The organism is Ancylomarina sp. YFZ004 (assembly GCF_054254355.1).
The window spans coordinates 173014-230684 of sequence record NZ_JBTCHQ010000008.1 but is presented as its reverse complement, the minus strand read 5'-3'; the positions used below and the strand labels follow the sequence as shown (position 1 = coordinate 230684).

The window sequence follows — 57671 nt, the reverse complement described above, 5'->3', positions numbered from 1 at the left end:
AGCCTTAAGGCTGAATATTACAATGGGAGGAGTTTTAATACATTGATGGAAACAATAAATGTTAGTGAGTTAAATTACAACTGGGGATCTGGAGCACCAGAATCTAATCTTGTTGGGACAAATGATTTTTCTATTCGTTTTCAAGGAAACGTAACAGCTCCTCAAACAGGAACCTATACCTTTTATACGACCTCTGACGATGGCGTTCGTTTGTGGGTTGATGGTACAAGAATAATAAACAATTGGACGAACCATGGTCCCACAGTGAATACAGAAACATTCAATTTAACAGCTGGCCAATCTACACCAATTAAACTGGAATATTACGAGAATGGAGGCGGGGCTGTTATTAAGCTGGAGTGGCAAGGACCAGGCTTGGCTCGTGAATATGTAAAAGATAGTGGTGGTGGAACATGCACTGACTTAGTTTTGGATTTGAGTGTGTCAGGGGCTGCTACAATTGATGTTGATGATATAGACCCAGGTTATACGGATGCTTGTGGGATAGCTTCAAGAGTGTTAAGTAAGACCAATTTTACATGTGGTGATGTTGGAGATAACGATGTTAGCCTAACTGTTACTGATGTAAATGGGAATAGTAGTTCTTGTAATATTAATGTACAAGTGATAGGTACTCCTGATAATAGTCTGGGAATTGTTGGAGACACAAAATGTGATAATGAAGATGCAAATGTCACAATTCAAAATAGTGAACTTGCTGTCTCTTATTCTTTATATTTAGGTGCAACACAAATTGGAAGTGCAGTTAATGGAACTGGGGCTGACTTAAATATTGTAATCTTAGCTTCTGATTTACCTGTGGGAAATAATTTGATCGCCATAAAAGCATCTAAAGGTGCTTGTGAACTAGATTTATTGAATAATGCGCCAGTCCTTATTACTCCCAAACCAAATCCTGTGGGAATTTTCCATGAATAAATCTTATATCTAATTAGAATAAATCCTTTTATATAAAAGGATTTGTTTCTGTGATTATCGTTTACTTAATGTTTTCGAATCATTCTTCTTGTATCTTTTGACAATTACTGAATCTCCGCCAAGTTCAGAAAATATCTACCAATGGTTGCTTCGGCTAATAGTTGTGAGCCGAATACCGAAGCCGGGACAATATTTACTGGGACAAAGCAGCAAACAGACTGTTCTTGTATAGTTCGCGCAACAATTTCTTTATTTAGACAAGTATATAAATCTAGTGTTTGCATGAGGGCCTATTCTTCCTGTAATCAGGTTCTTATTTAATCCTTTTTCCTGTTGGAATCTTTTATGAGTAGTTGACGTTACATCTATATTTAATTATGAAGATTATATCTGAGTGTGGATGTGTAAACATAATATAGAATAATTCTAGATTGTATTAAATTCTACTGTTAATAGTGACTTGGAGACTCTACTTGTTTTAGAATCAATTTTAGTTAATAATATATTTTTTAAACAAATGTTCGTTTTTGGATTTAATATCTATCTTATTGTAAAGTTTTGATGATTAAATTGCTTGTGTCTCAAATGTGTTGAATTATTTGTTTGGAAATGACGTTGGAGCAGTTTTGCTTCTATGTCACTTTAGATAAGAAAATAAGTATTGTTCTATGAGAAATTATTTTATAAAAGGCATCTTATTTATATTTAGTTTTATGGTTAGTTTTTCTTTGTTTGCTAGAACAATTAACGTTGGAGTTGAGGAGGTTTATGAGAATGGACTGACATCTTCTGTAGAGATAATCGTTAAAGGAAAATTGGTTGTGTATGGGGATTTAATTATGACCAATCAGAAAGATTTAATAATAGCAGAAGGTGGGATTGTAATTGTTACAGGAAATCTGTCTATAGGGAAGAATATTAGTGTTTCGACTTCAGGCTATTTGATTGCTAATAGTTTTAGTGCTCCCGGGAAATGGGGAGGGAAATTTAAGGTAGGAGATAAAGATAAAGTTTACATAAATAGTATTTATGTTCAGTCGGGTGATTTGAAACATTTACCTGTGTTGGAAACTGGAAACCATTTTACAATTCCCGCATTAGAAGGTAATAATCCAGATATCTGGGATTACTTTCAGAAAGTAAGTACTGGAGCTACGGGAGGTACTATTGAGATTGTTGGCAATCCTAATAGTTGTTCTGAGGCCTCTTTACCGTCAATTGTGAATAAGACTGAAGCTTGGCCTGCTGCTTATGATTCTTATTCCTGGGAATACTCATCCACCACGATTGATTGGACAAGCACAGGAAGTTTAAATATTGATCTCGTTTTTATTCCTGATTTTCCGGAGCCTGGCCTTCCGGTAGGAGCTTATTCTTTTAGGCGAAAAGTTATTAAAAGTAATGGCGCTGGTGATCCTAAGTACTCCGGTGAAGTAACTGTTACTGTCAATCCTTTGCCTGCTCCAATTGGCATATTCTTTTAATAAGGGTCATTAAAATATATCAATCAATTCCTTCAGGTTTTCAATCTCAAAAGTCGGTTCTTCTTTATGATTTGCCTTTTTAGGATTGAAATAGATGTGATCCATGCCCATATCACGTGCTCCTTTAATATCGGTGTTTAGGTCGTCCCCAATCATGATGCTATTATTGACCTGAGCTCCTGTCAGATTAAAGGCAAAATCGAATATTTGTGCATGCGGTTTGTTAGCACCCGCATTTTCAGAAGTTATAACCTCTGTGAAATAACTATCCAGTTTTGAATTTTGCAGTTTTCGCCCTTGCACCTCATTAAAACCATTGGTGATAATATGTAGACGATAGTCTTTTCCTTTAAGATATTCTAAACAGGAGTGTGTGTTCGGGAATATTTCAGTTTGTAATGGGCTGAGTTCAATGAAATCTTGAGCAATTTCTTTAGAAAGTGCTATGTCATCCAGGCCAGCTTCTTTTAGTGTTAGGTAGAATCTTCTGTAGCTCAATTCGTCTTTCTCGATTCGATTTTGGTAATAAGCGACCCAGAGTTTCTTATTGTGATACTCATATCGATTCTTGAAAAATAAGAAATTGCCAAATGTGTTTTGAAGACCGAAATCTCTAAAGAGTTGTTTTAGTGTTTTTTCTGAATTTTTATCGAAATCCCAAAGTGTTCGATCCAGGTCGAAAAAGATATGCTGATATTTCATATTGAAGTCTAGTTTGTTCCAAAGGTATTTTAAAATAGAAAAGAACCTAATTTTTTGTATCAATTACTGACAGACTCTTTAGATCTATTGGTTTCTTGTTTTTTCTTGACTTTGTAATTTGTTATCTGGTGACGAACGTCTGATTAACATTGATAAAAGGTTTTTTTTAAAAGATTAAGCTGTTTTTTTGGATTAGTGTTAAAAAAGTTTAAATTTGAAAGCTAGATCTTTTAACTTTTAATTGTAATGACCTGTTATTGAGTTCTATTTTTCAGTTTTTATAATGATGTTTTTCAATCTTAAAGGATGAAGTTGAAGTTTTTTTTGACAAAAAAAAGAGGGACTAAATTATAAACAAGAAGTGGTTCTTTTAACAAGGAACTTGAGATTCAAGTCATATTCTTAGGAGTAATTAACTTCACATTAGAATATGCTTATTTTATTCCTGTTAAGAAAAATGAAAATAAGAAAACTTAATTCTATTGGGGTGAGGAATTGACGATGATCAGAATGCTGTTTTGGTTAACGGCTTGAAATATAGTTTACATAGTTAAGTTTTTTTGATTAATGTAATTGTCGGCAAGTGTTACAATGTTTATATTTGTCGGCTTTGTGATTTGAGTTTTTGTAAGAACATAAGATCTCTTAGTCTAAAATAAGGGTTGATTATTAAACCCTCTTAGTTTGTGTTTTATGTTATTTTGTTTATATTGAACTTATCTACTGAAGGGAGATTGAGAGGTTTTCAACTGATTTTGATAATAAAACATTAGTATTTGATTAAAACTATACACATTAAACTTCTACTATTATTTAGCCTGAGCATTCTGTTCGGGCATTCTGCGTTGGGGCAAACCGATATAGAAAATGACGTTCCAATTGAACAGCATGTTTGTGCAGATACAACTATTACTTACACCTTGTTTGGCTTCCCAGGATCAACAATAGAATGGTATGTTGATGGTACTCATTTGTCAACTAAAGATTTTGTTGTTCCCAATAATACAGTTGATCCTCCTGCTGATGGAGGTAATGTGGTTTTTGAAGGGGCTACCTATAATCAAGCTATTTTAAACCACATTTGGACTTTATCTGGAGTTAATACATTAGAGGATCATACTCTTAAAATTCAAGAAGTGTCAGCGGATGCTGCAGCTTGTTCGACTGGAGTATTGAATCCCGGATTATTAGTTCATGTTCATGCAAAACCATCTATATCTGTTAGTGCCAGTTCTATTGCTGCATGTTCTGGAGGTAGCGCAACCATTACTGCTACAATGACTCCTGCTGTTTCGAGTTTTCCCGATGTAGTGAAATATCAGTATCGTTTGAGACAAGGCACTGACATTATTCGTGCTTACCAGTTTTCTAATCAGTTTTTAGATGTTCCTGTTTCTCCTTCAGATTATAATGTAGATTCTCGCTATGTCGTTGTTGATGGTAGTGATAATGTTCTTTATGTAGTAAGAGGTAGTTTTAATTCTTCTGCACTTAGCGTTGTTGAGGATGCAGACACTACAAACCCTGTTTTTGCAGATAACCTTAATAATCTAACTATAGATGCAGACCCAAATAAATGCTCAGCTATTGTAACCTATAACAATCCTGTTGTTACTGATAACTGTGCTTTTGTTGAAGATATGACGGATTATACCTTTATAGGTAAGTTTAATGGTCACTCTTATTACTTGTCTGATACGCCACTTAATGCGACTAATGCGAACAAAGCAGCTTTTAATGTGGGAGGGCATTTGGTAACTATTGAAGATGATTTGGAGAATGATTTTTTACGTGACAATTCCATCCTTAAAGCGAATGTTTCTGAAGGGATTTGGATTGGATTAAATGACTCTTTAATTCAAAGTGATTTTAAGTGGGTAACAGGTGGAACATCTAGTTATTATAACTGGAATGGAAGTCAGCCAAGTGATAACTCAGGAGCAGAGGATTGGGTAGAGCTTTACGTGAATTGGGGCGGTGATAAAATTGGTAATCATCCTGAAAATGGAAAGTGGAACGATAATTCAATATCACAAACTAAAAAATATGTTGTTGAATTCGAAGGTCCTCGATTCACTCAAACTTTAGGTTTGATCTCAGGTAGTGCATTTCCTATTGGAACAACAACCAATACTTTTGAAATTATTAACTCAGTTGGAAGTGGAACAGGAATTTTCAAATCTTTTGTGGTAATTGTAACCAAAGAAAATAATTTAGCACTAGTAGATGTAACAGGAACTACAACACCCGAAACAGATGCAGGAATTGTAAATGGAATACACTGTCCAGACTTAAATGACTTACAAGCTGTGATAGCTCCAATATCTAATCCTGATAATAAATATGACCCAGGAACGTCACAAGTTCAATTTAGAGTAGATCGTTTATGCGTTACGGGCGATTGGTCTTTTCGATACGAGGTTAATGGGGCAACTGTTGTTACAGGGGGGATAAAACTGGATACAGATTCGGGCAGCGCTACTGATAATTCAGGTGTGATTAGTGTGACTGCAGCGGCAACTTATGTATTGTTTACTATTGATGTAGACAATGTAGTTGGGACTGCTTTACCAATACCTATTGATTTTACAATCTCAAATGGAGGAACAAATAATGCAATACAAGATGCAATTACAATACGACACAAGTTGAAAATTATACCACAAATTGTGGGTTTTGAATAATAAAAATCAATAAAAACAACTGTAAAATTAACATATTATGAAAAAACAATTACTCTCATTTTTGATTTGTTTGGGAATCATGATGATTTCCTCTCAGACTTTTGCACAGGCATTAGATGCTCCTGGAATGAAGTTGAAGCCTTATGGTGGAGCTACCTATTCTTATACCTTTGACGTAGCAGTTGGTTTGGAATACGAATTCTATTTTAGTAATTCTGCTGATGGTATTAACAAAGTTGGATTAATTAATGACCTAGCAAGCATCATGACTGGTGCGGTAGGTACTGTTGATGCTACCAACCCAGCGAGTGTATCTATTGCATGGGCAGATAATGCCGCAGCAACGTACCCTTCAGGTCTTTGGTTATTTGTTGATGTTCATGCTGCTGATGAAACAACAATATGTCATAATTATAATGCTGTTTTTATTCAACCACTTGGTAATAATTTTGACGTTTTAGTTACCAATGATTTAACTAATACAAGTGCAACAAGTGATGTTTGTCCAGATTTAACAGGATTTAAAGCAGTAGTTGCACCAATAGATGTATATAATTCAGGAACAACCGCAATGAATTTCACCTTTACAAGAACAGGTTCAACAAACGCTTGGAATTTAGATTTCGATATCAAGCAAGTTGGAACAGGTGGTTATACTTATAGTTTAGATGGTGGGACAACTAAAACTTCTGTTTTGGGTGGTGCAACTCCAACAACTATAACTAATACAGCTGAAACTGGAGTAGCTGTACCTGGGAACACTCAAACCCTACAAATTATTTTAAATAATAAACCAGGAGATAGACCCGAATTTACAGTTACTGTAACAGATGCTACTGATGCTTCTACTTCTGTTAGTGCTAAGACCGTAGATCCAAGTGTAGTTGAAACAGTTAAGATTATGCCGGTAATTGGTGGATTTAATTAGTAAACTCAATATAAAACTTTATATAAAATTCAATAAATAAAACATATATGAAAAAATTATTATTATCACTCGTTGTTTGTCTAGGCTTAGTATCCTTTGCCAGCCAAACTTTTGCACAAAGTAATGCTTTGGCACCATTTAATGGAGCAACTCATAATTATACATTTCAGAATATTCAAGCTAATGCTGAATACGAGTTTTTTGTAACTACAGAGAATAAATTCGATGCTACGCGAGTTTCAAGCTTTGGTGTTTTCGTTGGAGCCACAGATGTTGAAAAAGGAACCATTGCTACTGGAGGTGGTTCTGCTACTGTAGACATTCAATGGGATGCTGCTGCAACTGGTGTTGCAGGTGGATTTTATCTTTTTCTAAAGGTTTATACTCCTGCTCTTGATGGAACAGACTGTGAAAGCGCCAATTACAAGGCGGTACATATAGTACCAGTTGCAAATATCTTTAATATTGCTATTGCTGATATTGTTACTCCAGACCCTTCTTGTCCAGATCTTGATGTTACTTTCAGCCCTCTAGTCGCTGTAGCTGGAGATGGTACAAATAGTGGATATGTTGCTGGTAAAACAACTTTGACTTACACTGTAACACCTGTGAATAGTGCTTTGGCTGATGAGTGGTCATTCCAGTTTGATATTACAGCTGTAAATGCTCCTACTTCTTACACATGGTCTGTGAATGGAGTAAATGGAACACAAGCAAATATTTCTGATATTCAATCAGCAATTATTTCAGGTGTGTCCACGAATATTGTTATTGTTTTAGATAATCAACCAGGTGTTTCCCCTTCATTTACAATACATTTTGACAGTGCTCGTAATGAAACAACTGAAACTAATGCAACAGTGTCATTGCCTGCAAATCTAACTCATACAGTTAAGGTTATGCCAAGTATTGGAGATTTCGTTGGTATCTAATTTTAAAAATAAATAAAATATGAAAAATATCTATAAATTATTAATTGCACTAGTTGTTTTAGTGAGCTCTGTAGAGCTTACTAAAGCACAAAGCTCTACATTTGAGAAACCTTGGCCAGGATCTTCTCACACTTATAATTTTGATAATATTGATGGAGGAAGTACAACGACCTGGTATATTTCTAGAGCTGCAACAGTAGGTGCTACCCCAATTACTTTTGCTGATTTTGCAAATTCTGAGTTTACTCTATCTACTTTAGATGGAAATACTGTAGCAGATGCGTCTGGTAATTTATCAGGAACAGCAATTTCTGATGTTAGGATCTTTTGGACAGGAAAAGCAACGGGAACTTATTATCTGTTTGTTGATGTTGAAAATGATGGTTGTTCTAATATTAAAGGTATCCAAATTGATGTTCAAACCGGTCTATTTAATGCAATACTTGCCGACGTGACTGGTTCTACTACACCAGGTACAATTGATCCATCAGACCCTGCAAGTGATATTGCAACACTTACTTGTCTTGATCAATCTACAATTAGTCCGATTGTAAATTCAGATCCTGATAATTATGACTTAGGTACTTCAGAAACTGTGTATCGTATTAATCGAGAATTCACTAACACGACTAATGGATGGCAAGTTGCATTTGCAGCCCTAAGAGCTGATGCTTCTATTACTAGCGTTGTTGATGCTGGTGGAACAGCTATAACAACTGCTGCTCCATATGTAATTGCTGGTGATCAAGATTACGTATTAGTAACTGTAACTGTTGTAAATAAGTTAATAACTCCTGAGTTGATTTTGACTTTGGATAAAGATCTAACTATTGATACTGTGACTTTAGCTAAAGACACTGGATCTGGCGATACTGTTACGCATACATTTAAAGCACTTCCGACAATTGGTGTTATGAGTGGAAATTAATAATAAATGAAAATAAACACAATATATAAGACACTTATGGTTTTGGCCATAATCATCCTCTCACTTGCTTCGGCAAGTGGGCAGGATGCTTATACTGTTGTGCTTAATTCTCAAGTAAAATATCAAGTACCGGTTAATGCCGATGTACAAACATATGTTTGGAAAGTTTATACCAATACCGATTTAGACTTGGAAGCAAATGCTTCTACACAATGTGAAGTAACACCAGTAGATGGTGAACCCAATGCCATTACTATTAAATGGCTTGATGATGGAGATTATTATCTTACATTATATGCAACCGGAAATAATGGTTGTACGAATATAAAGGCGTGGAAATACACTGTGGTTTCAACACCAACAATTATATTTAAAGATCTAACATCAGATGATTGTGCTGATTTAGATTCACAATTTGCTACTGAATTGGTAGTGATGTTTAACTCTGGTACTGAGTTACCAGAATCACAATACCCGATTACAGTAAATTATCGTCTAGATGATACTGTTGATCGAACTGCAATTGTAAATTTTGCAGATAAAATGTTCCAAGTAGAGGGCATTATTGAAAATGAAATTAGCGATACAACAAATCATATAAGCATAACAAGTGCAACAAATAGTTATGGAGGGATTTTGAAAATAGTTCCTGGTCAAGAAATACATACAAGAGAAATTTATAAGAAACCAAATATATCAACGATACAACTAAATTAAACCACTATGAAACTATCTAAAATATTCGGAGTACTATTTATTAGCTTAATCGCATTTGTAGGAACTGTTAATGCACAGGATCAAACTGTGACTATTAATACATCTCATACATATAATGTAGACCCTGTTGCAGGCGTAACTTATACTTGGGCAACTGCAGGTACAAGTGATGATTTAACATTGCAAACTGGAAATTCGATCACGTTTGTTTGGGCTACTGCAGGAACACATGATTTAACAGTTTTTGGTACTGATGGTAATGGCTGTATTACAGAAACAAGAACGTCTTCAATTCTTGTAGTAGGTGCTGCTTCAGTAATGTTTGCTAGTGATGCAAGTAATATTTCAGTAATTGATTGTTCTCCATTATTAGGAGGTGCTTTAACTGTCAGCGATTTTGATGTTGTATTTACTGGTGGTGTAGCTCCATTTGAATTGACATACTTAATTACTGCTATTGATCTTACAACAACAACTCAAGTAGTTACAATGGGTACTGCAGGTGATCCAACTCCATTAACTGGACAATTGAGCCTTTCAGATTTTGAAAATTTAACTTCTGGTGATCAAACCGTAAGTATTCAATTAATTAGTGCGAAAACTGCCGATTTAGGTATAGTCGCTGTTGATGGTGATGTTGCGAATAATACAAGAAGCGTTACTGTTCATGGTAAGCCAGTTATTTCAGGAACTATTACACTTAACTAGTGTATAGTCTATAAATTAGATTTTAATAAATTAGAATAATAAAATAATATGTTGAGAACCTTACTACATAAAACACTGCTAACTGCAATAGCTATCCTCCTTGGGGGATTGGCTGTTGTGGCGCAGCATAATGTAGTAAAGGGAACAGCATTGAGCTTTAAGGCTGAAGAGAATACTGCTATTGATTACCGTTGGGAAATTTTCAGTGAAGACGCTGGCACAACAGTTAATCTAACTTCTAAGACTCATATTTCTGAGGAGTATACCTTTAATGTTTCAGGTAAGTATCAGGTTAAGGTTTATCCTGTTGATAAGCTGAATCGTTGTTTGGGAGAACCATTAATTCTTGAAGTTGATGTTGTAGGTGAACTACCTACAATTATTTTCGACGATTTATCTACACCCTATGTTTGTTCTGCAAATAATGGTGTTAATCCGAAAGCTGATATAGCTTGTACCGTGAATTACACAGGACCACTACCTTGGACATTTAAGTATTCTGTAGACAGAGAGCCTGCTGTATTACCTCTGGGAGCTGAAGAAATTTGGACTTCGACTTTTGATTTCGTTGTGACTATTAGAAACACATCAGGAAGAAAGTCTCGTTCTGAAATCATGATTGTTGAAGCTAAGAGTGTTTCAGGTTTAGAAATTGTTGAAAATATCGACGACCATAGAGTTGAGATAGATGTACTAGGTTTACCAGATACAAAGTTCTTAGATTTTGAGCCTACGGTTATGCTTGGAACTTTACAATCGTATAAGGCTAATATTCTACGACACGATCCGGATATTACACCAAGTTCGTCAGATAGAAGTAAGCGTTATGAAATTTTTGTTCCAGCAGGAGCGACAGTATTGAATGAATACACCACTTTATTGGCTGACGAACTTCATTCTGAATTAAGTTTTGACATTCAGTGGGGAAATGAACTGGGTGCTAAGAAAGTTAAGTTGATTGAGAAGAATGGGTTTAATTGTTATGGTGATACAATTGTCGCTAATATCAATGTGATTGAATCCTTCCTGGTTGATTTAGGTGGTAATATAGATGTTTGTAAGGGGGATGAAATAACGCTTACACCAAGAATTAATATGACTGGATCTTTCACTTACGTATGGTCTACGGGTGAAACATCTGAATCGATACAAGTTCGCGAAGCCGGTAACTACACATTAACGGTTACTGAAACGGTTTTCAATAAAACATCAACTGCAAGTGTTCAGGTTAATCTTCTTGATTTACCAATTGTTAATTTAGGTGATGATTATGAACTTGCTGATGGAGAAATTAAAACATTGGATGCAGGATTAAATGATACTTATTTATGGTCTAATGGAGAAACCACTAGAACAATTGATGTTGATAAGAGTTCTTTATATTTCGTTACTGTAACTGGTTCTAATGGCTGTGAGGCAAGTGATGAAATTAATATCACAAGTGTGAATGATGTTTTTGCCATCGAATTGGGTGGTGATATTCAAGCTTGTGTTAATGATGAAATTATTCTTAATCCAAATCCAAATATCTCTCAGAATTATAAATACAAATGGAGTACTGGAGACGAAACTCAAACCATCAGTGTACATGAATCAGGTACCTATTCAGTTGTAGTAACTGATGATGCAAATAATGTGAAGCGCGATGACATAGCTGTTTTATTCAATGCTTTACCAATTGTTGATTTGGGTGCTGATCGTTATATCTATGAAGATGAAACGATAAGTCTAAATGCTGGTGATGTTGGAGCTGGTGCTACTTATTTGTGGAATACAGGTGAGACAACTCAAACTATTGATGTTACAACAGAAGGTGTTTTCAGCGTAACTATAACCAATGTAAATGGCTGTTCTAATACAGATGAACTGACATTAACGAGTAATGGTGGTAAGAAATTCACCGTTGACTTAGGCGATGAAATTGAAATTTGTGAAGGTGACAGAGCCTATCTGGAGCCAACAATTGATAGAGATATTGATGCGACTTATTTATGGATTCCAGGACAAGAAACAAATAGTGGTATTTATGTCGATAAGAAAGGTAAATATTGTGTTGAAGTTTCTGATGCCTTCGGTAATCAAGAAACAGCTTGTGTTGATGTCATAATAAATTCGTCACCAATTGTAGATTTAGGCGATGATATTACACTTGATGCTGGTGAAACGGCCATATTAGATGCAGGTAACGAAGATAGTTTCTTCCAATGGTCTACAGGTGCAATTGCCCAAGTTATTGAGGTTGGTACTGCTGGTGATTACTCAGTTGCTGTCACAAATCCTAAGAATTGTATCGGTAGAGATGAAGTAAATGTATCATTTCCACAGGGTGAAGATTATGTTGGATTCCCATCAGGATTTACGCCTAATGGTGATGGAAATAATGATGTTCTTTATGTGCGAGGGAATAATATTAAATCTGTTGCGTTTATTATCTATAATAGAGGAGGACAGCAAATATTCCAATCGAATCGACTTGAAATTGGTTGGGACGGAACTTATAAAGGCCAGTTGCAACGAATGGATGCTTATGTCTATTATTTGAATGTTACTTTTGATAATGGAACCTCAGTACAAAAACGAGGTGAAGTGACCTTAGTTAACTAAATTGTGACGAATGGTTCAGTTCTGATGCTGATTGAATTTTGTTTTTGATAGAACATAAATCCCCAATAACGAATAATTAAAGAAAGCTTAAGCTTCAGTAAAAAAATATTAGTAATTTAACGCACAATAATTTGGGGGTAATAAATTTTATTACCCTTTTATATTGATAAATTTGATACATTCAGCTTTCCTTGTTATATTCAATTGGATTTAACCTTAGGAAGTAATTCTATTATTCGAGTATGAATAAATATAAGATACTATTTATTGTATTTATTATTTTTTTAGGATTGAAGCATGTTTCTGCACAGCAGGTATATTCTTCTCAGTTCTACTCGATGCCTGTGTTCCTAAATCCCGCATTAACAGGTAACTCTGATTACAATGTTAGAACCGGTGTTAATTATAGGAACCAATGGAATTCTGTCACAACCCCCTTTGTTTCTCAAGCTGCCTATATCGATGGAAAATTATCATTCCCGTACCTTGGTGCTTCATGGTTAGGTATTGGAGGGGTTATTTTTAACGATAAAGCTGGTGAAGGTGGTCTGAAAACCAATCAGCTGATGTTGACAACCTCAATTAACAAGAGTTTGAATACCGGGAATACCTTGTTTTTTCATGGGGGTATAGGTATCGAATTGGTCAATAAATCAGTTGATTATAATAAACTGGTTTTTGATGAACAATGGGATGGAACAATTTTTAATAAAGAATGGGAGAAAGGCGAACCATTAGGTAGACAAACCCTGTTTTATATAGATTTTTCATTAGGAGGAGCTTTCACATATTTTAGAGGGAAAACAAAATATTTCCTCGGTATGGCTGTTTCTCACCTTAATCAACCCAATGAATCTTTCTATGAAATTACGAATAACTTGAAACGAAGTTATAATTTTCATGGAGGTATAGAAACAAAGTTAAGCTCACGATTATATATCAAGCCAGAGTTTATGTATAAAAGCGAGTACCTAAGTACAGAAATTGTAGTGGGTGCTAACTTTACAATGGCTACGGGTGATAAAGGAATTGTTTTGCATTATGGCGCATGGTATCGAAATAAGGAAGATATTATTCCTACAGTAGGTTTCCAGAAGAATAGATTTAAGTTCCTTCTATCTTACGATATTGATGTATCAGCTCTACAATTGACCTCTGCCAGTAAGGGTGGGTTAGAGATATCCTTGACTTATAACTATAACTATTCTAGTCCAAGAAATGTGAAGCGATTAGAACGTAGAAGAAAAGCTAAAAAGATTGGCGATAAAGCTATCTCTTGTCCTAAGTTTACGAACGAAGACTAATAAAAATAAGGCATAAAAAAAATCCCCTTATCCATAGGAAAAGGGGAGAGATATAAGATCTTACATTCGATCCTTCTTAATGTATTCTTTCTTCTTTTTTTCGATCACTTTACCACCAAGCACAATTACGATTTCTCCTTTCACTGTTTTTGCTGTAAAGTGAGCAATAAGTTCACCTAGTGTACCTCGGGCATTTTCTTCATACAGTTTTGAGATTTCACGAGAAACAGATGCTTTACGATCTTCTCCCATATACTCAGCAAATTGGGTTAATGTTTTTACTAAGCGGTGTGGCGATTCGTAAAAAATCATTGTTCTTTGTTCTTCAGCCAACTCGGTGAGTTTGTTCTGACGACCTTTCTTCTGAGGAATAAAACCCTCGAAGCAGAATCGCTCGTTCGGAAGGCCCGAATTGACAAGTGCTGGTACAAATGCTGTCGCACCCGGAAGACATTCTACTTCAATATCATTATCTATGCAATGCTTGACTAGAAAAAAGCCTGGATCTGAAATTGCCGGCGTTCCTGCATCAGAGATTAAAGCAATAGTTTGACCTGCTTTAATACGATCTACAATTTGCTGAGAAGCTTTATGCTCGTTAAATTTGTGATGTGATATTAAAGGCTTGCTAATTTCATATCGCTTCAGTAAAAATCCAGAAGTTCGTGTGTCTTCAGCAAGAATGATATCAACAGATTTTAAAACATTAATGGCTCGAATGGTGATGTCTTCGAGGTTTCCAATTGGAGTTGGGACTATATAAAGTTTTGACATGTAAAAGTGTATTGCAATTACTAATTAGTGCACAAAGATAAGGAGATTGTAATGATTACTAGTGAAAAAAAATATTTTCCAGTTCAAATATTAGAATTAGCCTATTCGAACTTTCTTTTGATGAGATCGAAGAATTGAATAACGGTATCTTCCTCACTATTCCACTGTTTCGTTTTAATAAAATGTGAAATGATTTCTTTGCAGTCGTCTTGACTATTTATATAATTTATTGCTGCTCTATAGTCTTCAGAATTGTTACCAAAAAGCTCACGAATAAATAAGAATTGATCATTTACTCCAATGGCGGATTGAATATCTACGAGCTTTGATTTTTGGATTTTCTCTTGTAGATTATTTCCTCTGGAAGCTTGAAGTTTATCATTAAGAGTTGGTAGAGCTGTTTCAATATTATTTTTAATGGGCTTTATGACCTGGATTTCCTCTTCAATATGATTCGTTTCATTTATAGGTTTAGCCTCTTCAATGGTCGATGCTTTTATAAACGTAGATGGAATTTTCTCTTCTTCTACAGTAAACGTTGATCCATTGTCTGAATTAAGTTCAGATTCAATTGATTTTGACTTACAATCAATTTCTTGATTGTCTAGATTTAACTTTAGAATTTCAATATCCTTATTCAAGCTAGCTAGTCGAGATTCTAATAAGGGAAATCCACTTTTTAAGTCATCTTGTTCATTCTGAAAATGAATGATTAGGTTTTGAATTTCTTCAATATTATTTTTTATGAGTTGTATGATTAGATTATTGTTCATTTTTTCTGATTATTAATTCAAACTGAAATCTTAGCCTAAGAATAGCACTCATCTTGAAAGATTAGAAATGAAAATTAACCCATTGTTTGATTTATCTCATTAATACGGATTCTTTCAAAATAAGGTATCCAATAGGGATATTAAGAGGAAAAGGATCTGTAAAAGCTTGTTAATAGGTGAATTTTATTCATATCAGCATGAGTTATCTTAAATACTGAGTTTTAATAATTCACTTGATTTTCAGCCCAATACAACTTGGTGATAATATCCCGCAAATTACTAAATAAATTTAGAGCTTTTCTTATTTTTGTGTGACGAAGTAAAATGACTAAAGAAAATAAATATGTTTCTTGAGAACGATATTAGTAGTGCAGGTAGTAGAGGATGGATTGAAGTTGTTGCAGGTTCAATGTTTTCTGGAAAAACGGAAGAGCTAATCCGACGATTGAATCGAGCTAAAATTGCCAAGCAGAAGGTGGAAATATTTAAACCTAAGGTTGATACACGCTATTCTGATGATGAGGTTGTGTCACATAATGCCAATGCTATTCGCTCAACACCTGTTGAAACTGCAGCGAATATTTTACTCTTGTCAAGCGATGTTGAAGTTGTTGGTATTGACGAGGCACAGTTTTTTGATGATGGTCTTGCAGAAGTTTGTAATGTACTCGCTAACCAAGGTATCCGTGTCATTGTAGCAGGTTTGGATATGGATTTTCAGGGGAAACCTTTTGGTCCAATTCCGGCACTGATGGCTACTGCTGAATATGTAACTAAAGTACATGCTGTTTGTATGCGATGTGGTAATTTGGCTCAATATTCACATAGACTTTCTGATACCGATAAATTGGTTCTTCTAGGCGAAAAAGATGCTTACGAACCTCTATGTCGAGTTTGTTATCGTAAGGCTCAAAGCAATTAATTACTTATCTTACAAGGTATTTATTCTTCACTTAAGATCTGATTTTGAATTCATCTAAAACATATCAATTAAATCATATCGCCCAAATTGTTGGCGGTACCTTAGTTGGGCATGGTGATTTTGAAATTGACCGTCTCTCCATCGATAGTCGTACTCTGGTTTTAGCATCTAAAACTTTGTTTTTTGCTTTAGTTGGGGAAAGACATAATGGTCATGATTACATTCAGGACCTCTATGATAAAGGAATCCGGGCTTTTGTTGTAAGTGAAAGTATTTTCTATAGTAATTTCGAAGATTGTAACTTTATTGTAGTAGCAGATACGCTCAATGCTATACAGAAGCTCAGTGCGTACCATCGTAAAAACTTTACTTATCCCGTTATTACAATTACAGGTAGTAATGGGAAAACGATAGTAAAAGAGTGGTTGTATCAAGTTTTAAATCCATTGTATCGCATTGTTAGAAGTCCTAAGTCATATAATTCACAAGTTGGCGTGCCTATTTCGGTATGGCAAATGACTGGTGAGGATGAATTAGCAATTTTTGAAGCTGGTATTTCTAAGCCTTGTGAGATGGATAAGCTTGAGACAATTATTCAGGCAACGGGAGGGATTTTCACCCACTTAGGATCAGCTCACCTAGAGAATTTCGAAGACGCAAAAGCTTTACTAGATGAAAAACTGAAACTATTTGCATCTTGTGAGTGGGTCGTTTATTGTAGTGATAATACTCGAGTAAGTGATGCAATAGAAGAACGATATGCAAAGGACAAAGAATTGCTGAATTGGTCTCGTAAGACAGATGCGAAATTGCAGATTCGTTCTGAAAATGTTCATAAGGGAAAGGTAGAGTTGAAGGCTATATATAAGGGTGAAGAGAAAATGATTCTTCTGCCATTTATCGATAAAGCCTCAATTGAAAATGCAATCAACTGTTGGTTGACTTTCCTTTATTTAGGCTTATCAGATGAACAAATATATAAGGGGTTTTGTGATTTAGAGGCCGTCGCCATGCGTCTGGAACTTAAAGAGGGACAAAACAACTGCCTTCTGATTAATGATTTTTATAATTCGGATCTCGGATCTCTTGCTATTGCTCTTGATTTGATGAATCAGCATGGTAAAGAAAGAAAGAAAACGGTTATCCTATCTGATATCTTTCAGTCAGGTTTTCAACCCAGAGATTTGTATTCACAGGTTTCTGAACTACTCACTTTAAATAAGATTGATAAATTTGTAGGTATTGGGGATGATATTGCTTCTCAGGCAAAAAACTTCCAGTGCGAATCGGTTTTTTATCCAACTACAGAAACATTCTTAAGTGCTTTAGATACAAACGTATTTAAAAACGAAATCATATTGATTAGAGGTGCTCGGGATTTTCGATTTGAACGGATTTCCAGTGCCCTTCAATATAAAGCTCATAGAACCATACTAGAGGTCAACTTGACAGCTATGGTGCATAATTTGAACTATTTTAGATCACTTCTTCAGCCGAAAACCAAACTGATGGTGATGGTAAAAGCTTTTTCCTATGGAAGTGGTTCAACAGAAATAGCAAATCTTCTTCAATATCAGCAGGTAGATTATCTGGCTGTTGCTATAGCCGACGAAGGCGTAGACTTGCGAACCAATGGGATAAGTACACCCATTGTCGTCATGAACCCTGAGCTACATAGTTTCGAAACGATGATTGACTACAATCTGGAACCAGAGATATATAGCTTAAGTGTACTAAAGAGTTTTGAATCTATTCTTAAAAGATCAGGTCTGAAGAATTATCCGATTCATTTAAAATTGGATACTGGCATGTATCGTATGGGTTTTGTTGATCATGAACTTGATGAATTAATCGGCTATTTGAAAGATAATCCTCATTTTTATATTCGATCGATATTTTCACATTTATCTGGTTCTGACGAAGAAATTCATGATGATTATACAGAATCTCAAATTGACAAATTTGAAAAATGGAGCAGTAAAATTCGTGTTGCTTTCTCATATAAAATCGATCGACATATTCTGAATACTTCAGGTATAGAGCGATTCCCAAATGCTCAGTTCGAAATGGTTCGTTTGGGTATAGGACTTTATGGTGTAAGTGCTACTAAGCAGGATATGTTGATGAATGTTAGTAGTTTAAAGACGACTATATCGCAGATAAAATCGGTTGAGAAAGGTCAAACAGTAGGTTATAGCCGTAAGGGGAAACTGGATAAGAAAAGTCGAATCGGTATTATTCCAATTGGCTATGCTGATGGTTTCAATCGGAAGTTAAGTAATGGGGTAGGTCAAGTATTGGTTAATGGAGAATTAGTATCCGTAGTTGGTAATGTATGTATGGATATGTGCATGATTGATTTAACAGATATTGAGGCAAAGGAGGGGGATTCTGTTATCATTTTTGGAGATGATTACTCTTTAAGTAGAATAGCTGAGAAGCTAGATACTATTCCCTATGAAATACTAACAACTGTATCACGTCGGGTAAAACGTATTTATTTCCAGGAATAAGGCTAAAAATAAAAGCATAAAAAAAACCGATGATCTGATCATCGGTTTTTTTATGATATCTGTAGAGATACGGTTATTCAGGATGAATAGCTTCTACAGGACATGCATCAACGCAAGTACCACAGTCAGTACATAGATCTGCATCGATAACATAACGCTCATCTCCCATAGAGATAGCTTCAACTGGACATTCCCCTTCGCATGAACCGCAAGAAATACAATCGTCGTTTATTACGTAAGCCATTGTGTTTTATTTTTTAATGTTAATATTAACTGCAAATGTAGTATCATATTTCAAACTCAAAAAGAAAATCGAATAGAATTCTTCTATTTTAAAAGAAATTAAATAGTGACTAAAGTCTTGTCTTTGTCGGGATTGCCTTAATAGTCAGTAAATAAAGACTTTTGAGTCTTGTTAGTGAAGAGATTTTACAATAAGAACAATATCTTATTTATTCAGAAAATCAATAGCTAAGTAGGCCATTGTTCCCATCGATGTTTCTAAACTCATATCATCAGCTTGAAAATTGGAGGTATGTAAACCACCTGATTTTTCTTTTTTTACGCCGAAACGATAAAAGCAAGCAGGGTACTTTTGAGAATAAAAACCGAAGTCTTCAGTTGTCATTCTAATATCCATATCTTCCACTCTATCATTATCTAAATATGCAATTGCCGCACTTTTTGCAGATCGTGTAGAGTTGACATCATTAACCAGGAATGGATACCCATGTTTGATATCGACTTCACATTCGGCTCCCATTCCTTTGGCAGTGTTTTGAGCAATATCAGTGATAAGTTGTTTCGCTTTTGCACGCCACTCTTCATTCATTGTTCTAAAAGTCCCCTCAAGTTTTACTTCAGAAGGAATAATATTGGTCGCACCATCTGCAATCATTTTTCCTATTGTAAGAACTGTAGGGATTCGTATATCGGCATGCCTGCTAACAATTTGTTGTAGAGCCACAACAATATGAGACGCAATTAAAACCGTATCATCACATTTGTGAGGCATTGCCCCATGTCCGCCCTTACCTTTTACGTTCAGATAGATCTCATCACCTGAGGCCATATACATACCCTCACGGAAACCCACATGGCCAGATTCCATATCAGGTAAGACATGTTGTGCCATAATCAAATCTGGTTCTGGGCTAAGAGCTCCTTCTTCCATCATCATTCTGGCACCACCAGGAAGTAATTCCTCACCAGGTTGGAAAATAAGTAAAACAGTACCTTCCCATTTATCTTTCAGTTCATTTAGGATTTTTGCAGTTCCAAGTAAACTAGCCATGTGTATATCATGTCCACAGGCATGCATAATGCCATCGTTTTTGGAGCAAATTGGATGGGATTCATTTTCATGAACAGGTAAAGCATCCATATCGGCACGAAGAGCCAGAACTTTTTTAGTGGGGTTTTTACCTTCAATTTTACCAACAATACCTGTTTTTACAAAACCACCTCGATATGAAATGCCATAAGAGTCAAGCTGTTTTTGTATGAATTTAGAAGTCTCAAATTCTTCGAATGAAAGTTCAGGGTATTGATGCAGATGCACCCTAATGGCCTTGATCTCTTCAAGTAAGTTATAGCTTAGCTCCTTTATTATATTGGTGATGTGTTCCATGAATATGTGTTCAAATCGATTTGCATGCTTATAGGTATGGAAAGTAAAATTAGGAAATTCAATTTAAGAACCAATATTTAAATAATTTGTGAACGAATAGAATTCGTTAAGGAAGAATATGATAAGCTTTTATTTACAAAACTCCCATGTCTATTGAGACGTCTAATTTTCATTTAATGATCATTAACAAGTATTTAACGATATAATGTGGTGATTTTATCTGATTTTAATTATTTTTGTATGAATGATTTCTATCATTGAAATCATAACCAATTCATTTTTATAACTTTAGTTCTGACAAGCTAAGCCGTTTGTTGGGATGTTTTAATACAATAACTATGAGATTTTTTTATTTCCTATTGATCGGATTAGTGTTTTCAAGTTTTGGGCTTAGTGCTCAGAAGACCAAGCCAGTAATGGAGTATGGCTCAAAAACACACGATTTTGGAACAATTAAAGAAGAAACAGGAAAACAAGTCTATTCTTTTGAATTCGTAAATAAGGGAACTTCTCCTATTATCATACAGAATGTACGCTCATCATGTGGTTGTACTTCTCCTAATTGGAGTAAAGCGCCTGTCGCTCCAGGTCAAAAGGGATTTATTAAGGCAACTTTCGATCCTAAAAATCGTCCGGGTCCATTCAATAAATCAATTACTGTAACTGCGAATACGAATCCTTCTATTTCTATTCTACGTATTAAAGGAGCTGTTACAGCTCGTGTTAAAACGGTTCAGGATTCTTTCCCACGATTGATGGCTGGTCTTAGAATGACAAGTAATCATTTACCTTTTACTAAGGTGAAAAATAATGAGATTAAAGAAGCGACACTTGAGGTCTATAACGATACAGATAGTTTCATGACTGTTGCTTTTAGAAGAATGCCAACTCATTTAAATATTAAATTAGTTCCAGAAAAAATTGCTCCAAAAAGCAGAGCTAAGATTGTAGCTGTGTATGACGCCTCTAAGAAGCGTGATTGGGGTTTTGTTACCGATTATCTGGATTTATTAATTAATGGGAAATTTGCTCCACGAAATCGCTTAACGATTAGTGCTAATATTACTGAAGATTTTGCGAGACTATCTGATAAAGATTTGGCTAAGGCTCCTAAACTAGAATTTGAGGAAAAGGTTTTCAATTTTGGTGAGTTATCTCAAGGTGAAAAAGCTGAGCATACTTTCATTATGAAGAATACAGGTAAATCTGATCTTTTGATTCGTAAGACAAAAGCTTCTTGTGGCTGCACGGCTATTTCTCCACAATCTAAAATTATTAAAGCTGGTGAATCTACAGAATTGAAAGTCGTGTTTAATTCGAGAGGGAAACGAGGTCGTCAAAATAAACGTATAACAGTTATTACCAATGCACCTACTAACTCCACAGTTGATTTACGTGTAATGGGGAATGTCGTTATGCCTAAAGTAAACTAGAGTTAGGAACTTGTTTTGATAGTGATGCTTTAATATTGCTAACTGAAAATATTGAAAGGGTTGTTCGAATTTAATTTCGACAACCTTTTTTTTATTGAATAGTTTCTGTGTATTTGTTTATTAGTAAGCATGAATTTTTTAATTTCGCAATAGTGATATAACGCGATAATGATTTGATTTATCTAAATCATTAAACAAAGGACTTAAATTGCTCAATCCAACAATTATGCTTTGAGTTATTAGTAAAAAAAATACAATCATGGTAGATAAAAAAGATAAATGTCATATTGAAAATGATTCTTCGTTTAAGGCTTTAAAGGTTAATGCGGGAATTAGTAAGCCACCATCAATTAATCCTAATATTGCAGAGCGTTTAAAAAATAGGAAACGTAAAAAATACACGATTGAAGATTACATCAAAGGTATTTTGGATGGAAATATGACTATTTTGAGTCAGGCTATAACCTTGGTTGAAAGCTCAAAATTTGAACATCAAAAAATAGCTCAGGAAATTATTGAACGTTGTTTGCCTTATTCAGGGAAATCCACAAGAATAGGTATTACAGGTGTACCAGGAGCAGGGAAGAGTACCTTTATCGAAGCCTTTGGAAAGCATGTAACGAGCATGGGACACAAATTGGCTGTTTTGGCGATTGATCCAAGTAGTGAGCGAACTAAAGGGAGTATTTTAGGTGATAAAACTCGTATGGAGGAACTAGCTGTTGATCCTTTGGCTTATATTCGACCTTCACCATCTGCAGGTTCTTTAGGCGGGGTTGCTCGTAAAACTCGTGAAAGTTTAATTCTATGTGAAGCAGCAGGTTTCGATACCATTTTAATTGAAACTGTTGGTGTTGGTCAGTCTGAAACTGCTGTCCATTCAATGGTTGATTTCTTCTTGTTGATACAAATTGCAGGTGCAGGAGATGAGCTGCAGGGGATCAAGCGTGGTATCATGGAAATGGCCGACGCAATTGCAATCAATAAATGTGATGGAAGTAATATAACTAAAGCTCAATTGGCTCGAGTACAATTTGAGAATGCCTTGCATTTATTCCCATTATCACCATCACAATGGTCGCCCAAAGTATTAAACTGTTCATCTTTAGAATGTACAGGTATTAATGAGATTTGGGATATGATTATGGACTATTGTAAGCATACACAAGAAAACAATTATTTCGAAACTCGTAGAAGTGAGCAAGCGAAATATTGGATGTATGAAACCATTCATGAACAATTACGCGATAATTTTTACCATGATAATAAAATTAAGGGAATGATTCCTGATTTTGAAAATAAGGTTTTAAATGATGAAATGAGCTCATTTATTGCGGCTTATAAGTTGTTGAATACCTACTATAATGAAGTTAAAAAAGGAGATCACTAGTTGAATAATTTAAGAAAATCTTATTAAATCCAACTTTGATGGCTTATAAGCAGTACTTATCGAAATAACTTCCTGTAGTCAAATTAAATAATTAGATTTAGCTGAAAATTAACTTAAAAATCAAAATACGTTTATTATGAAAAAATTACTATTTGCAGTAGTTGCAATTTCAGTTCTTTTTGCTGCCTGTGATACTCAAAAGAAATATGAGCTTTCAGGTAAAATTGAAGGACAAGCAGAAGGAAAAATCTATTTGAATATTGAAAAGGATAGAAAACTTGTGAAAATTGATTCTGCTGATATCGTAGATGGAGCATTTAAGATTGAAGGTAGTGTAGCTGTTGCTGATATGTACTATTTACAAGTTGATGATATTAAAGGTGCGATTCCATTTTTTCTTGAAAATGCACCAATTTCTGTAGAAGCTAATATCGAATCTTTACGTGATGCTAAAATTACAGGTTCTGTATCTCAAGATCTATATAAAGTATTTGTAGCTTCGATGATGGAATTCAAAACTAAGCAGGAACCTATTGTAGCTGCTTATAAAAAAGCGATGTCTGAAAAGAATGAAGAAGCTGCAGAGAAAGCAATAAAAGAATATGAAGCTGTAGATGCTGAAAAAATGGAAACCGTTAAGACTTTTGTAAAAGCAAATGGGAATTCAGTTGTAGCAGCAGTTGTTTCTTATAGAAATTTATTGAGTCAGCTTAAGGTTGATGAGATGGAAGAGTTGTACACTACTTTTGATGAAGATGTAAAAGCTTCAAGCAGCGCACTATTGATCAAATCTAAGATTGATGTTTTGAAGAAAGTTGCAATTGGTCAACCAGCTCCTGATTTTACTTTAAATACACCAGAAGGAACTCCTTTGAGCCTTTCAAGCCTTAAAGGTAAAGTTGTGTTAATTGATTTTTGGGCAGCATGGTGTGGTCCTTGCCGTAGAGAGAATCCTCATATGGTTGAAATTTATAATGAGTTAAGTCCTAAAGGTGTTGAATTCTTGGGTGTTTCTTTAGATAAGGAGAAAGCAGACTGGTTAAAAGCTATTGAAAAAGATGGTTTAATCTGGAAGCATGTTTCTGATCTACAATATTGGAATTCTGCAGCAGCGAAACTGTACGGTGTTAATAGTATCCCTTGTACTTATTTAATCGATCAGAATGGAATTATCGTTGCTAAAAAAGTATTTGGTGATGACTTAAAGGCTGAAATTGAAAAATTACTTCAGTAAGTTAAGAATATATTGAGGGCAAGCTCTCTTGTAAAACCTGATTGGTAGAAATACCTCTCAGGTTTTTTTTATTAACTAAAGGGGCGTCATTGAATAATTAGAGATGAGTTTTGAGCATGAAAAAAGGGAATCCAAATAATGAATTCCCTTTAAAATATATTCTATAATGATTAACCTAGTTTACTAATTCGATCTAGTTTAACCTTATCTAAAATCTTAATTTTTCTACCATCAATTGCAATCACACCTTCGCTTGCAAAAGTTGAAAGTGTTCTAATAGCATTAGAAGTTGTCATATTTGATAAATTGGCAATATCTTCTCTTGAAAGATAAACCTTGATTGTCATCTCATCATCTTCGAAACCATAAGTATCGCGAAGGAATAATAAAGATTCTGCCAAACGTCCTCGAATATGCTTCTGAGTTAAGGTTACAGTTCTATTATTAGAGAACCCTAATTCGGTAGCAAAAGAACGAATGATACTTAATGAAAGCTCAGAATTAGTCTTAATGAGTTTTAGAATCATATCATAGCTTAGCGTACAGGTTATTGAATCTTCAATAGCAACAGCTGATGCAATATTGTTCTCTTCAGCAAAAAGTGCTCTGTATCCAATAAACCCAACTGGTTTTGCCATACGTACAATTTGTTCACGTCCGCCAACACCTTCTTTGAATATCTTCACCTTACCTTCTTTCAAAGATATAAGTCCAAGAGGTTTTTCACCTTCTTTATAAATGTATTCACCCTTCTTAAAAAAGCTACAACTCATGTTGTGTCGAATGCTTTCTTTTTCTTCTGGAGTAAGAACATTAAATACTGAATTTGGATGGTTAATTACCTCTAAACAGATTTGTTCTCGAATCTTTTTATCACTCTCAATCATGATCGGATCTGGTGTATGAATTTTAGAAATCGAATATGTTATAAAACATTTCAAATGTATGAAAATCAAATTAAATGACAAAAGGAATAAAGAAATATATCTCCAATTATTAATATAATGTAATGATCACATATTCATGTAGATATGGTTATTTCTAGTGTTTCGCAACCAAAGGGATCTTTCTTCCATAACCAAAAGCCTTAGATGAAACGCGTAAAATAGGTGCCGTTTGGAATCTTTTATACTCATTCATGTTAACCAATCGAATGATCTTATCAACAACCTCTTTAACAAAACCTTGCTCTATAATTTCATTGACAGGCATATTCTTTTCGATATACATGTAGAGGATTTCATCAAGAATGTCATAATCTGGAAGTGAATCTGAATCTTTCTGATCCGGACGTAATTCCGCTGAAGGTGGCTTTACGATACTATTCAAAGGGATTACTTCTTCATCCTTATTCATGAAGTAAGCCAGCTTGAAAACGTCTGTTTTGTATACATCACCAAGAACTGCGATGCCACCATTCATATCACCATATAGAGTTCCATATCCAACAGCCGACTCACTCTTGTTTGAAGTATTCAAGACGATATGTCCGAATTTATTTGATAAGCCCATTATCAATGTACCTCTAACTCGGGCTTGTATGTTTTCTTCTGCAACATTAAAGGGTAAATCGCCAAAAATAGGAGCTAAACTGCTTTCAAAAGATTTGAAGATATCTTGAATCGGTACAATTTCGTATTGAATACCTAAGTTATTAGCCAAATCTATCGCATCCTTCACGGAGTGATCAGATGAAAATTCAGAAGGCATAAGTAAGACACGAACGTTTTCTTTTCCAAGAGCTCTTTCTGCTAATACAACGGTTACTGCCGAGTCTATACCACCCGAAAGACCTAGTGTTGCTTGCTTGAATCCCATTTTACCGAAGTAATCCTTAAGCCCCAGAACAAGGGCATCGTGGATTTTTTCAATATAATCAACCTCTTTTTCTTCAGCTTTCTGGTTCTCAATTTCATTTAAATCGATGAGGCTAAAATCCTCTTCAAAATAGTTCAGACGGCAAGCAACCTCACCTTTTGAGTTGATAGCCATTGAATCGCCATCGAAAATCAATTCGGTATTGGCCCCAATCTGATTAACGTAGATAAGTGGCAAATGATATTTCCTAGAAACATCCTGGAGTATTTCAGCTCTGATATTTTTTTGATTGTGTGAAAAAGGTGATGCTGCAATATTAACAACAAAATCAGGCTTTAGCTGACTCAATTTCTCCATAGGAGAAGTCGTGTACAGTTCCTCCTTTGCAAAGTTATTGTCTACAGCTTGCTTTTCCCATAGGTCTTCGCAAATCGTAATAGCAATTTTCTTACCCTTATACTCGACTAAGTTGTATTCGGTATTGGGTTCAAAGTATCGGTACTCATCAAATATGTCGTAGGTAGGTAAAAGTGTCTTGTTGTGAATACTCTGTACTTTACCATCACACATGAAAAAAGCAGAATTGTATAGGTTTTTGCCCTTGGTATGTGGGTTTATTGATGGTCCCCCAATTACAGCAGCAATATCAACACAATGTGAAGCAACTTGATCTATAGCGTTAAGTGTTTTCTCAATAAAATCTTTTCTCTCCAATAAATCTTTGGGAGGGTAGCCACAAATTGCCAATTCTGAAAAAACAATCAAATCAGCTTGTTTGCTTTTTGCTTTATTTATGGCTTCGATGATTTTATCTGAATTGGCCTCGAAGTTTCCTATATGGTAGTTAAGTTGTGCTAAAACAATCTTCATTTCTGTATGATTTACGACAAATTAGTTTTTATCACCTCTTGAGAGGTGATTGGCAAAGTTAATGATAAATCATTAATCTTTTAAAGCCCAAAGGGCTAATACGTAAACAAAAATAAGCTTTAGAAATATGAATGTTTAACTTTGATGCCTGCTGTATTTTGGTAATTTTGATGATGACTTGTTTGGGATGGATTCTATTTCCAGTTTTTCTTAATCAAGATTATGTGAGTTGAATAGGAGATAAGCTTTATTTTAAATATTATAGATGATAATGAGAAAATTAGCATTTGGTTTGCTTTTAGGAATGGCTTGTGTTTTTGTAGCATGTCAATCGAATAAACTTAAGGTTGATGTGTCAAATATCGATCTGGAAATTAAAATTGATCGATTTGAGAAAAAACTTTTTGATCTCAAAAATGGAAGTTCTTTCGAGGATTTTAAACAGAACTACCCTAGAATATTAAGATTATATTCGGAAAAGGTGATTGGTCTAGGTAGCGTTGATGACTTGAATTATTTCCAATACCTAAATAAGTTTTTAAATGATTCAACCATGAATCTTGTGGCAAATCGCATAGATTCAATTTTCCCAAACCTTGATAATCAAGAGGAAGAGTTAACAGATGGCTTTAAGCACTTGAAATATTATTATCCGGAAGCTAAAATTCCAATGATCTTTTCTCAACTCTCAGGCTTTAATCAGTCAATAGTGGTTGATGAGGGTATGATTGGTGTTAGCTTGGATAAGTATCTGGGAGTGGATTGTGACTTTTATGCGCTACTAAGTCGCCCCGTGTATTTACGCGAAAATATGACAGCCAATAGAATAGCTCAGGATATTTTTTTAGCCTATGGTTTAACTGAATTTCCTTTTAAGTCTAAAGCTCAAAATTTAATGGAGCAAATGATTTATCAAGGTAAAATTCTTTATTTCTTACAGGCTCTTTTACCAGAAAAAGCTGAATTTGATATTATGAAATACTCTAAGGAAAAACATCAGTGGTGTGTTGATAATGAGAGTCAGGTCTGGGCCTATTTGATTGAGCAAAAGCATTTGTTTAGTACACAAAATAGCATGGCACGTAATTATATTAACGACGCACCTTTTACGACGGGTATGCCCAAAGAATCACCTGGGAGAATAGGGACTTGGATTGGTTTACAAATCGTGAAATCCTATATGGCTAAGCATTCTGAATTAAGCATTCCAGAACTGATGACGAATAATGATTATGCTGCCATATTGAGAGAATCGGCTTATCAGCCTTGATTATAAGTAATTGTGAGTTATTATATTTGTCATATTATAAATACGAAAATTTTAAGCCACAAATTTCACAGATTTTTTCAAATCAAAGTGAGTATTAACAATTTACTGTAAAAGCTTAATACTTTAAAATAATTTGAAAAATTTGTGGACAATAGTTGAAATCTATATGTCATTATATTTGTCGATTACTTAAAATTAAGAAAAGTTATTTTTCCGAAATGATAGATGAAGAAAAGAAACGAATCCGACGTGATATTCGTAGTTTGAAGAATGCTATTTCTCTTGAAGAGAAAACGAGACGTTCAATTGTAATATTGGAGAATGTAGAACAATTACCTGAATTTATCGATGCAAAAACGGTGATGCTTTATTGGGCGATGGGCGATGAGGTGCAAACTTCAGACTTTGTAATAAAGTGGTCTGCAAGTAAGCGTGTGATACTACCCTGTGTAAATGGGAATGATCTTGATTTAAGAATATTCAGAGGCGTAGAAGATCTTATTGCAGGTGAAAATTTTGGTATACCAGAGCCTTCAGGAGAGCTTTATACAGATTACGAAGATATCGATTTGATTCTTATTCCTGGTGTAGCTTTTGATGTGGATAATAATCGAATGGGTAGGGGGAAGGCTTATTACGATAAGCTTCTTGCTAGCCTTAGTGCTTATAAGCTAGGTGTGTGTTTCAACTTTCAGATGTTGAAGGCTGTGCCAACGGATGAGCATGATATTAGAATGGATCAGATTATTTCAGAATAGTTTTGTAGAAATTAATAGATATAAGAAAGCCACGAGATTATCGTGGCTTTCTTTATATATGATATATTCTTAGATGTGAATTACTTCGTCGTATGCAGCTGCAGCGGCTTCCATTACCGCTTCACTCATTGTTGGGTGAGGGTGAATCGCTTTGATTAACTCGTGACCTGTAGTTTCAAGTTTACGAGCAGTAACCAGTTCTGCAATCATTTCAGTTACGTTAGCACCTACCATATGTGCTCCTAAAAGCTCACCATATTTAGCATCGAAAATCAGTTTTACAAAACCTTCGTTTGCACCAGCAGCACTTGCTTTACCCGAAGCAGAGAATGGGAATTTACCCACCTTAATTTCGTGACCAGCTTCAGTTGCAGCTTTCTCGGTAAGTCCCATTGAAGCAACTTCCGGATTTGTATAAGTACAACCTGGAATTGTCGTATAATCGATAGGCTCAACATTCATTCCTGAGATTTTCTCAACACAACAGATGCCTTCAGCTGAAGCGACGTGAGCCAAAGCAGGACCTGCAATGATATCACCAATAGCATAAACGCCTTCAACATTCGTACGGAAATAGTTGTCAACAACGACACGTCCTTTATCAGTAGCAACACCAGCTTCTTCAAGACCAATGTTTTCTGTGTTTGGAGCAATACCTACTGCCGAAAGAACGATCTCACATTCGTGAACTTCGATTTCGCCTTTCTTATTCTTAATATTTACTTTCAAGTCACCATCGCTACCTTCAACAGATTCAACTGATGAGTTAACCATGACCTTGATCTTACTCTTTTTGAAAGAGCGTCCCATTTGCTTAGAAACTTCTTCGTCCTCAATAGGAAGAATAGTTGGCATAAACTCAACAAGAGTTACCTTAGTTCCCAGGCTATTATAGAAATAAGCAAACTCAGATCCAATAGCACCTGAACCAACAACGATCATGGTCTTAGGCAACTTTTCAAGAGTTAAAGCCTTACGGTAACCGATAATGTTTTTACCATCTTGTGGTAAGTTTGGTAACTCACGAGAGCGAGCACCAGTAGCTAAAATAATGTGTTTAGCTTCGTAGTTAGTTTTGCTACCATCTTCAGCTAAAACTTCAACTTGCTTGTCAGCTGTAAGTTTACCGAAACCGTTGATAACTGTAACTTTATTCTTTTTAAGTAAGTACTTAATACCAGCACTCATTTTGTCTGCAACACCACGGCTACGAGCAACAATCTTTTCAAAGTCAGGCTTAATCTCACCTTCAACAGCGATACCATAATCAGCAGAATGCTTCATATAATCGTAAACCTGAGCTGATTTTAATAATGATTTGGTTGGGATACATCCCCAGTTCAAACAAATACCACCTAGTTCAGCACGTTCTACTACGGCAACGTTCATACCCAATTGTGCACCTCTAATGGCAGCAACATAACCACCTGGTCCACTTCCTACTACTATTAAATCGTAAGTCATTTCTATTTTGTTGTTTAGTTTGTGAATATCTATGTATTTCAGATCTGATTGCTATTCTACGCTAAATGATGATCTGATAATTTTTCTGCTAATTTATTAATATTAATTCTAAATAAAAGAAATTAGTGCGCTTTTCTCTTTAGTTTTAAAAGACTTAGTTGTACCACCTTTGCAATGATAAATAAGATAACAAAGGAAAATATAATGGTTGCTCCAGAAGGAACATTCAATTTATAAGCCATAAAGAGTCCTAAAAGGGAACCTAGTATACTAAAACCTATGGCTCCTAGAATCATTCTTCCGAAATCTTGTGTAAACATATTGGCGATGGTTTGTGGGATAGTTAAAAATGAAATAACCAGAATAATACCCACAACCCGAATATTTAAAACGATTGCCAGAGCAACTAATGCAATCATTAGGTAGTTAAGGAATTGTACAGGAGCTTTATGTGTTTGTGCGTAACTTTCGTCAAAAGCGACGTAAACAATAGGTCGCATCATAAAGGCAAAAACCAATATAGTGAGTACGCACAATGCTGAAAGCAGGTAAAGATCGAGGCTTGAAACTGTGAGGATGCTACCAAAAAGATAAGACATCAGGTTAGGAGCATAGCCAGGGGTCATGTATATAAATATAATTCCCAGTGCCATTCCCAAAGCCCATAGGATACCGATGACTGAATCTTGTCGGACATCGGTTTTCTTGGAAACCCATTCGATACCTAAAGCAGATAGGACACCAAAAACAGCAGCTCCCAGAACAGGATTTAATCCGAGAAACCAGGCAATACCAATACCTCCAAAGGATGCGTGAGTGATACCACCGCTAATAAAAACGATGCGACGGGCTACAATATAAGTTCCAATAATCCCACAGGAAATACTTGCCAATATGGCCGCTCCCATTGCGTTTTGAAAAAAACTATAGCTTAATAATTCAATGATTTCGTTCATGAAATGTTGAGTTCAAATTGAATGATACTGATTTGAAATTTTTTTAATGTTTTTTCAAAACTCGATGAGGGACTTCACCATGAGTAATCAGATCGATAGGGCAATTATATGTTTTGAGTTGTTCTTGATTGATGACGTTGGAATCGTGATAACATAAACTACTGTTGACACAGGCGATTGTTTTCACATGAGAACTAATGGTGCCGATATCGTGTGAAACAACAATAATGGCCATATGATCGTTAAGTTGATCCAGAATACCATAAAGTTCCATCTCGAAATGACTGTCTACGTAAGTATCAGGCTCATCTAATATTAAGATCTGAGGATCAGAAATAATGGCTCTACAAAGAAAGACTCGTTGTAACTGACCGCCTGAAAGCTCTCCAATATTCTTATTTCGAAGGTGGAGAATTCCCATTTGTTTCATCAAAACTTTAGCTTTCTCTTTATCTTCACTTTTGTATCTCCCAAATAATTTTTTGTGAGACATTAGTCCCGATAAAATGACTTCGCGAACAGGAATTGGAAATTTTCGATCGATGGTATTGATCTGTGGTAAGTAGCCGATGAGGTTATCATCAATATTATTGAATTCAACCTGACCTTCGATGGGTTTTATTAAACCCAATATAACCTTCAAAAGTGTTGTTTTACCACCACCATTAGGTCCAATAATACCTAGGAAGTCATTCTTATTAACCGTAAGGTTGACATCTTTGAGTACAACTTTATTATCGTAACCAGCATAAACTGATCTCAATTCCAGTAATTTGGTCATTTTGTTTTTGTTGTTTTGAGCAGATACAAAATACAAAGTATTTCGCAGAAAGCATGATTTTAATTCACTCGATAAGAATCTTCAAATCGAGATTAATTCATTACTTTTTTAGGTAAGTCATAATTCTGTTCATCTCAGTCAACCAATCTTCGCTTAAAGGATCAATTTGAATCAATTCAGCCTTAATCTCTTTAGCAATAACATTTGCATTTTCAACATTGAATTGCTTTTGTAGAAAGATCGTTTTGATATTGTGAGCTTTAGCCTCTTCAAGCATTTTCTTCATATGAGCCGGAGAAGGTGCTTTGCCATCGTGCTCAATTGAAATTTGAGTTAAACCGTAATCTCTGGCAATATAAGAAAGGGCAGGATGGTAAATCATAAAAGCCTTATTAGGCATTTGCGAAAAGATGGCTTCTGCACCTTTATCCATCACGTTGATATCTGACATCAACTTCATGTAGTTTGTTGTGTACTGCTGTTCCTTTTCAGGAGCTAGTTCAACCAATACTCTGAAGGTGTTTGCTACAAGCTGCTTGGCTGTTTTTGGTGATGACCAGATATGAGGATCAATACCACCTTCATGAAAATGTTCACCATGACGGACTTCAGGACCTCTGATGAGTTCAATACCTTCAGAAAGATCGAAACTTTTGATTTCGGAATTGCCCTCTAGTAGTTTATTCAACCAAGCCTTTTCGAATGGAATGTGACCAATTCTCAAATACAAGGATGATTTTGACATATCCTTCATTTGTTTTGGTGTAGGCTCATAGCTAGCAGGACTTGCTCCAGGAGGAATAAGTACGTTTACTTTGAAATCATCACCAGCAATTCGCTCGATAAAATACTTTTGAGGTAGAATACTAACCGAAATTAGCTTGTCGTCAACTTTGTTTTGTTTAGAGTTACATGACTGAAATACTAAGCTAAGGCTTATGAATAGAAGAATAAGAGTGATTTTGTTCATTTGATTTTGATACTTCAATTTAGAATAGTTTTAAATAACAAATGTAAAATATTTTACTCAATAAGCAATTCCTAAAACAAATTAAAGCAGCTCCTCTTTTAAAAACTTTGCAGTGAATGATTCGGTGCATTCTGCAACCTCTTCAGGCGTACCAATACACATGACTTCACCACCGTTACGACCACCTTCTTTACCGATATCAATGACATGATCGGCAACTTTAATCACATCCATATTGTGCTCAATTACGATTACCGTATTACCTTTATCTACCAATCGATCTAAAACTTCAAGTAGAACGCGAATGTCCTCAAAATGAAGACCAGTTGTTGGTTCATCTAGGATGTAAAGCGTTTGACCTGTATCTTTTTTAGCTAGCTCGGTTGCCAGTTTAACACGTTGTGATTCTCCACCAGAGAGTGTTGTTGATGGTTGTCCGAGTGTGATGTAGCCCAGTCCAACCTCTTGTAAAACTTTTAGTTTAGGTAGAATCGTTGAAATTTTCTCGAAGAAAACGACCGCTTGATTGATGGTCATATCTAATACATCGCCAATTGACTTTCCTTTGTAACGAACCTCTAAGGTTTCACGATTGTATCGTTTACCATTGCATTCATCACAATGCACATAAACATCGGGAAGAAAATTCATTTCGATTGCTCTGACACCTGCACCTTGACAGGTTTCACAACGACCACCTTTTACATTAAAAGAGAATCTTCCGGCTTTATAACCTCTGATTAGAGACTCAGGTAATTTTTCGTAAAGTTTACGAATATCACCAAAGACATTGGTGTATGTTGCAGGATTCGATCGAGGTGTTTTACCCAAAGGAGCTTGATTCACTTCAACGACCTTGTCGACATGATCAATTCCTTTTATCTGATCGTAGCTCAATGGATCTTTAACAGATCGATAGAAATACTGTGATAGGATTGGCTGCAGAGTTCCATTTATCAAACTTGATTTTCCACTACCAGAAACACCCGTAACACAGATGAATTTCCCTAGAGGAAAACTAACATCAACATTCTTCAGATTATTTCCTTTACAGCCCATCAGTTGGATGCTTTTGCCATTACCTTTTCGTCTTTTCTCAGGAATGACAATGCTTTTTTTACCGTTGATGTATTGCGAGGTTAGGCTATCGCCAATTAGCATTTTATCCGGTGTGCCTGCAAAAACAACCTCGCCACCATGTTTACCAGCAAAAGGTCCCATATCTACAACGTAATCAGCAGACAAAATCATATCCTTATCATGTTCTACGACAACAACGGAGTTACCCGAATCGCGAAGCTGTCTTAAGGATTGAATCAATTTTTGATTATCGCGCTGATGTAAGCCAATACTAGGCTCATCGAGTATGTAAAGCACATTAACCAGTTGAGAACCAATTTGTGTAGCCAATCGGATACGTTGAGATTCACCACCAGAGAGCGTTACAGAACTTCTGTTCAGTGAAAGATATTCCAAACCAACATCAAGTAGGAAATCAAGACGATCACGAATCTCTTTTAGAACTTCCGATGCAATTTTGAGTTGTTTATCACTTAAATGAGGTTCGACAGTAGCAAACCATTCGCTTAAAAGACTAAGGTCCATTTGAGCGAGATCGGTAATGTTTTTATCGTGAATTCGGAAATACAGCGATTCTTTTTTCAGACGCTGTCCTTCACATGTAGGGCAAAGTGTGTTTTTAATAAATTGCTCAGCCCATTTTTTTGCCTTTTTCGAAGTGGTATTACTTTCTTGATTCGAAATGTATTTTAAGACACCATCAAAACTCAAAAAGTAGTTTGATGAACTTCCCAGTGGCGTATTTTCTAGCTTAAATGTTTCGTTTGATCCGTCGAGGATAATACTCAAGGCCTCTTCTGGAATATCTTTGATGGCCGTTTTTAAGTCAAAATTGTACTTACGAGCGATAGCTTCAATCTGCCAAAAGATTAAACTGTTTTTATATTTACCCAAAGGCACAATGCCACCTGTGTGAATACTAACACTGTCATCGGGGATAATTTTTTCAATATCAATTGCACTTATTCGACCTAAGCCTTTACACTTAGGACAAGCTCCGTGTGGTGAATTGAATGAGAAACTATGGGGTGCCGGTGTATTATAAGAAAGACCTGTACTTGGGCACATCAAGAGGCGACTGTAGTATTTCACTTCATCACTATCCTTATCCAAAATCATGGTAATACCCTTACCATGTTTCATAGCCATCTGAATGGATTCTTTTAAACGTTTATCGCCAACTTCATCAACAACTAATTTGTCAATTAAGATCTCGATGGTGTGACTCTTGTAACGATCGACTTTAAAACCATGAAGAAGTTCCACGATTTCACCATCGACACGTGCATATAAAAAACCTTTTTTTCTGATCTGTTCGAATAGATCCTTATAATGTCCTTTTCTTCCCTTTACAACAGGAGCGAGGATGTAAATTCGTTTCTCATTGAATTTCTCAAAAATGAGCTTGATAATTTGCTCATCGGTATATTTTACCATCTTCTCACCCGTTTCATATGAGTAAGCTATACTTGCCCTTGCGAAAAGTAGTCGAAGGAAATCGTATAGTTCGGTGATGGTACCAACGGTTGAACGGGGGTTTTTATTTGTGGTTTTTTGCTCTATGGCGATTACTGGACTAAGCCCTGTAATTTTATCCACATCGGGGCGTTCCATACCACCAAGGAATTGACGGGCATAGGCCGAGAATGTTTCGATATATCTACGCTGACCTTCAGCATAGATTGTGTCGAAAGCCAATGAAGATTTTCCACTACCACTTAATCCGGTAATAACCGAAAGTTGGTTGCGGGGAATACTTACATCGATGTCTTTTAGGTTGTGAACTCTTGCACCAAGAACATTAATATTCTCAGTTTCTAATAGTTCATTTTCTATGGTTTGTTCAGCTTTGTCTTTCAATCTACAATCTCCTTATGATTTAAATCCTCACTTCTACTGATGTTTTACTTACATATATGCTTCAATAAGCTAACAACTATTTCTTCTTCGCTTGAGGTTTTTGGTATTCAGAAAACGCAAAATTAATATATCCTTTGGCAGGAAGTGTAATTTCGTACTCTTTTTTATACTTATTTGTTAGATATGGCTTTCTTAACCAAGGATTAAAGAGCTTTAGTATTTTATAATTCACTCCATTCTTTTGGGCAAAATCAGCAAAATTCTTCACCCCACCTTTAATTTTAATCTTTCGAGTTGGAATGTTGGGATATAAATCGGAGTCACGGAATCTAAATCCAAAATCTTGAGGATTCTCCATTATAAGTTTGGTCGCAATAATTCTGAACAGATAACGAGCAGTCTCTTCACCCAACAAAAGGTCATAATACGATCCTGCATTTTGAAGTTTCATTTGAGAATGAATGTGTGTTCTACCTGCATTATATGAGGCAGCAACCAAGGCCCAGCTTCCAAATTTCTTATGGGAATCTTTCAAATACTTACAAGCTGCTCGTGTCGATTTTTCAATATTGTAACGTTCATCAACTTCTTTGTTGATTTCAAGCTTGTAGTCGCGGGCCGTAGGTGGCATAAATTGCCAAAATCCGACAGCACCTGCTGGTGAAACAACTGTTGTTATCAAGCCACTCTCAATCAAAGCTAAATATTTAAAATCATCTGGGACACCTTCCTTTTTTAAGATAGGTTCGATGATCGGGAAATAACGATTAGCTCGTTTAAGAAACAATAAGGTTTGAGATTGCCAATAGGTATTTACAAGCAGTTCTCTGTCCAATGATTCTTTTATATCCCATCGATCCAAAGGAACTTTTTCATCGGCAAATAAAAGTTTATTAGGCGTTTTTAATGCGTAAACATTATACTTATTCATATACTCTGTTCCCCGATGTTCATTGTCCAGGTCTGAGAGTTTTGAGTAATTAAAAAGTTGTGCAACGAAATAACCACAGGTTAATAAAACCAGTATGAGTGATATATTTTTGAATGTCTTATTTTTTAACATGTGTCAAGTTTTAAAAGCTGTCCTAAGGCTGTGTTTGTCTGAAGTTGATCTAGAATTTATCGAAATAAGTTTTGAATTCTTCCGGAGGTACAGAGACACAGATTCTAGCATATTGAGCAGCCTTATCCTTTTGTGTCTTGGTAAAATAGCTTAGTGATACCGAGCCTATTCTTTTTTCTAAGAGTTCATCTTCTGATTTATTTACGATTACAAATATGCCAATGGCTTTACTATTGGTGTAGAATTCAGATGCCAGCAGACCTTTTTTATCAAGAAAATTTATATTCTGGTTTATACCTTTTACGGTTATTTCTTTAAACTGTTTTCTGCTGTTTTTACCTTTTTCTGAGTTCAATAAATTTGCAACGAGTAGTTGAGAGAAAGCATTAATGCCATTGGTGGCATACATGAGTCGAATACCTAATTCGGTATTGAATTCTGCATTAGTAGAGTGGATAAAGCCTAAACGTTGACCACTAAGTCCAATTGATTTACTAAAACTCTCTACGATAATCACATTTTCAAAACCGAGTAATTTCTGATAAAAAAGATCTTCCTTGTCGCAAAATATTCTTCGATAAGGACAATCAATTATAACAGTCGTACCATTTTCATTCAGAACTTGAATGATTTTAAGGAGTTCTTTATCTTCAACTTTATTACCAATTGGATTGTTTGGATCACAAATGATAACAGCAGAATTTTTAATTTCGGGTAAACGATCTAAGAGCTTATCGAAATGAGTATAAGTCCCTGATTCAATCTCTCGGATGGTCATTACCTGAAAATAGGAACCCCAATAATACTCTGGCAAAAGAATACGGTCAACATTTAGTGTTTGGAATGTGAGGTCGAGTGCTGACATGCCACCGCCACTAACACTAATATTGGATAAGGTGCTTTTGTTGTTAAAATAATGCTGATTAATAGCTACGCGTAACTCTTGTCTTCCCTGCGAAGGTGGGTAAACTTGCATGGCGTTGCTATTGAAGTCCAAGTCTTCAACAATTGAATCCAGATTGATATTGCAAACGGCATTGACACCACGATTAAGTAGTAAATATTCTTCCCCTGTTTCAACGCTCTGCTTTCTAATTCTCTCCCCAATACCAACAATGGCCGAATATTTAGCTCCACTTTTTCGTATTTGCATAGGTTGTCTGTTTATATGAATTCTTGTAAATGCTTATTTAGAATAATTCAAAGATACGAATATCTCTTGTTATGAGAACGGCTAATTCTCAGTTTTAATATTTGAGTTTTATTATTTTTTCAATTGTTTTTTGTCAGTTTTTTAAAAAAAATCTAAATGAATAACGCCCCAAAACAAAGTTTTGAGGCGCATTCTAATATGATCATGTTTGGCTTATGAGTCAGTTGACAAATAATTAAAACATATAGTCCCAAACAGGAAGTTGAATTGGCTTGCTTTCAAAAGCTTTGATTGCCTTTTCGTTTAAGTATTTCTTGTTGATTACAACACGAAACATATACTCGCTAAACCACTCATCTGTGAAAGTTAAGTAACCCTTGTTTCCTGAAGTTGTACCCCAAGAATTTTCGAATTCCCATTTTACTGGTTTTTCGTTTTCGTCAACATCAACACCAATTAAAGTCATTGCGTGAGATGAACCAGACTGGCGAGTTAGAATTCTAGCTTTTTTGTCCATATCGAACTCAACACCGAATAAAGAAGCATAGTCGTATGTGTTCATGTCCATAACACCTGCTTTACGGTTGTGCTGCTTACCTACATCGCAAGAAGCATACATCGCCTGATTGTTTTTGATAGAAGCCATAGCAAAAGCTTTGATCTCATCATTTGGCAAGTTTAAGTAGGTCCAGTTGATACCTTCTGCTACATTACGGTAGTTTTTGATTTCATAAACTTTATAGAATTCACGAGTTGGGTCGTTCATAATCATCACCATCTCATCTTTTGCAAACTCAGGTGCTACAAGAGCCATGAATTCTAGTGGTGTGTATTTTTTAGCTTCGCTAATTTTACCATCAGCATCTTTGTATCTCCATGTAAAATCAACAGGAGGCTGACCCAATGCAAGAGCTAAAATACGGTATACATCTTTCAATGCGTTTACTTTTGCAGCATTAACTTTCTTTGAATTTCCTTTTTTGCTTGCAAGCTGACGAATTTTGTAAGCTTCACCTCTCAATTTCTCTTTAACGATACGGGTTAACTGACCTGTGCTGTTTGAGATTGTAGTCTCTGGCATCACTTCAGCAGGAACAACACCATATTTTTTAGCAACATTGAAAAATGAATTCCAAACACCACCATCATCAACAGGACTTTTTAAGTAACGGACTACTTCTCTGTCGTCCATATCCTTATCAGCAGTAGCAATAATGTTTTCTAAGAATAGGTTTGACTTTTCGAAGATATCCCAGAAATAGTTGTAGTTATGTGAAAAATCGAAAGAGCTAAGATTTAAATCTTTGATTACGTTTGGACGGATTGTGTTCATAGAAGTGAACATCCAACAACGACCTGAACTCTTTTGATTGGTAATTCCTTTAACGGCAACTCTGTACTTAAAAAAGTGATCTGTTGCGCCTACTTTGTTTCTGTTAAGTGCGATCTCGCGAATGCTTTTGCTGTTTGTAATAGCATTTTGAATCGCTTGTGTTGAAGCGTCAGCATTAAAACTATTACGAATCTCGCTAAGTGTTTTGCTGTCAACAGCACCCTTAGTTTGTGCCATGCTTGTACCTGCTATAGCTAGAGCTAAAACAGAAAGCATTAAAAATTTAAAATTCATGTTTGTGATTTTAGTTGTCAATTCTAATGGCACAAACATAAGAAAACTATGGGGTTTTGTCTAGAATCATTTCCTACTAGAAAGCAGGTTTTATTATAAAAATCATTAAAACCAGATTAGGGTTTCACCTTCTTTTCACGATGTACCAATCTGAGACTTTCGAAAAAGTCAACGAATTTACGAAGTAGATCTGCCCAAAGCGTTAAGAAGAGTAGGGCCGTTCCCAACCAAATAATTGCAAGGTTGAACCAATAAGTATCTATATAGTAATTCCAGATACGTTTTACAGGCGCGTAAAAATGTGCACGCCCAAATCTAGAATCAGGATACATGAAGATAGGATCTTTCTTTTGGATAAGTGTTTGATCCACTTCAATCATTTTATTGACTTCCGTTCTATTTAAAACCAAATCAGCTAAGGCTTGGTTGTAATAGCTTTGCTTAAAATCATAAACACCATCACGACCCAATGAATCTACTAGTCGAGAGTATTGGAAATCCTTTTTGTAACCAGATTCACTGTTTATTCCCATAAAGTGGAGCTTAATGCCATCTAGGTATTGTCTTGTCTTTTCAAGGATATTTAAATTAAAGTCCAGCGGATTTAATTTAGATAAGCTAATGAATGGTTTAAAGCCAGCTTCTTCTGTTAATTGCGTTATTTCATTTCTCAGAAGATGGAAATGACTCTTAGTTTCCTTTGAATCTTTTTCGAATTCAATATTTCTTTCACAGTCGATTAGAATCGATTCTATTTTAGGAATTAGGAAAGAACTTGTGAATGCAGCATCACTCACACCTTTTTCGAAATCGAAGAAGTGTTTTTCGAATTCATTATCCTTAAATTGGGTGACAGCCATGGCCTCGTAAGCCCATCGTGTTGTCATTAAGTCTCCAATTATCGGTACATAAACTTTATTGGTAATACCACTGTGTAAATCATCGAATTTAATCATTGCTCCACCCAAAAGGAGCTGAGGAACAAGAATTAATGGGATGAGGATATAAATAGTGATGACTGAGTTTAGACCTGAAGATATATTCAAGCCAACCATGTTTGAATAACAAGATGTTGTAAAGAGAACGAGCCAGAAAGTCATTGTCATTCCCTGCACATCAAGAACATAGTTGCCTAAAAGAACAAAGGTTAAACTTTGAATGGCTGAGAGTAAAAATAAGAATGTAATCTTCGAAAAGAGATAGGCATTCCTTGAGAGGTTAAGAAATTTCTCCCTCTGAAGAATTTTTTTATCACGAATAATTTCCTCGGCACTTACACTTAAACCAATAAACATGGAAACAACTACGGCCATAAATAGAAATACGGGGTAGTTTTTATTATCGCCAAAAACATAAGCTCCAGCTGATGTGTACTTGGTGAAAAAGCCAAGAATAAAGGCCAAAAGTGGCGCCTCAAACAGATTGATGATTAAGTATTGCTTGTTGGTAAGTTTCGATAGAAAATTTCGAATCCAAAAAATATAGAACTGCTTAAGCTTTCCAGGTATCTTAAAATTACTTCTTGGTAAGCTACTTTCTGACTTTACAGGTTCAACTGGCGTATCAATATTCTGACGGTATTTCTCGTTCCACTGTTTAGCGCTTGTTCTTCGATCACGTGTGGGTTTTCCATTATCATCAATTTTCTTCGTCTCTACAATCTGAAGAATTTGTTCTGGATTTACATTTCCACAAGTTACACACTCACTTTCAGCCGCATTAACCTGAGAGTTTTGTGTTTTGAAATATACAATAGAATCAATAGGGTTACCTGTGTAAATAGGGTAACCACCATTATCCATAATCCAGAGTTTATCGAACATTTTAAAAATCTCCGATGAGGGTTGGTGAATATTGGCAATAACCAGTTTCCCTTTTAGAGTCTGCTGCTTAAGCAAATTCATAATCATCTCCGAATCAGTAGATGACAGACCAGAAGTTGGCTCATCAACTAGGAGAATAGAAGGTTCACGCATTAACTCTAAACCAATGTTTAGTCGTTTACGCTGACCGCCACTAATGAATTTGTTTAGTGGGTTTCCTACCTTCAGATTTCGAACTTCGTATAGTGCTAAATCATGTAGTAGGGTATGAACCGTTTTTAGAATTTGACGTTCTGTAAATTCCTTGAAACATAGCTTAGCATTGTAATAGAGGTTTTGTAAAACACTCAATTCTTCTATCAAAAGATCATCTTGTGGAACAAAACCGATAAGACCTTGAATGGCAGACTTATTTCTATGTATTTCGAAATCATTGATGAAAATCTCACCACTATTTAAAGGTAGATTTCCATTCAGTACATTTAGGAGGGTAGATTTACCTACACCACTTCCTCCCATTATGCCAATAAGCTGTCCACTTTTTTCAGAGATATTGAAATTGTGAATGCCATTGTGAGAATTTCGGAATCTGAAAATGGCATCTTTTACTGTAAAAACAATATTCTCCTGATTATCTTCTTTTAGAAAGATACTCGCGAGATCAGAATAGTATATGGATTTGATATTTGGCCCTTTTATAATTGAACCATGTTTAAGCCTGTAGCTTTGTCCTTTAATAATCTTATTGCCTTCAATATATAAGTTGAGCTCACCAAGGTATCTAAAAACGATTAGATTGGCCGAAGGGAAATAAAGGGTAATGAGTTTACCATACAGATTTTCACAATACAGGTGTTTGGTCTGATTGAGATCCTTTTTTTGTTCTTTTTTCATGAACCAAGAAAGATTCTCGGACCATTCAGTAATCTGATTATTTATAATCAGGAATTTACTTTTATCGTATTCTTCAAGATAATCTTCACCGATAATAAATACAATTGCATTTAGAAATTCACTTCGTTTGATATTGAAATTCTCGGCAACAATGCTGATGAATTCGAATTCACTTTCACTAACAATATCATCTTCGTAAATGAATTCCAGCAGGCGAAGTAAAACGATGAGTCGTTCTTCTTGAATGAGTTCGGAGCGAATTTTGACACATACATTGGCAGCCTCGGATAGGGAGATGATATTGGCTGTTTTTTCATGTACGCTTGATTGATATTCCATTTCTCTATGGTAAAACTCATAGTAGTTTTGGAATAAATTAAGGTATTCAACTTCATCTTGTGCACTAACGTAACGTTTAAGGAAATTATCGACGATATCTTTCCCTTTGTTAGAAACACCTTCTTCCTTAGCATTGGCTACAATGGCAAAAAGGTGCATCAGTGCATTTAATATAGATTCTCCCATTTGAAGAGTTGAATTTTTAAATTAAATTTTTCGTTCAGTATACCTTAAAATAGAATAAGCAGAACAAATCTAAAAATACAACTTATTTATCAAAAATATGAACTGCTAAGAGAAAACAAGACATAAAAAAAACTGCAATTCATCTGAATTGCAGTTTTAAATATTTTCGATAGTATTAAACTAGGATGAAGATTACTTTACGATAGCTTCTCTTAGTTTTACAACACTTGCTGTAATCTCTTCTAACTGAGGTTTAGTCATGCTACCTTGAACTTTGTCGTAACTCGCTTTTAAACCATTGAAATCAGCTAATAATGAAGCAATGTTTGGATCTTGAGATTCTGGCTTCAGAACTTTTAAAAGACGCTCTAGTGAATCTTTCTGATCAAAAATTACTTTAACGATTTCAGGGTTTGAGAATGTGTTCTCAGAAATGTGAGTTGCAATATACAAGCCCTCGATAAAACTACCACTGACCACAAAAAGAGAAAGGTTTGCCTTGCCATTTTTGTTTAAGAAAGCATAAGTTTCGTAAAATGAGTTTGTAATAATCTTAACTAACTCTTCTTTTTTATCTAGATTATTCTCTACATCGCTAACAAATGTCTCGTTGAAAGCAGAAGTGATTTCTAGGTTGTCAATTATTTTTTTAGAAGCTTTTAGAAACAACATAGTTTCTTGCTTTCTATGATATGTACTTGCGTAACTTAAATCTGCACTGTAAACACCAAGGTTTAAAGCTCTAGACTTTTCAGTAAAATACTTGTCAGCATTTTCAGTAGAATTTGAAATGCCTAAAATGTAATCAGCTCCAATTCTATTCAACATTGAAGTCAATTCGAAAGTTGTTGGAAGCGGATAAACTACATCTTTAACTTCTTTAGCGATTGCTTTTTTAAGTAATGGCTTTTCAGTTTGAGATTCTTTATTAGCTTTTTTATCTACAGGCTTACATCCTGTGATGTTGATCGCGAATATTAATCCTAAGATTATTAGGCTATAAGGGGTTGCTGTTAGTCGTTTCATTTCGTTACAATTTTATAGATCAATATGTATTCAAGTTTCAAGTCTAAATTTAGCAAAAAGGCTGTAAATACGAACTTAAATCGAATTATATTTTTCAAGTTTTAATCTAGTAATCTGAGTCTTTACTAAGATAAGATTATAATGGATTTTTTATGTTTGCTTAAGACGTTCCTTAATAAACAATGCTAGGTCATGTGAATCTTCTGAAGAAAGCCTTGCTTGTAGTTATTGCCAATAGGTAAGGTGTTGTTATTCATGTGTACCATATTACCCTCAATCGATTTTATCTTAGCAAGAGCAACAATATAGGATTTGTGTACACGATAAAATTTTTGAGTAGGGAGTAGCTTTTCGATTCCCTTTAAAGATTGATAGGTGACGATGTGTTCCGTATCTGTATAGATTTTTACGTAATCGCCTAAAGCTTCGATGTACTGAATACTATCCAGGCTTACATTGATTGTTTTTTTATTAGCCTTAACAAAAATGTATTCCATATCACCTTTAACTTCTTCTTGCTGTTCAGTTAGCTTTATTTTCTCTTCAGCCTTCTGTATCGCCTGCAAGAATCGTTGAAATGCAAAAGGCTTTTTTAGGTAGTCGAGCACGTTAAGCTCATAGCTTTCTACAGCATATTCAGTATAGGCACTAGTGATGATTGTTAGTGGAGGATTCTTATAGGTTTTTAGAAAGTTAATGCCATTCAATCTTGGCATATTAATGTCTAAAAAGATTAAATCGATCTCTTCTTCTTTAAGAACTTCCATAGCTTCCAAAGCATCTCCGCACTTACCAACCAATTCTAATCCCGAAAGTTCAGCAATGTATTTCTCCAGCACACGTTGTGCTAAAGGTTCATCGTCAATTATTAAGCATCTTAGTTTCATATTTATATTTTTTTCGTTCTAAGACTTGGTGGTCAGTCTTACATTAGCTGGCATCAGCCAACCAAATTAATCATTTTTTTAGACAATCAAGACAGTCCAATGGTTAGTGTGATTTTAAATACCTTTTCTCCTTTGTCAATTTCAATTTTATGTTTCTGAGGGTAAATCAGTTCAAGGCGCCTTATTACATTTTGAATGCCGATTCCACCACTTCCTTTTTTAGAATTACTCCAATTAGGATCGTAACTGTTTTCGATGATGAGTTCCATCTGATCTTCTTCATCGAAATTGAAGATGATATTGATAAAGCTATCTGAGTTCTTCGCGTAAACACCGTGTTTGAATGCATTTTCAATGAGCGGTTCAAAAAGAAGTGGCGCTATTTTATGTCCATCGAAATGACCATTCACAATAAAGTTGATAGGCGTATTTTCATCTAATCTAATTTTGTGAAGGCTGATATAATTTCTCGAAAAATCAAGTTCCTTATTGATGTCCACAAATTTTTCATTGCAATCGTATAAAATATAGCGCATTAAATCGGATAGTTGTAAAACGACAGTTGCTGTATCATCAGATTTATCCAGAGCTAAAGAATAAATGTTGTTTAAAGAGTTGAATAAGAAGTGAGGCTTTATTTGTGTTTTTAAAACTTTAAGCTCAGCTTCAAGATTTTCCTTTTCAATGTCTTTTAATTGGCTTGATATTTTCTGGAGAATAAACCATTCTCTGGTCAAAGAAAATATACTGGTAATCCCGACATAAATAAATGAAATGAAAAAGAAGTTGAACCAGTCTGAAAAGACGAATGTTTTGAAGCCGTCAGCTTCTAGTACAAAACTATTTAGAGGGTATATGAGTAAAAACTGAATTAAAAGTGCTGAAAGTCCTACCGTAATAAAGAGAAGAGTAAAGAATAAGAAAAAAGATTTATTCTTGAAAAATACGGGTATTAAAAACCTTAAATTGGTATAGACAGCAGCTGCAAAACAAAGATTGAAAGCTACCATCGGAGAAATGGTTTGGAGAGTGAGAACGTTTTTTAATTCACTTGCAAAAAATAAAGAGAATAGCCATAAAAGGACTGAGACAAACCAAAATATAATATGGTAAATGTTTTTACTTTTGGTCATTAATATAGGAGTTGACATAGAGAGTATTTCAAATTGCTGCATGAAATTAAAAAACAATCAGCAGTATACGAAATAAATGTCTAAATAAGATTGATTATGGCTATGAAGGAGGCTGTTTTGTACTATTTTTATTAGCTTCGTTGAAATCTAATGACTCAAATAATATGTTTGTAAAAGAGTTTTTGTTTTGGAATGTAGACACCCAATTCGATTTCATGAATGAATCGGGGAAATTGTATGTGCCCGGTTCAGAAGAAATTTTGCCCTTGTTGCAGCGTTTAACTTCATTGGCAAAAGAAGCCGATATTCAAGTTGTTAATACGGCTGATCATCATTTTACTGATGCCAAAGAATTGTCTGATACGCCTGACTTTGTAAACACTTTCCCTTCACATTGTATGGCCGATTCACTTGGAGCTAGGTATATGGCTGAGACACAACCCGAGGAACCTAAAGTTATTCAATGGGATAAGGTCTATTCTAATGATGAGCTTAAGAAGCTAACTTCATTTCGAAATCTTGTTGTATTGAAAGATGTGTTCGATGTCTTCGAAGGTAATCCGAATACTCAAAAGCTGGTAAAGTTATTAGCGCCTCAAAAGGTTTTTGTATATGGGGTAACAACGAATGTTTGTGTTGATTGTGCTGTTTGTGGATTAGCAGAACAGAATATTCAGGTCTTTGTAATTGAGGATGCAATTAAAGAGCTTCCTAATATCCCACTTCCTTTTGGAAAATGGGATGCCTTGGGTGTTAAGCGGATTAAATTTGCTGATATCGCAACTTATATGTAGATATTGAACGGGAGTCTTGGAATGCTAAGCATTCCAAAGTTCTTTCACTGTTTTAATTTTTTCGTCCAGTGGCATAAAGCCATCTAACCAATGGATTTCGAACCCACTGCGTTCCATTTTTCTGAACCAAGTCATTTGACGTTTTGCAAATTGATGAATTGCAATCTCTAATTGAGTATACATCTCTTCATAAGTCAGTTCTCCGGTTACATATTTGGTTAGGAATTTGTATTCCAGTCCATAGTAAATAAGATCCTCAGGGCTAACACCAGATTTAATTAGGCCTTCAACTTCTTGAACCATACCTGAATCTAAACGTTCTTTTAGGCGTTGTGAAATTCGACTCCTTCTGTCTTCTCGGTCAAATTTAATCCCAATTAGGAGTGGTTTAAGTTCGGGGTGTTTCATCTCAATTTCAGGATGAGAACTTATATAGCGCTCAATTTCAATAGCACGTATGGCACGTTTTTTTGTTTCCAGATCTGAATTATTATGAACGTTCTTGTATTCTCTAAGAATATCGCCTAGTTCATCCAGGCTTTTATCCATTAATGTATCACGAAAATCTTGATCCTTTGGAACGGCAATAAGTTTGTAGCCTTTTAGGCAGGCTTCCAAGTACATGCCTGTACCACCACAAACAAGAGGTAAGTGATTCCTTTTTTGAATGTCTTCGAAAGATTCAACAAAATCTCTTTGAAATTCATAAACATTGTATTTATATCCTGCATCTGCAATATCAATTAAATGATGAGGGATTTTTTGTCCATCGATTGTATATTCTTCAATGTCTTTTCCTGTCCCTAAGTCCATCCCACGATAGATCTGTCTTGAATCAGCACTGATAATTTCAGCATCAAATGTTTTAGCAAGATTTACAGCTAAACTTGTTTTTCCAGTTGCTGTTGCGCCTAGTACGACTAATAAATTGTATTGCATAAGATTTTCTTTCTTGTTGAATCGACACAAAATTACTCTAAGTTTTCTGAATAATTAGAATCATTTTCTATATTTGATCGCAGGGTCTATTCGATGGCCTCTTTTATTTTAAAATGGATTTATAGAATGCGATTTTTTTCGGCCTTAGCTCTTTTTGGAAATTTGTTAATTGATCCCGTAACGACATGGGAGAAACTATCTTTGAAAGAAGAATCAGTCAGTGATTTGCTTTATAAGTTTTTATCAATCATTGTGCTTTGTTCTTCTTTGTTTGCATTTGTAGGTATTCTTATTCAAACATCTAGTGTAGTTAGGGCTATCGTTCAGTTTATTATTGTATTTTTTTCAATGATGTTGGGTCTTTATTTTGCTGCAAAGCTTTTGGTGATAACGGCTCCTAATTTCATGAGTAAGGTACATATTCGTAGAATTTTTCAATGGACGATTTATTCTGCTTCTGTATTTGTTCTTTTCCATGGATTATCTCAACTGTTTACACCCTATTCTTTTCTAAATCAACTTTGTTTATTTCTGGAGCTTTACTTTATTCGTTTATTGTGGATAGGGCTTAGGCCGGTGTTAGCTGTTTCAGTAAATAAAAGACTCGGTTATATGTTTTTGGCAGGCATATTTATACTTGTTCTGCCTTTGATATGTGAGCGAATCCTTCTAGTGGTATTTCAGTATTTTATCTGATTTGGATCTGTTCACATGAAAGGAACATGTGTTCTGTCAATAAACTTGAGATAAATATTAACTTTGTTCCAAATTGATGCTAGCTCATTAATTTGTTAGTATTATTTTAGTCTCCCTACGAATGGTGAGGCGAAACAAAATAGAATTTAGCTTAAAATGCAAAAAATAAATATAAGAAATAAACGTGCCAGTTTTGAATATGAATTCATTGATGAATTCGTTGCAGGAATCCAATTGTTTGGTACAGAAATTAAATCTATTCGTGCTGGTAAAGCGAGTTTGGTTGATTCGTTCTGCTACTTTGCTAACTCCGAATTGTATGTGAAAGGCATGCATATTGCTGAATACAGATTTGGAAGTTATTACAATCATGAAGAGAAACGAGAAAGAAAACTCCTTCTTAATCGTAAGGAATTAGATAAGCTGGATAGAAAAACAAAAGAATCGGGTCTTTCTATTGTTCCGATTAGTCTTTTTATCACTGAAAAAGGCTTTGCAAAGCTTAAAATAGCTCTATGTAGAGGTAAAAAGAACTACGATAAACGCGAAAGTTTGAAACAAAAAGACCACAAAAGAGATATTGATCGACTGATGAAGAGTTAGTTAGACTGAAAGGCCTATTTTTATTGAAAAAACGTATCGTATCAGGTCGTTTTTAAAGACATTTAATCTATATTTGCAGTCCCATTTTCGACAGGAAGTGGGACTTTTTCTCCCCCAATAAATTATAAAAAGTCAATCAGAATAAAAATTGACTTACAGACTGGATATTAACATGATATCAACATTGTTGATAATTTGTTAATAAAATCCTAGCACCCCTATTTCACTAAGCTTGAGCTGTTAATAACTTAAATGCAGTTCTTGTTGCGATTGACTTATTAACAATTAGAAAAGCCCTACTTATCAACGATCTATTTACTTATCAACAATCCTTATTTAGAATAAGATTGAGTTTATCCAAGAAGACTTATTAATGCTAAATAATAAGAGATGTTTTGGTATAGAATATTGAAAGGCCTCTTTTTGTGGATGTTTCAATTTTCAGAAGCTTAATTAGTTTCTGTTTTTGAGAAATTATTGAATAAAAATATCCTCAAGTGTTAAATATAAATTTAGAAGAGAAGGGCTCTTCTAAAATATAAATGCGACCATAAACATCAGTTTATAGTCGCATTTTATTATCTGTGTTTTTTAATAATTAAAAGTACTGCCACCCAAAAATTCTCTCATAAGTGAAGTCGGCGGAATTTCATCATCAGGTATTGGTAAAAAGTAACTAAAGAATTTTAGTAGACGATTGGCCTCCGAGTATTCTGTCTGATTAGGTTGAATTTCTTTAAGAACAGGCTCTATATGGCTTTTCATAACGCCTAATTCATAGGGTAATGCTGAGTTAAACATGACATCAGCATTCTCTTGATATGGGAAGATATTCTTTTCTTCACCACGTCTGACAGATTGCCAACGACTAATCGTGTCAGCAGCCGAATAGTTTCTGTAGCGATGGTCGCGGACGATTCTTCGAATCAAGCGGTTGTCTGTTGAGTGAATTCGATTATGACCATCAATAGAGATTGATGTGAGGGCTGAGATATAGATCTTAAATTTAACTTCATCAGAGATGAGAGAGGTTAATTTTGGATTCAATGCATGGATGCCCTCTATAACAATGACATTTTTGCCATTGATCTTTAATTTTTCACCATCGAAGTAGCGTTGCCCCGTTTCAAAAGAAAATTTTGGCAGATCAATTTCATTTCCATCAAGAAGATCAAGTAAATTCTCATTGAAAAGTTTCACATCTAAGGCTTCGATGGATTCAAAATCATACTCACCATTTTCATCAAGAGGAGTCATTTCTCTATTGACAAAGTAATTATCCAAAGAAAGATTAATTGGGTTAATGCCAGACACCTTCATTTGGATAGCCAACCTTTTACCAAAGGTTGTTTTACCCGATGAGGAGGGGCCAGCGATTAGGATAATCTTAATCTTCTTCCATTTTTTACGAATGCGATCTGCTATTTGAGAGATCTTCTTCTCATGCATGGCTTCGTATACCTTGATTAGTTCTGATATTTTATTCTCCTCAACACTTCGGTTTAGGTCTCCAATATTTGAGATGCCTAGAATTTTACCCCAGCGCTTATATTCGCTGAAAATCTTTAGCATTTTTTCTTGCTGCAAAATGGGGTTTACTACGGATGGATTTTTTTTATCTGGAGCCAAAAGTAACATGCCATTATAGTAGTGTTGCAGATCGAATATATCAACAAGACCTGTGCATGGCAGTAAGAAACCGTAGAAATAGTCGACAGTGGTGTCAAGCTTATAGACAGAGGTGTAAAGGTTGCCACGTGTTCTAAGTAGTTTCGTTTTCTCAGTTAAACCTTGCGATTCAAATAGCTCAATTGCTTTTTCAGTTTCTATCTCATTTCTTTCAAAAGGGATATCAGCTTTAACAAGATCAAGCATTTTTTGCTTGATCTTCTCAACGCCTTCTTGAGTTAGAAGTATGTTTTTATCCTTAATTCTACAATATAAGCCATTGGATATAGAATGTTCTACACGTAAGCCCGCATCGGGAAATGTCTCTTGAACCGCTTTGTAAAGAATGAATGTAAGAGAGCGCATATACATCCTTTTTCCTGCAGGATGTGTGTAGTCTATAAACTTAATGTTCTTGGGTTTATAAATTTCGTAGGTCAGTTCTTTTAATTTGTTGTTGACCATAGCTCCTAAAACCTTGACGTTTAGAAGAGGGGCTATTTCGTTTAGAATAGTTTGAAGGCTTGTGCCTACTGGATAAGATCTTTTTTCATTAAGATCTTCTATATAGATGCATATAAGTTTTCCCATAATTAGATAGTTGTGCTTTTTTTGAGTTTCAGCTCTATCTAAAGATAGTAATTAATGGTTTTGTAAATTAATTTAACGGTTAAATTAAAATCAAAAAATGTGTTAGCAAGTTTGAAAATGGTGTTTCTGGTCTAGAAACTTTTCTATTACTGTTTGATTTTTTTCTTATTAAAGTAGTTTAGCATCAGTAAACTGAAAGCGATAACCATCATGCCGAGAATCGAGATGAGGTCAGGTGATTCGTTAGGTAATAGTAACCAACTGATACAAGCACCAAATATAGGAATGATGAATTTCCAGGTATTCAAGTTTGAGACTTTTACACCTTCGCGACCTAAAAGCCCAAACCAAATGGTGATTGCCATTGCTGATACAATAGCCAGCCAGCCCAATGCCAAGTAGTATTCTGTTGGATGAATATTCCACTGGGGATGCTCCATAGGAACAGAGATGAGTATAAGCATAGCTCCCCCAATTATCATTGAAAATGAAGCTAGAATGCGAGGGGGGATTTCACGAGTGTCACGAGCAACAACAACATTTCCCATGCTACCCACAATATTATTTAGGATCAAGATGCCGACACCCAAAGGAATGGTGGTTGTTAGAACAAAATCGGCTCTACCCAAACTAATGATACAAACGCCAAGCATTCCAAGTAGAATGGCAGATATCTTTGTCCAGGTCATCTTGTCATTTTTCATCATCAGATGAGCCATGATAGCTGCAAAAAGTGGTTGTGCACCAATAAGCATTGCGCCTAGTGCTCCGGGTAAATAGTTGATGCCGGTATAAAACAGGCCATATAGAAGGGTGGTTTGTAAAAGAGCGACTTGTACAATCAATTTCCATGATTTAGAACTTAAGCCCCGAAGTTTAGTTTTAAATTGAGGAATAAAAGGCAGAATAAGCAGCCCCGAAATAAAGAAGCGAATACCAGCAAAGTTGAGTGGTGTCGTGTATTTCAAACCAATTTTTATGGCAGCAAAGGGGGTTGCCCAAAGCAGACAGGCAACTATGGCTAAAAAACTTGTTGAAAGTAGACGTTTATTCATGTTATGACTTTATTTCGAACTATAAAAAATCCCTTCGAAGTGAAGGGATTAGATGTTGTATATTCTGGAAAATTGTTGAAGAATAACTAGCTTCTTAGAAATACATTATTCTTTTTCTCGTGACCAATAGTCGTGATAGGACCATGACCAGGATGAACTGTAACGTCATCATCCATTACCAGAAGTTTTGTTTTAATTCCTGTAATAAGATCTTCGAAATTACCGTATGGTAAATCTGTTCGTCCAATACTTTCACGGAATAAAACATCACCCGCAATAATGAATTTTTGTGCTTCGTTGTAGAACACAACATGCCCTGGTGAGTGACCTGGAACATGAAGAACCTTCAATTCAGAATTTCCAAATCGAATGATATCACCTTCGTTAATAGCATCGCCCATTGCTGGTGGCTCAATTACATTTTCAAGACCAAGACGAACGCCGTAATTAGGTGCTTCAGCTAATAGAAATTCATCAGCTTTATGTGCTTTTGTTGATAAACCGAACTGATCTTTCATGAATTGGTTACCAAACACATGGTCGATATGCAGGTGTGTGTTTAATAAATGAACGATTTTCAGTCCTTTTTTCTCAACAACATCTAATAATTTTTTGCCTTCTTCCTGATAGAAAATACCACAGTCAATAAGGACTGCCTCGCCAGTCTCATCGTGTAATAAATAGGTGTTTTCTTGCCATTGGTTAAAAACCAAAGTTTCTATAGTAATCATATGTTCAAATTTTACATTTAAGTTTCAAATTTAAGTCTAATGCTTTAATCGACAAAAGATTTCTCTCATTTTGGATGAATGTATTTTTTAGTATAGATTTTAAGAAACCAATTTAATCAAATTAATATTTGAAAAATTAGAATGAAGAGCTGAATTTCCTAGACACATTTTCGTTAAAATCTTTCCTTATGCTTATCTTTATTGTTCTAGATTGAACAGGGTGTCAATGTTCAGTTTTTTGAAAAAAATCAAATAATAAACACATGAAACGAGCCATTAGTAAATTTTTCAAAACAAAAGAATATGACTATTGGGGCGACTTCCATGTGACAAATTAAAATCAAATAATAAACACATGAAAACAAATAAAAAAATTGCAGTTGTATTAGCTGGTTCGGGTGTTTACGATGGATCTGAGATTCACGAAGCGACACTTTCATTATATGCAATTTCAAAAAATGGGGGAGAGTATCAAATTTTTGCTCCCAATATCGACCAGCATCATGTTGTGAATCACTTGACAGGTGAGGAGATGGCTGAAACCAGGAATGTTTTGATTGAAGCAGCTCGTATTGCCAGAGGTAATATTAAAGATTTAAATGAGTTTAAAGCCAATGATTTTGATGCGATTTTATTCCCTGGAGGATTTGGTGTCGCTAAAAACCTTTGTTCTTTAGCTTTTGATGGTGCTGATTGTAAGGTTAACTCAGGTGTTGAGAAAGTCTTGAAGGAAATGCACGAGGCTTCAAAACCTATTGCAGCCCTTTGTATTGCACCCGCATTAATTGCAAAGGTTATTGAAGGTGCAGAGGTTACCATTGGGCATGATGAAGGAACAGTAGGTGCTATTGAAGCCATGGGCTCTCATCATAAGCAAGCCGGACATGGCGAAGTGGTGATTGACTCAAAGAATAAAATTGTGACCACGCCTTGTTATATGCTCGACGCTACTATTGCGCAAATAGGCGAGGGTGCTGAGAATGTCGTGAAGACCATAATGGAAATGTAATTATTAATCATTTAGGAAAAAATGAGGGTATACAAAAAGTCTTTGATACCCTCTTTTTATGCGTTTTATCGTCCTGATATTGTATTATAAAAAAAATCAGAATTACATAATTCTCATGCTTAACTAAGTATTTTATTATACATATTTTGAAAATTATGACATTATGGGGAATTAATTTACTTTTAAGACCGTTTTGTTGTATTTGAAACGACTTATTAATTATTGAAAATGAAGAATAGAAATACCAAAGACGTTGCAGCGAATCATATTTATACTTTTATATTCTCGAATATAGCCTTATTTGTCGCTGTCTTTTTCTCGATAAATTCTGTGCCTCAGGTTGCAGCCATTCTCTATTCTTTGAGTTTGAATCTTCTTTTGATTTGGGTTCTGTATTATGCTTCTGCCAAAAGAAAATTAAAACACCATTCTCAATATTTCAATGATTTAACAATTGGAATGGGGATGCTTTCAGCCTTTGTATCTGCTGTTACTTTTAGTACGATCATGCTGCTTTTAAGCGATGACCAATCTTTTGGAACTCTGATTCTCTTTTTTGCTTTCTTGTCCTATGTCATTCACATGGTGATCATGAAAGCCTATTCGTGGCAGAAGGTTTTTGAAGACAAGCTAATTGCTTATAGAATGACAATAGAAGAAGAGAAAGAAAATAATGGGAAGCTTTTATCAGAATACTTAAGTGATAAAGATTTGGATAAAGCTGCTGATTACCTTGATACAATAGGAATCTATGATTCCGGAGTTGATGCCATCATTGAGAATCTAAGGAAATAAGCTATTTGCTTTTTTTAAGCTCCTCTTTTTCTAGCCTGATTGGGATCTTTCTTGGTGAGGGGATTTCGCCCTTTTTCATACGCTCAAGAATCTCTTCGACCATCCAATCCCGACTTTCAGGTTTGTATTCCGACTTTAGCGAGGTGCCAAACATACTTGCAACAGCTTGCCAGAAAAACGCTGTTGTCGATCCTTTCAACTCCTTAAGATGCTTGTAGGAGGAGCTTCCTGTTTCTCTGTCAATTAATCTCATTAATAGTTTGCCCTGCGAAATCTTCAATTTCATCATGGGTTTCTTGTAGGCTTTCATTAAACCTTTATATTCTCTTCTAATGAGTTTTCGCCTTTTCTTTTTTGACGTGATTGACTCTAGATCTTTATTGAGAACGCTAATTGTTTGATTAGCCATTTCGGCATAGGGATAAACGATTCTGATATTTCGCACAGTTCGCCAATATCTTTTAGTCGATCTGTAGTGTTTTCTTCTTTTCTTTTTTCGTGCTATTATCTTAACCTCTTTAAGGCTCACATGCATATTACTATCGAGAATAGTGATACTATCTGTTTTATAAACTTGTGCAATACTATCTGCAGGCATCCCTAAAAAGAATGATGCCAATAGTATAAAACAGATTAGAGCTTTGTTTTGCATGCGCTGATTTGAAAAAAGATTGTTTGTATCTACGAAATTACGAATTTGTTCTATTTTATGACTGACTAAATTACATTCAAGGTAATTAATGTCTTTTTTCTTTGAAAATATAATCTAAATTATGAAATGTATTTGTCAGGAGCAGCCTTTGTTTACTCACTTATTCAAATGATTTAGACTCATCCGTCAAAATAATCTATATAACAGTAATTTTTGCTTATCTATTTTGGTCTAAGTGGTTAGACGTGAGTGAATAGATTACTTTTGTCTGTTAAAAACTTTTGGGATGAAAAATCTTTTGTGCAATCCTTTTCAATACCCTTTATTTTTCTTTCTTTTGCAAAATATTAACAGAATTGTAGAACAACAAACATCAGTCGTTTAACGACGATAATTAAAACATAATAGGGCATGACTAAGTACGTAGAATTAGATGTTCGATCAGAGATTGGGGAATTAGAGGGTGTAATCCTTCACACACCAGGATCGGAAGTTGAGAATATGACTCCTGAGAATGCTGAACGAGCTCTTTATAGCGATATTCTTAATCTTTCAGTAGCACAAAAAGAATATAAGCAGTTAAGTGAATCTTTGAAAGAGATTACTCAAACGTATCAGGTAAAAGATTTATTGGCTGATATCCTTAAGGATGATAAGGTTAAGGAAATCGTTATTGATAAGATTTGTAAGATTGAGCCTGAAATTGCTGTAAAAGGAAATACGTATTGTATTAAGGATACTTTGTTAGATCAAAATGCTGAAGAATTAGCTTCATTATTGATCGAAGGTGTGATCTTAACGCGTGATAACCTAACTAAATTTTTAAGCAAAGAGCGTTTTGCAATGCGTCCGCTTCACAACTTCTTCTTTACTCGTGATGCATCTATGTCACTTGGTAATGAGGTACTGATTGGTAAAATGGCAAGTGCAGTTCGTGACCGTGAGTCATTAATCATGCAGGCTATTTTCGATTACACTCCAGGTTTCAAAGCGAAAACGGTGAACCCAATCGAGAATCCAAACATGGATCCTAATTGTACGATTGAGGGTGGTGATGTTTTAATTGCTCGTGAAGATATTTTAATCATTGGTAATGGTGATCGTACTTCAACTCAAGGTATTGATTTTATTTTGGCACAACTACTTTCTCAGAAAGAAGAGAAGCCTCGTCATATTTTAGTACAAGAATTGCCATCTCATCCTGAGTCGTTTATTCACCTTGATATGGTGTTTACTTTGCTTGATAAGGATAAGTGTATGGTTTATGAGCCATTGATTATTCGTCCAAATAAATACCAAACGGTTCATATCACAATTCAGGGAGGTAAAGTTGTAAATATCAAGAATGAGAACAACTTACTACAAGCGCTTAAGAAATTAGGTATGGAGCTTAAGCCAATTTACTGTGGTGGAACAAAAGAGCCTTGGAACCAAGAGAGAGAGCAGTGGCATTCAGGTGCTAACTTCTTTGCTGTAGGTCCTGGAAAGGTTGTTGGATATGCTCGTAATATCTACACTATGGAAGAAATGAACAAGAATGGTTTCGATATTATTCCTGCTGACGATGTAATTAGTCACAAG

The 57671-nt window shown here is 35.2% G+C and carries 47 protein-coding genes (2 of these 47 only partly in view); 23 read left to right on the top strand and 24 right to left on the bottom strand.

Features of this window, described 5'->3' with window-relative positions:
* Window positions 1-939 carry the 3' end of a PA14 domain-containing protein gene (locus tag ACXR6G_RS13905; RefSeq protein WP_458362043.1) on the top strand. Its footprint begins 987 nt before the window's first position, so the window shows 939 of its 1926 coding nt (coding positions 988-1926); its start codon lies beyond the left edge, outside the window; its stop codon occupies window positions 937-939.
* 668 nt (window positions 940-1607) lie between these two features.
* Entirely contained in the window at window positions 1608-2423 is an 816-nt protein-coding gene (locus ACXR6G_RS13900; protein ID WP_458362042.1) for a hypothetical protein, read from the top strand.
* A 9-nt stretch (window positions 2424-2432) separates the two neighbouring features.
* Here ACXR6G_RS13900 and ACXR6G_RS13895 read toward each other — a convergent pair whose 3' ends face one another.
* Window positions 2433-3125, bottom strand: coding sequence for a YjjG family noncanonical pyrimidine nucleotidase (locus ACXR6G_RS13895; RefSeq protein WP_458362041.1), 693 nt, complete (start codon window positions 3123-3125; stop codon window positions 2433-2435).
* Between the two features lie 776 nt (window positions 3126-3901).
* Here ACXR6G_RS13895 and ACXR6G_RS13890 point away from each other — a divergent pair.
* From ACXR6G_RS13890 to ACXR6G_RS13855, 8 genes are all read left to right on the top strand, one after another.
* Window positions 3902-5809, top strand: a complete 1908-nt coding sequence (locus ACXR6G_RS13890; RefSeq protein WP_458362040.1) for a C-type lectin domain-containing protein — start codon at window positions 3902-3904, stop codon at window positions 5807-5809.
* 37 nt (window positions 5810-5846) lie between these two features.
* Complete coding sequence (locus ACXR6G_RS13885; RefSeq protein WP_458362039.1) at window positions 5847-6737, top strand: hypothetical protein; 891 nt, start codon at window positions 5847-5849, stop codon at window positions 6735-6737.
* A gap of 47 nt (window positions 6738-6784) precedes the next feature.
* A complete protein-coding gene (locus ACXR6G_RS13880) occupies window positions 6785-7669 on the top strand; it encodes a hypothetical protein (protein ID WP_458362038.1) in 885 nt (294 codons plus the stop codon).
* Between the two features lie 19 nt (window positions 7670-7688).
* Window positions 7689-8597 carry a hypothetical protein gene (locus ACXR6G_RS13875; RefSeq protein ID WP_458362037.1) on the top strand — a complete coding sequence of 303 codons (909 nt, stop codon included), beginning with the start codon at window positions 7689-7691 and terminating at the stop codon, window positions 8595-8597.
* 36 nt (window positions 8598-8633) lie between these two features.
* The gene (locus tag ACXR6G_RS13870) at window positions 8634-9314 is read left to right on the top strand and encodes a hypothetical protein (protein WP_458362036.1); all 681 of its coding nucleotides are present in this window, start codon (window positions 8634-8636) and stop codon (window positions 9312-9314) included.
* Between the two features lie 6 nt (window positions 9315-9320).
* The gene (locus tag ACXR6G_RS13865; protein WP_458362035.1) at window positions 9321-10022 is read left to right on the top strand and encodes a hypothetical protein; all 702 of its coding nucleotides are present in this window, start codon (window positions 9321-9323) and stop codon (window positions 10020-10022) included.
* Window positions 10023-10070: 48 nt separating this feature from the next.
* Window positions 10071-12626: a T9SS type B sorting domain-containing protein gene (locus ACXR6G_RS13860; RefSeq protein WP_458362034.1), complete on the top strand. Its 2556-nt coding sequence runs from the start codon at window positions 10071-10073 to the stop codon at window positions 12624-12626.
* A 242-nt stretch (window positions 12627-12868) separates the two neighbouring features.
* The gene (locus ACXR6G_RS13855) at window positions 12869-13930 is read left to right on the top strand and encodes a PorP/SprF family type IX secretion system membrane protein (protein ID WP_458362033.1); all 1062 of its coding nucleotides are present in this window, start codon (window positions 12869-12871) and stop codon (window positions 13928-13930) included.
* Between the two features lie 60 nt (window positions 13931-13990).
* Here the strand turns inward: ACXR6G_RS13855 and rsmI are convergent, their stop codons facing one another.
* Window positions 13991-14704 carry a 16S rRNA (cytidine(1402)-2'-O)-methyltransferase gene (rsmI, locus tag ACXR6G_RS13850; protein ID WP_458362032.1) on the bottom strand — a complete coding sequence of 238 codons (714 nt, stop codon included), beginning with the start codon at window positions 14702-14704 and terminating at the stop codon, window positions 13991-13993.
* Between the two features lie 101 nt (window positions 14705-14805).
* Entirely contained in the window at window positions 14806-15477 is a 672-nt protein-coding gene (locus ACXR6G_RS13845; protein WP_458362031.1) for a hypothetical protein, read from the bottom strand.
* A 343-nt stretch (window positions 15478-15820) separates the two neighbouring features.
* Between ACXR6G_RS13845 and ACXR6G_RS13840 the strand changes: the two genes are divergently transcribed.
* Both ACXR6G_RS13840 and ACXR6G_RS13835 read left to right on the top strand, forming a co-directional pair.
* Window positions 15821-16399, top strand: a complete 579-nt coding sequence (locus ACXR6G_RS13840) for a thymidine kinase (protein ID WP_458362030.1) — start codon at window positions 15821-15823, stop codon at window positions 16397-16399.
* 44 nt (window positions 16400-16443) lie between these two features.
* A complete protein-coding gene (locus ACXR6G_RS13835; protein ID WP_458362029.1) occupies window positions 16444-18912 on the top strand; it encodes a bifunctional UDP-N-acetylmuramoyl-tripeptide:D-alanyl-D-alanine ligase/alanine racemase in 2469 nt (822 codons plus the stop codon).
* Between the two features lie 73 nt (window positions 18913-18985).
* On the opposite strand, the gene ACXR6G_RS13830 is transcribed toward ACXR6G_RS13835, so the two are convergent.
* A complete protein-coding gene (locus ACXR6G_RS13830) occupies window positions 18986-19156 on the bottom strand; it encodes a DUF362 domain-containing protein (RefSeq protein WP_125029604.1) in 171 nt (56 codons plus the stop codon).
* Window positions 19157-19360: 204 nt separating this feature from the next.
* Window positions 19361-20542, bottom strand: a complete 1182-nt coding sequence (locus tag ACXR6G_RS13825; RefSeq protein ID WP_458362028.1) for a M20 metallopeptidase family protein — start codon at window positions 20540-20542, stop codon at window positions 19361-19363.
* Between the two features lie 338 nt (window positions 20543-20880).
* On the opposite strand from ACXR6G_RS13825, the gene ACXR6G_RS13820 reads away from it, so the two are divergent.
* From ACXR6G_RS13820 to ACXR6G_RS13810, 3 genes are all read left to right on the top strand, one after another.
* Complete coding sequence (locus ACXR6G_RS13820) at window positions 20881-21975, top strand: DUF1573 domain-containing protein (protein ID WP_458362027.1); 1095 nt, start codon at window positions 20881-20883, stop codon at window positions 21973-21975.
* Between the two features lie 259 nt (window positions 21976-22234).
* Window positions 22235-23365, top strand: a complete 1131-nt coding sequence (gene meaB, locus ACXR6G_RS13815) for a methylmalonyl Co-A mutase-associated GTPase MeaB (protein ID WP_458362026.1) — start codon at window positions 22235-22237, stop codon at window positions 23363-23365.
* Between the two features lie 136 nt (window positions 23366-23501).
* Window positions 23502-24599 (top strand): redoxin domain-containing protein, encoded by a 1098-nt coding sequence (locus ACXR6G_RS13810; RefSeq protein WP_458362025.1) that lies wholly within the window; start codon window positions 23502-23504, stop codon window positions 24597-24599.
* Between the two features lie 170 nt (window positions 24600-24769).
* On the opposite strand, the gene ACXR6G_RS13805 is transcribed toward ACXR6G_RS13810, so the two are convergent.
* The gene (locus tag ACXR6G_RS13805) at window positions 24770-25540 is read right to left on the bottom strand and encodes a Crp/Fnr family transcriptional regulator (RefSeq protein ID WP_458362024.1); all 771 of its coding nucleotides are present in this window, start codon (window positions 25538-25540) and stop codon (window positions 24770-24772) included.
* A gap of 100 nt (window positions 25541-25640) precedes the next feature.
* Window positions 25641-27287 (bottom strand): NAD+ synthase, encoded by a 1647-nt coding sequence (locus tag ACXR6G_RS13800; RefSeq protein ID WP_458362023.1) that lies wholly within the window; start codon window positions 27285-27287, stop codon window positions 25641-25643.
* A 271-nt stretch (window positions 27288-27558) separates the two neighbouring features.
* Between ACXR6G_RS13800 and gldB the strand changes: the two genes are divergently transcribed.
* Window positions 27559-28557: a gliding motility lipoprotein GldB gene (gene gldB / locus ACXR6G_RS13795; protein ID WP_458362022.1), complete on the top strand. Its 999-nt coding sequence runs from the start codon at window positions 27559-27561 to the stop codon at window positions 28555-28557.
* Between the two features lie 218 nt (window positions 28558-28775).
* Window positions 28776-29315 (top strand): 5-formyltetrahydrofolate cyclo-ligase, encoded by a 540-nt coding sequence (locus ACXR6G_RS13790; RefSeq protein WP_458362021.1) that lies wholly within the window; start codon window positions 28776-28778, stop codon window positions 29313-29315.
* 69 nt (window positions 29316-29384) lie between these two features.
* On the opposite strand, the gene lpdA is transcribed toward ACXR6G_RS13790, so the two are convergent.
* The 12 genes from lpdA to ACXR6G_RS13730 all read right to left on the bottom strand — a co-directional run bounded on the left by lpdA (window position 29385) and on the right by ACXR6G_RS13730 (window position 46434).
* Window positions 29385-30779: a dihydrolipoyl dehydrogenase gene (gene lpdA, locus ACXR6G_RS13785; RefSeq protein ID WP_458362020.1), complete on the bottom strand. Its 1395-nt coding sequence runs from the start codon at window positions 30777-30779 to the stop codon at window positions 29385-29387.
* Window positions 30780-30901: 122 nt separating this feature from the next.
* The gene (locus ACXR6G_RS13780; protein WP_458362019.1) at window positions 30902-31735 is read right to left on the bottom strand and encodes a metal ABC transporter permease; all 834 of its coding nucleotides are present in this window, start codon (window positions 31733-31735) and stop codon (window positions 30902-30904) included.
* 43 nt (window positions 31736-31778) lie between these two features.
* The gene (locus ACXR6G_RS13775; RefSeq protein ID WP_458362018.1) at window positions 31779-32516 is read right to left on the bottom strand and encodes a metal ABC transporter ATP-binding protein; all 738 of its coding nucleotides are present in this window, start codon (window positions 32514-32516) and stop codon (window positions 31779-31781) included.
* A 100-nt stretch (window positions 32517-32616) separates the two neighbouring features.
* The gene (locus ACXR6G_RS13770; protein ID WP_458362017.1) at window positions 32617-33486 is read right to left on the bottom strand and encodes a metal ABC transporter solute-binding protein, Zn/Mn family; all 870 of its coding nucleotides are present in this window, start codon (window positions 33484-33486) and stop codon (window positions 32617-32619) included.
* 81 nt (window positions 33487-33567) lie between these two features.
* Entirely contained in the window at window positions 33568-36426 is a 2859-nt protein-coding gene (uvrA, locus tag ACXR6G_RS13765) for an excinuclease ABC subunit UvrA (RefSeq protein WP_458362016.1), read from the bottom strand.
* A 76-nt stretch (window positions 36427-36502) separates the two neighbouring features.
* Window positions 36503-37489, bottom strand: a complete 987-nt coding sequence (locus tag ACXR6G_RS13760) for a lytic transglycosylase domain-containing protein (protein ID WP_458362015.1) — start codon at window positions 37487-37489, stop codon at window positions 36503-36505.
* 49 nt (window positions 37490-37538) lie between these two features.
* Window positions 37539-38642, bottom strand: coding sequence for a pyridoxal phosphate-dependent aminotransferase (locus tag ACXR6G_RS13755; protein WP_458362014.1), 1104 nt, complete (start codon window positions 38640-38642; stop codon window positions 37539-37541).
* 235 nt (window positions 38643-38877) lie between these two features.
* On the bottom strand, window positions 38878-40269 hold the full coding sequence (locus tag ACXR6G_RS13750; protein ID WP_458362013.1) for an aminopeptidase C: 1392 nt from the start codon (window positions 40267-40269) through the stop codon (window positions 38878-38880).
* Between the two features lie 116 nt (window positions 40270-40385).
* On the bottom strand, window positions 40386-43511 hold the full coding sequence (locus ACXR6G_RS13745) for an ATP-binding cassette domain-containing protein (RefSeq protein ID WP_458362012.1): 3126 nt from the start codon (window positions 43509-43511) through the stop codon (window positions 40386-40388).
* A gap of 192 nt (window positions 43512-43703) precedes the next feature.
* Complete coding sequence (locus ACXR6G_RS13740; protein WP_458362011.1) at window positions 43704-44537, bottom strand: hypothetical protein; 834 nt, start codon at window positions 44535-44537, stop codon at window positions 43704-43706.
* Between the two features lie 185 nt (window positions 44538-44722).
* Entirely contained in the window at window positions 44723-45424 is a 702-nt protein-coding gene (locus ACXR6G_RS13735) for a LytR/AlgR family response regulator transcription factor (RefSeq protein ID WP_458362010.1), read from the bottom strand.
* 86 nt (window positions 45425-45510) lie between these two features.
* On the bottom strand, window positions 45511-46434 hold the full coding sequence (locus ACXR6G_RS13730; protein ID WP_458362009.1) for a sensor histidine kinase: 924 nt from the start codon (window positions 46432-46434) through the stop codon (window positions 45511-45513).
* Window positions 46435-46721: 287 nt separating this feature from the next.
* Here ACXR6G_RS13730 and ACXR6G_RS13725 point away from each other — a divergent pair, with 287 nt between their 5' ends.
* Window positions 46722-47351: an isochorismatase family cysteine hydrolase gene (locus ACXR6G_RS13725; RefSeq protein WP_458362008.1), complete on the top strand. Its 630-nt coding sequence runs from the start codon at window positions 46722-46724 to the stop codon at window positions 47349-47351.
* Between the two features lie 24 nt (window positions 47352-47375).
* On the opposite strand, the gene miaA is transcribed toward ACXR6G_RS13725, so the two are convergent.
* The gene (gene miaA, locus ACXR6G_RS13720) at window positions 47376-48290 is read right to left on the bottom strand and encodes a tRNA (adenosine(37)-N6)-dimethylallyltransferase MiaA (RefSeq protein ID WP_458362007.1); all 915 of its coding nucleotides are present in this window, start codon (window positions 48288-48290) and stop codon (window positions 47376-47378) included.
* Between the two features lie 126 nt (window positions 48291-48416).
* On the opposite strand from miaA, the gene ACXR6G_RS13715 reads away from it, so the two are divergent.
* A complete protein-coding gene (locus ACXR6G_RS13715) occupies window positions 48417-48986 on the top strand; it encodes a hypothetical protein (protein ID WP_458362006.1) in 570 nt (189 codons plus the stop codon).
* A 156-nt stretch (window positions 48987-49142) separates the two neighbouring features.
* Complete coding sequence (gene smpB / locus ACXR6G_RS13710; RefSeq protein ID WP_458362005.1) at window positions 49143-49589, top strand: SsrA-binding protein; 447 nt, start codon at window positions 49143-49145, stop codon at window positions 49587-49589.
* Between the two features lie 591 nt (window positions 49590-50180).
* Here smpB and ACXR6G_RS13705 read toward each other — a convergent pair.
* The 3 genes from ACXR6G_RS13705 to ACXR6G_RS13695 all read right to left on the bottom strand — a co-directional run bounded on the left by ACXR6G_RS13705 (window position 50181) and on the right by ACXR6G_RS13695 (window position 53634).
* Window positions 50181-51848, bottom strand: a complete 1668-nt coding sequence (locus ACXR6G_RS13705) for a nucleoside kinase (RefSeq protein ID WP_458362004.1) — start codon at window positions 51846-51848, stop codon at window positions 50181-50183.
* A 146-nt stretch (window positions 51849-51994) separates the two neighbouring features.
* Window positions 51995-52903: a DMT family transporter gene (locus ACXR6G_RS13700; protein ID WP_458362003.1), complete on the bottom strand. Its 909-nt coding sequence runs from the start codon at window positions 52901-52903 to the stop codon at window positions 51995-51997.
* An 86-nt stretch (window positions 52904-52989) separates the two neighbouring features.
* The gene (locus tag ACXR6G_RS13695) at window positions 52990-53634 is read right to left on the bottom strand and encodes an MBL fold metallo-hydrolase (protein ID WP_458362002.1); all 645 of its coding nucleotides are present in this window, start codon (window positions 53632-53634) and stop codon (window positions 52990-52992) included.
* A 355-nt stretch (window positions 53635-53989) separates the two neighbouring features.
* On the opposite strand from ACXR6G_RS13695, the gene elbB reads away from it, so the two are divergent.
* Both elbB and ACXR6G_RS13685 read left to right on the top strand, forming a co-directional pair.
* A complete protein-coding gene (gene elbB / locus ACXR6G_RS13690; protein WP_458362001.1) occupies window positions 53990-54643 on the top strand; it encodes an isoprenoid biosynthesis glyoxalase ElbB in 654 nt (217 codons plus the stop codon).
* Window positions 54644-54871: 228 nt separating this feature from the next.
* The gene (locus ACXR6G_RS13685; RefSeq protein WP_458362000.1) at window positions 54872-55438 is read left to right on the top strand and encodes a hypothetical protein; all 567 of its coding nucleotides are present in this window, start codon (window positions 54872-54874) and stop codon (window positions 55436-55438) included.
* A 1-nt stretch (window position 55439) separates the two neighbouring features.
* On the opposite strand, the gene ACXR6G_RS13680 is transcribed toward ACXR6G_RS13685, so the two are convergent.
* Window positions 55440-56090, bottom strand: coding sequence for a DUF4294 domain-containing protein (locus ACXR6G_RS13680; RefSeq protein WP_458361999.1), 651 nt, complete (start codon window positions 56088-56090; stop codon window positions 55440-55442).
* Window positions 56091-56501: 411 nt separating this feature from the next.
* Here ACXR6G_RS13680 and ACXR6G_RS13675 point away from each other — a divergent pair, with 411 nt between their 5' ends.
* Window positions 56502-57671, top strand: partial view of an arginine deiminase gene (locus tag ACXR6G_RS13675; protein ID WP_458361998.1) — the 5' portion only. The gene runs 120 nt beyond the window's last position; 1170 of the gene's 1290 nt are visible here — the first part of the coding sequence; it begins with the start codon at window positions 56502-56504; the stop codon falls past the right edge of the window.

Coding starts and splice junctions, on each gene's coding strand:
- ACXR6G_RS13900 (WP_458362042.1), top strand. CDS start 1,608: ATGAGAAATTATTTTATAAAAGGCATCTTATTTATATTTAGTTTTATG.
- ACXR6G_RS13895 (WP_458362041.1), bottom strand. CDS start 3,125: ATGAAATATCAGCATATCTTTTTCGACCTGGATCGAACACTTTGGGAT.
- ACXR6G_RS13885 (WP_458362039.1), top strand. CDS start 5,847: ATGAAAAAACAATTACTCTCATTTTTGATTTGTTTGGGAATCATGATG.
- ACXR6G_RS13880 (WP_458362038.1), top strand. CDS start 6,785: ATGAAAAAATTATTATTATCACTCGTTGTTTGTCTAGGCTTAGTATCC.
- ACXR6G_RS13875 (WP_458362037.1), top strand. CDS start 7,689: ATGAAAAATATCTATAAATTATTAATTGCACTAGTTGTTTTAGTGAGC.
- ACXR6G_RS13870 (WP_458362036.1), top strand. CDS start 8,634: ATGGTTTTGGCCATAATCATCCTCTCACTTGCTTCGGCAAGTGGGCAG.
- ACXR6G_RS13865 (WP_458362035.1), top strand. CDS start 9,321: ATGAAACTATCTAAAATATTCGGAGTACTATTTATTAGCTTAATCGCA.
- ACXR6G_RS13860 (WP_458362034.1), top strand. CDS start 10,071: ATGTTGAGAACCTTACTACATAAAACACTGCTAACTGCAATAGCTATC.
- ACXR6G_RS13855 (WP_458362033.1), top strand. CDS start 12,869: ATGAATAAATATAAGATACTATTTATTGTATTTATTATTTTTTTAGGA.
- rsmI (WP_458362032.1), bottom strand. CDS start 14,704: ATGTCAAAACTTTATATAGTCCCAACTCCAATTGGAAACCTCGAAGAC.
- ACXR6G_RS13845 (WP_458362031.1), bottom strand. CDS start 15,477: ATGAACAATAATCTAATCATACAACTCATAAAAAATAATATTGAAGAA.
- ACXR6G_RS13840 (WP_458362030.1), top strand. CDS start 15,821: ATGTTTCTTGAGAACGATATTAGTAGTGCAGGTAGTAGAGGATGGATT.
- ACXR6G_RS13830 (WP_125029604.1), bottom strand. CDS start 19,156: ATGGCTTACGTAATAAACGACGATTGTATTTCTTGCGGTTCATGCGAA.
- ACXR6G_RS13825 (WP_458362028.1), bottom strand. CDS start 20,542: ATGGAACACATCACCAATATAATAAAGGAGCTAAGCTATAACTTACTT.
- ACXR6G_RS13820 (WP_458362027.1), top strand. CDS start 20,881: ATGAGATTTTTTTATTTCCTATTGATCGGATTAGTGTTTTCAAGTTTT.
- meaB (WP_458362026.1), top strand. CDS start 22,235: ATGGTAGATAAAAAAGATAAATGTCATATTGAAAATGATTCTTCGTTT.
- ACXR6G_RS13810 (WP_458362025.1), top strand. CDS start 23,502: ATGAAAAAATTACTATTTGCAGTAGTTGCAATTTCAGTTCTTTTTGCT.
- ACXR6G_RS13800 (WP_458362023.1), bottom strand. CDS start 27,287: ATGAAGATTGTTTTAGCACAACTTAACTACCATATAGGAAACTTCGAG.
- gldB (WP_458362022.1), top strand. CDS start 27,559: ATGAGAAAATTAGCATTTGGTTTGCTTTTAGGAATGGCTTGTGTTTTT.
- ACXR6G_RS13790 (WP_458362021.1), top strand. CDS start 28,776: ATGATAGATGAAGAAAAGAAACGAATCCGACGTGATATTCGTAGTTTG.
- lpdA (WP_458362020.1), bottom strand. CDS start 30,779: ATGACTTACGATTTAATAGTAGTAGGAAGTGGACCAGGTGGTTATGTT.
- ACXR6G_RS13780 (WP_458362019.1), bottom strand. CDS start 31,735: ATGAACGAAATCATTGAATTATTAAGCTATAGTTTTTTTCAAAACGCA.
- ACXR6G_RS13775 (WP_458362018.1), bottom strand. CDS start 32,516: ATGACCAAATTACTGGAATTGAGATCAGTTTATGCTGGTTACGATAAT.
- ACXR6G_RS13770 (WP_458362017.1), bottom strand. CDS start 33,486: ATGAACAAAATCACTCTTATTCTTCTATTCATAAGCCTTAGCTTAGTA.
- ACXR6G_RS13760 (WP_458362015.1), bottom strand. CDS start 37,489: ATGTTAAAAAATAAGACATTCAAAAATATATCACTCATACTGGTTTTA.
- ACXR6G_RS13755 (WP_458362014.1), bottom strand. CDS start 38,642: ATGCAAATACGAAAAAGTGGAGCTAAATATTCGGCCATTGTTGGTATT.
- ACXR6G_RS13750 (WP_458362013.1), bottom strand. CDS start 40,269: ATGAATTTTAAATTTTTAATGCTTTCTGTTTTAGCTCTAGCTATAGCA.
- ACXR6G_RS13745 (WP_458362012.1), bottom strand. CDS start 43,511: ATGGGAGAATCTATATTAAATGCACTGATGCACCTTTTTGCCATTGTA.
- ACXR6G_RS13740 (WP_458362011.1), bottom strand. CDS start 44,537: ATGAAACGACTAACAGCAACCCCTTATAGCCTAATAATCTTAGGATTA.
- ACXR6G_RS13735 (WP_458362010.1), bottom strand. CDS start 45,424: ATGAAACTAAGATGCTTAATAATTGACGATGAACCTTTAGCACAACGT.
- ACXR6G_RS13730 (WP_458362009.1), bottom strand. CDS start 46,434: ATGGTAGCTTTCAATCTTTGTTTTGCAGCTGCTGTCTATACCAATTTA.
- ACXR6G_RS13725 (WP_458362008.1), top strand. CDS start 46,722: ATGTTTGTAAAAGAGTTTTTGTTTTGGAATGTAGACACCCAATTCGAT.
- miaA (WP_458362007.1), bottom strand. CDS start 48,290: ATGCAATACAATTTATTAGTCGTACTAGGCGCAACAGCAACTGGAAAA.
- ACXR6G_RS13715 (WP_458362006.1), top strand. CDS start 48,417: ATGCGATTTTTTTCGGCCTTAGCTCTTTTTGGAAATTTGTTAATTGAT.
- smpB (WP_458362005.1), top strand. CDS start 49,143: ATGCAAAAAATAAATATAAGAAATAAACGTGCCAGTTTTGAATATGAA.
- ACXR6G_RS13705 (WP_458362004.1), bottom strand. CDS start 51,848: ATGGGAAAACTTATATGCATCTATATAGAAGATCTTAATGAAAAAAGA.
- ACXR6G_RS13700 (WP_458362003.1), bottom strand. CDS start 52,903: ATGAATAAACGTCTACTTTCAACAAGTTTTTTAGCCATAGTTGCCTGT.
- ACXR6G_RS13695 (WP_458362002.1), bottom strand. CDS start 53,634: ATGATTACTATAGAAACTTTGGTTTTTAACCAATGGCAAGAAAACACC.
- elbB (WP_458362001.1), top strand. CDS start 53,990: ATGAAAACAAATAAAAAAATTGCAGTTGTATTAGCTGGTTCGGGTGTT.
- ACXR6G_RS13685 (WP_458362000.1), top strand. CDS start 54,872: ATGAAGAATAGAAATACCAAAGACGTTGCAGCGAATCATATTTATACT.
- ACXR6G_RS13680 (WP_458361999.1), bottom strand. CDS start 56,090: ATGCAAAACAAAGCTCTAATCTGTTTTATACTATTGGCATCATTCTTT.